This is a genomic window from Zhongshania sp. (assembly GCF_029212375.1).
GTDB lineage: Bacteria > Pseudomonadota > Gammaproteobacteria > Pseudomonadales > Spongiibacteraceae > Spongiibacter.
Window position 1 is genome coordinate 1 of record NZ_JARGNU010000020.1, and the last position, 56,918, is coordinate 56,918.

At 51.3% G+C, this 56,918-nt stretch carries 53 protein-coding genes and 2 pseudogenes (1 of these 55 running past the window's edge); 31 read left to right on the forward strand and 24 right to left on the reverse strand.

The window, feature by feature from the left end:
* Nucleotides 1-297 (forward strand): annotated as a pseudogene (locus P1U47_RS15960) (hypothetical protein); the annotation flags it as partial.
* Between the two features lie 378 nt (nt 298-675).
* Here P1U47_RS15960 and P1U47_RS15965 read toward each other — a convergent pair.
* Both P1U47_RS15965 and P1U47_RS15970 read right to left on the reverse strand, forming a co-directional pair.
* Nucleotides 676-798 (reverse strand): annotated as a pseudogene (locus P1U47_RS15965) (transposase); the annotation flags it as partial.
* Nucleotides 799-870: 72 nt separating this feature from the next.
* Nucleotides 871-1,626, reverse strand: a complete 756-nt coding sequence (locus P1U47_RS15970; RefSeq protein WP_301030187.1) for an endonuclease/exonuclease/phosphatase family protein — start codon at nt 1,624-1,626, stop codon at nt 871-873.
* 108 nt (nt 1,627-1,734) lie between these two features.
* Here P1U47_RS15970 and P1U47_RS15975 point away from each other — a divergent pair, with 108 nt between their 5' ends.
* The 7 genes from P1U47_RS15975 (at nt 1,735) to P1U47_RS16005 (ending at nt 9,092) form a co-directional block, all read left to right on the forward strand.
* Nucleotides 1,735-2,745 carry a virulence protein RhuM/Fic/DOC family protein gene (locus P1U47_RS15975; protein ID WP_301030188.1) on the forward strand — a complete coding sequence of 337 codons (1,011 nt, stop codon included), beginning with the start codon at nt 1,735-1,737 and terminating at the stop codon, nt 2,743-2,745.
* Nucleotides 2,746-2,879: 134 nt separating this feature from the next.
* Nucleotides 2,880-3,251: a type I restriction endonuclease gene (locus P1U47_RS15980; protein ID WP_301030189.1), complete on the forward strand. Its 372-nt coding sequence runs from the start codon at nt 2,880-2,882 to the stop codon at nt 3,249-3,251.
* Nucleotides 3,252-3,391: 140 nt separating this feature from the next.
* Entirely contained in the window at nt 3,392-5,506 is a 2,115-nt protein-coding gene (gene flhA, locus P1U47_RS15985; protein ID WP_301030190.1) for a flagellar biosynthesis protein FlhA, read from the forward strand.
* Between the two features lie 25 nt (nt 5,507-5,531).
* Nucleotides 5,532-6,923 (forward strand): flagellar biosynthesis protein FlhF, encoded by a 1,392-nt coding sequence (gene flhF / locus P1U47_RS15990; RefSeq protein WP_301030191.1) that lies wholly within the window; start codon nt 5,532-5,534, stop codon nt 6,921-6,923.
* Nucleotides 6,924-7,047: 124 nt separating this feature from the next.
* Nucleotides 7,048-7,905 (forward strand): MinD/ParA family protein, encoded by an 858-nt coding sequence (locus tag P1U47_RS15995; RefSeq protein ID WP_301030192.1) that lies wholly within the window; start codon nt 7,048-7,050, stop codon nt 7,903-7,905.
* On the forward strand, nt 7,902-8,633 hold the full coding sequence (locus P1U47_RS16000; RefSeq protein ID WP_301030193.1) for an RNA polymerase sigma factor FliA: 732 nt from the start codon (nt 7,902-7,904) through the stop codon (nt 8,631-8,633). The genes P1U47_RS15995 and P1U47_RS16000 overlap by 4 nt, the downstream gene beginning before the upstream one ends.
* A gap of 18 nt (nt 8,634-8,651) precedes the next feature.
* Nucleotides 8,652-9,092 carry a DUF2802 domain-containing protein gene (locus P1U47_RS16005; RefSeq protein ID WP_301030194.1) on the forward strand — a complete coding sequence of 147 codons (441 nt, stop codon included), beginning with the start codon at nt 8,652-8,654 and terminating at the stop codon, nt 9,090-9,092.
* Between the two features lie 119 nt (nt 9,093-9,211).
* On the opposite strand, the gene leuA is transcribed toward P1U47_RS16005, so the two are convergent.
* A complete protein-coding gene (leuA, locus tag P1U47_RS16010; protein WP_301030195.1) occupies nt 9,212-10,891 on the reverse strand; it encodes a 2-isopropylmalate synthase in 1,680 nt (559 codons plus the stop codon).
* A 306-nt stretch (nt 10,892-11,197) separates the two neighbouring features.
* Here leuA and P1U47_RS16015 point away from each other — a divergent pair, with 306 nt between their 5' ends.
* The 6 genes from P1U47_RS16015 to P1U47_RS16040 all read left to right on the forward strand — a co-directional run bounded on the left by P1U47_RS16015 (nt 11,198) and on the right by P1U47_RS16040 (nt 16,834).
* Complete coding sequence (locus P1U47_RS16015; protein ID WP_301030196.1) at nt 11,198-11,665, forward strand: Lrp/AsnC family transcriptional regulator; 468 nt, start codon at nt 11,198-11,200, stop codon at nt 11,663-11,665.
* 100 nt (nt 11,666-11,765) lie between these two features.
* The gene (locus P1U47_RS16020) at nt 11,766-12,131 is read left to right on the forward strand and encodes a Rieske (2Fe-2S) protein (RefSeq protein ID WP_301030197.1); all 366 of its coding nucleotides are present in this window, start codon (nt 11,766-11,768) and stop codon (nt 12,129-12,131) included.
* A gap of 30 nt (nt 12,132-12,161) precedes the next feature.
* On the forward strand, nt 12,162-12,599 hold the full coding sequence (locus tag P1U47_RS16025; protein WP_301030198.1) for a DUF2721 domain-containing protein: 438 nt from the start codon (nt 12,162-12,164) through the stop codon (nt 12,597-12,599).
* A 145-nt stretch (nt 12,600-12,744) separates the two neighbouring features.
* Entirely contained in the window at nt 12,745-14,025 is a 1,281-nt protein-coding gene (locus P1U47_RS16030) for an NAD(P)/FAD-dependent oxidoreductase (RefSeq protein ID WP_301030199.1), read from the forward strand.
* Between the two features lie 35 nt (nt 14,026-14,060).
* Entirely contained in the window at nt 14,061-16,223 is a 2,163-nt protein-coding gene (locus tag P1U47_RS16035) for an acetyl-CoA hydrolase/transferase C-terminal domain-containing protein (protein ID WP_301030200.1), read from the forward strand.
* Nucleotides 16,224-16,477: 254 nt separating this feature from the next.
* Entirely contained in the window at nt 16,478-16,834 is a 357-nt protein-coding gene (locus tag P1U47_RS16040) for a hypothetical protein (protein ID WP_301030201.1), read from the forward strand.
* A gap of 90 nt (nt 16,835-16,924) precedes the next feature.
* Here the strand turns inward: P1U47_RS16040 and P1U47_RS16045 are convergent, their stop codons facing one another.
* The gene (locus P1U47_RS16045; protein ID WP_301030202.1) at nt 16,925-18,727 is read right to left on the reverse strand and encodes an acyl-CoA dehydrogenase C-terminal domain-containing protein; all 1,803 of its coding nucleotides are present in this window, start codon (nt 18,725-18,727) and stop codon (nt 16,925-16,927) included.
* A 389-nt stretch (nt 18,728-19,116) separates the two neighbouring features.
* Here P1U47_RS16045 and P1U47_RS16050 point away from each other — a divergent pair, with 389 nt between their 5' ends.
* Nucleotides 19,117-20,238: an enoyl-CoA hydratase/isomerase family protein gene (locus P1U47_RS16050; protein WP_301030203.1), complete on the forward strand. Its 1,122-nt coding sequence runs from the start codon at nt 19,117-19,119 to the stop codon at nt 20,236-20,238.
* Here P1U47_RS16050 and P1U47_RS16055 read toward each other — a convergent pair.
* The 4 genes from P1U47_RS16055 to P1U47_RS16070 are packed head-to-tail and all read right to left on the reverse strand — an operon-like array spanning nt 20,195 to nt 23,067.
* Nucleotides 20,195-20,818, reverse strand: a complete 624-nt coding sequence (locus P1U47_RS16055; RefSeq protein ID WP_301030204.1) for a DUF2238 domain-containing protein — start codon at nt 20,816-20,818, stop codon at nt 20,195-20,197. The genes P1U47_RS16050 and P1U47_RS16055 overlap by 44 nt on opposite strands.
* A 27-nt stretch (nt 20,819-20,845) precedes the next feature.
* On the reverse strand, nt 20,846-21,079 hold the full coding sequence (locus P1U47_RS16060; protein ID WP_301030205.1) for a hypothetical protein: 234 nt from the start codon (nt 21,077-21,079) through the stop codon (nt 20,846-20,848).
* Nucleotides 21,080-21,127: 48 nt separating this feature from the next.
* Nucleotides 21,128-21,766, reverse strand: coding sequence for a hypothetical protein (locus P1U47_RS16065; RefSeq protein WP_301030206.1), 639 nt, complete (start codon nt 21,764-21,766; stop codon nt 21,128-21,130).
* Nucleotides 21,766-23,067, reverse strand: coding sequence for an ammonium transporter (locus tag P1U47_RS16070; RefSeq protein WP_301030207.1), 1,302 nt, complete (start codon nt 23,065-23,067; stop codon nt 21,766-21,768). Before P1U47_RS16070 ends, P1U47_RS16065 begins: the two co-directional genes overlap by 1 nt.
* Nucleotides 23,068-23,443: 376 nt before the next feature.
* Here P1U47_RS16070 and P1U47_RS16075 point away from each other — a divergent pair, with 376 nt between their 5' ends.
* Entirely contained in the window at nt 23,444-23,656 is a 213-nt protein-coding gene (locus tag P1U47_RS16075) for a DUF2061 domain-containing protein (RefSeq protein ID WP_301030208.1), read from the forward strand.
* A 17-nt stretch (nt 23,657-23,673) separates the two neighbouring features.
* Here P1U47_RS16075 and P1U47_RS16080 read toward each other — a convergent pair whose 3' ends face one another.
* Entirely contained in the window at nt 23,674-23,853 is a 180-nt protein-coding gene (locus P1U47_RS16080; RefSeq protein ID WP_301030209.1) for a hypothetical protein, read from the reverse strand.
* 291 nt (nt 23,854-24,144) lie between these two features.
* On the opposite strand from P1U47_RS16080, the gene ppk2 reads away from it, so the two are divergent.
* Nucleotides 24,145-25,065, forward strand: a complete 921-nt coding sequence (gene ppk2, locus P1U47_RS16085; RefSeq protein ID WP_301030210.1) for a polyphosphate kinase 2 — start codon at nt 24,145-24,147, stop codon at nt 25,063-25,065.
* Nucleotides 25,066-25,161: 96 nt separating this feature from the next.
* On the opposite strand, the gene P1U47_RS16090 is transcribed toward ppk2, so the two are convergent.
* The 7 genes from P1U47_RS16090 to P1U47_RS16120 all read right to left on the reverse strand — a co-directional run bounded on the left by P1U47_RS16090 (nt 25,162) and on the right by P1U47_RS16120 (nt 34,755).
* Nucleotides 25,162-26,142 carry a PstS family phosphate ABC transporter substrate-binding protein gene (locus P1U47_RS16090; protein ID WP_301030211.1) on the reverse strand — a complete coding sequence of 327 codons (981 nt, stop codon included), beginning with the start codon at nt 26,140-26,142 and terminating at the stop codon, nt 25,162-25,164.
* On the reverse strand, nt 26,139-26,357 hold the full coding sequence (locus P1U47_RS16095; protein WP_301030212.1) for a hypothetical protein: 219 nt from the start codon (nt 26,355-26,357) through the stop codon (nt 26,139-26,141). Before P1U47_RS16095 ends, P1U47_RS16090 begins: the two co-directional genes overlap by 4 nt.
* 11 nt (nt 26,358-26,368) lie before the next feature.
* Nucleotides 26,369-27,529 (reverse strand): Na/Pi symporter, encoded by a 1,161-nt coding sequence (locus tag P1U47_RS16100; protein ID WP_301030213.1) that lies wholly within the window; start codon nt 27,527-27,529, stop codon nt 26,369-26,371.
* A gap of 136 nt (nt 27,530-27,665) precedes the next feature.
* Nucleotides 27,666-30,764, reverse strand: a complete 3,099-nt coding sequence (locus tag P1U47_RS16105) for an error-prone DNA polymerase (RefSeq protein ID WP_301030214.1) — start codon at nt 30,762-30,764, stop codon at nt 27,666-27,668.
* Nucleotides 30,765-30,768: 4 nt separating this feature from the next.
* Complete coding sequence (locus P1U47_RS16110; RefSeq protein WP_301030215.1) at nt 30,769-32,277, reverse strand: DNA polymerase Y family protein; 1,509 nt, start codon at nt 32,275-32,277, stop codon at nt 30,769-30,771.
* Complete coding sequence (gene imuA, locus P1U47_RS16115) at nt 32,277-33,089, reverse strand: translesion DNA synthesis-associated protein ImuA (protein ID WP_301030216.1); 813 nt, start codon at nt 33,087-33,089, stop codon at nt 32,277-32,279. Before imuA ends, P1U47_RS16110 begins: the two co-directional genes overlap by 1 nt.
* Before the next feature lie 109 nt (nt 33,090-33,198).
* Complete coding sequence (locus P1U47_RS16120) at nt 33,199-34,755, reverse strand: long-chain fatty acid--CoA ligase (RefSeq protein WP_301030217.1); 1,557 nt, start codon at nt 34,753-34,755, stop codon at nt 33,199-33,201.
* 607 nt (nt 34,756-35,362) lie between these two features.
* Between P1U47_RS16120 and P1U47_RS16125 the strand changes: the two genes are divergently transcribed.
* Complete coding sequence (locus P1U47_RS16125) at nt 35,363-36,172, forward strand: alpha/beta hydrolase (protein ID WP_301030218.1); 810 nt, start codon at nt 35,363-35,365, stop codon at nt 36,170-36,172.
* 295 nt (nt 36,173-36,467) lie between these two features.
* Here the strand turns inward: P1U47_RS16125 and P1U47_RS16130 are convergent, their stop codons facing one another.
* Entirely contained in the window at nt 36,468-37,469 is a 1,002-nt protein-coding gene (locus tag P1U47_RS16130; protein WP_301030219.1) for an AraC family transcriptional regulator, read from the reverse strand.
* Between the two features lie 193 nt (nt 37,470-37,662).
* Here P1U47_RS16130 and P1U47_RS16135 point away from each other — a divergent pair, with 193 nt between their 5' ends.
* From P1U47_RS16135 to P1U47_RS16145, 3 genes are all read left to right on the forward strand, one after another.
* Nucleotides 37,663-38,433 (forward strand): SDR family NAD(P)-dependent oxidoreductase, encoded by a 771-nt coding sequence (locus P1U47_RS16135; RefSeq protein WP_301030220.1) that lies wholly within the window; start codon nt 37,663-37,665, stop codon nt 38,431-38,433.
* Between the two features lie 75 nt (nt 38,434-38,508).
* Nucleotides 38,509-39,741 (forward strand): acetyl-CoA C-acetyltransferase, encoded by a 1,233-nt coding sequence (locus P1U47_RS16140; protein ID WP_301030221.1) that lies wholly within the window; start codon nt 38,509-38,511, stop codon nt 39,739-39,741.
* A gap of 28 nt (nt 39,742-39,769) precedes the next feature.
* On the forward strand, nt 39,770-40,918 hold the full coding sequence (locus P1U47_RS16145) for an acyl-CoA dehydrogenase family protein (RefSeq protein ID WP_301030222.1): 1,149 nt from the start codon (nt 39,770-39,772) through the stop codon (nt 40,916-40,918).
* A gap of 27 nt (nt 40,919-40,945) precedes the next feature.
* On the opposite strand, the gene P1U47_RS16150 is transcribed toward P1U47_RS16145, so the two are convergent.
* The gene (locus P1U47_RS16150) at nt 40,946-41,761 is read right to left on the reverse strand and encodes a queuosine precursor transporter (protein ID WP_301030223.1); all 816 of its coding nucleotides are present in this window, start codon (nt 41,759-41,761) and stop codon (nt 40,946-40,948) included.
* 162 nt (nt 41,762-41,923) lie between these two features.
* On the opposite strand from P1U47_RS16150, the gene P1U47_RS16155 reads away from it, so the two are divergent.
* A complete protein-coding gene (locus P1U47_RS16155; RefSeq protein ID WP_301030224.1) occupies nt 41,924-42,652 on the forward strand; it encodes an SDR family oxidoreductase in 729 nt (242 codons plus the stop codon).
* Nucleotides 42,653-42,695: 43 nt separating this feature from the next.
* Here the strand turns inward: P1U47_RS16155 and P1U47_RS16160 are convergent, their stop codons facing one another.
* Nucleotides 42,696-43,211, reverse strand: coding sequence for a winged helix DNA-binding protein (locus P1U47_RS16160; RefSeq protein ID WP_301030225.1), 516 nt, complete (start codon nt 43,209-43,211; stop codon nt 42,696-42,698).
* A 160-nt stretch (nt 43,212-43,371) separates the two neighbouring features.
* On the opposite strand from P1U47_RS16160, the gene P1U47_RS16165 reads away from it, so the two are divergent.
* The 6 genes from P1U47_RS16165 (at nt 43,372) to P1U47_RS16190 (ending at nt 49,830) form a co-directional block, all read left to right on the forward strand.
* Entirely contained in the window at nt 43,372-44,781 is a 1,410-nt protein-coding gene (locus P1U47_RS16165) for an aldehyde dehydrogenase family protein (protein WP_301030226.1), read from the forward strand.
* Nucleotides 44,778-46,034 (forward strand): cytochrome P450, encoded by a 1,257-nt coding sequence (locus P1U47_RS16170; protein ID WP_301030227.1) that lies wholly within the window; start codon nt 44,778-44,780, stop codon nt 46,032-46,034. Before P1U47_RS16165 ends, P1U47_RS16170 begins: the two co-directional genes overlap by 4 nt.
* A gap of 55 nt (nt 46,035-46,089) precedes the next feature.
* Nucleotides 46,090-46,521, forward strand: a complete 432-nt coding sequence (locus tag P1U47_RS16175) for a nuclear transport factor 2 family protein (protein ID WP_301030228.1) — start codon at nt 46,090-46,092, stop codon at nt 46,519-46,521.
* A complete protein-coding gene (locus tag P1U47_RS16180) occupies nt 46,511-46,894 on the forward strand; it encodes a hypothetical protein (protein WP_301030229.1) in 384 nt (127 codons plus the stop codon). The genes P1U47_RS16175 and P1U47_RS16180 overlap by 11 nt, the downstream gene beginning before the upstream one ends.
* Before the next feature lie 81 nt (nt 46,895-46,975).
* Complete coding sequence (locus P1U47_RS16185; protein ID WP_301030230.1) at nt 46,976-49,321, forward strand: TonB-dependent receptor; 2,346 nt, start codon at nt 46,976-46,978, stop codon at nt 49,319-49,321.
* An 86-nt stretch (nt 49,322-49,407) separates the two neighbouring features.
* Entirely contained in the window at nt 49,408-49,830 is a 423-nt protein-coding gene (locus P1U47_RS16190) for a hypothetical protein (RefSeq protein WP_301030231.1), read from the forward strand.
* 2 nt (nt 49,831-49,832) lie between these two features.
* Here the strand turns inward: P1U47_RS16190 and P1U47_RS16195 are convergent, their stop codons facing one another.
* The 4 genes from P1U47_RS16195 to P1U47_RS16210 all read right to left on the reverse strand — a co-directional run bounded on the left by P1U47_RS16195 (nt 49,833) and on the right by P1U47_RS16210 (nt 53,143).
* The gene (locus P1U47_RS16195; RefSeq protein ID WP_008246857.1) at nt 49,833-50,054 is read right to left on the reverse strand and encodes a DUF3820 family protein; all 222 of its coding nucleotides are present in this window, start codon (nt 50,052-50,054) and stop codon (nt 49,833-49,835) included.
* Nucleotides 50,054-50,734, reverse strand: coding sequence for a TetR family transcriptional regulator (locus tag P1U47_RS16200; RefSeq protein WP_301030232.1), 681 nt, complete (start codon nt 50,732-50,734; stop codon nt 50,054-50,056). Before P1U47_RS16200 ends, P1U47_RS16195 begins: the two co-directional genes overlap by 1 nt.
* A 106-nt stretch (nt 50,735-50,840) precedes the next feature.
* Nucleotides 50,841-51,989 (reverse strand): acyl-CoA desaturase, encoded by a 1,149-nt coding sequence (locus tag P1U47_RS16205; RefSeq protein WP_301030233.1) that lies wholly within the window; start codon nt 51,987-51,989, stop codon nt 50,841-50,843.
* A gap of 26 nt (nt 51,990-52,015) precedes the next feature.
* Nucleotides 52,016-53,143, reverse strand: a complete 1,128-nt coding sequence (locus P1U47_RS16210; protein WP_301030234.1) for a ferredoxin reductase — start codon at nt 53,141-53,143, stop codon at nt 52,016-52,018.
* Nucleotides 53,144-53,485: 342 nt separating this feature from the next.
* Between P1U47_RS16210 and nadA the strand changes: the two genes are divergently transcribed.
* Both nadA and P1U47_RS16220 read left to right on the forward strand, forming a co-directional pair.
* Complete coding sequence (gene nadA / locus P1U47_RS16215) at nt 53,486-54,535, forward strand: quinolinate synthase NadA (protein WP_301030235.1); 1,050 nt, start codon at nt 53,486-53,488, stop codon at nt 54,533-54,535.
* A complete protein-coding gene (locus P1U47_RS16220) occupies nt 54,532-55,287 on the forward strand; it encodes a class I SAM-dependent methyltransferase (RefSeq protein WP_301030236.1) in 756 nt (251 codons plus the stop codon). The genes nadA and P1U47_RS16220 overlap by 4 nt, the downstream gene beginning before the upstream one ends.
* A 67-nt stretch (nt 55,288-55,354) precedes the next feature.
* Here the strand turns inward: P1U47_RS16220 and dapE are convergent, their stop codons facing one another.
* Nucleotides 55,355-56,491, reverse strand: a complete 1,137-nt coding sequence (dapE, locus tag P1U47_RS16225; RefSeq protein WP_301030237.1) for a succinyl-diaminopimelate desuccinylase — start codon at nt 56,489-56,491, stop codon at nt 55,355-55,357.
* Nucleotides 56,492-56,751: 260 nt separating this feature from the next.
* Between dapE and P1U47_RS16230 the strand changes: the two genes are divergently transcribed.
* Nucleotides 56,752-56,918, forward strand: partial view of a hypothetical protein gene (locus tag P1U47_RS16230; protein WP_301030238.1) — the 5' portion only. Its footprint extends 22 nt past the window's final position; 167 of the gene's 189 nt are visible here — the first part of the coding sequence; the start codon lies at nt 56,752-56,754; its stop codon lies beyond the right edge, outside the window.

Consider the following 56,918-nt stretch of genomic DNA (forward strand, 5'->3'; position numbering starts at 1 on the left):
CTAACCGGCCATCATAGTTGTCGCCGACCGGCCAAGATAGTTGACGCCAGACATGACCGTTTATTTGGCATTACGAAGCGGGGTGATAGTTATGTTCGCAGCATGGTCGTGCACGGCGCTCGAGCAGTGGTCAGCCGTGCCAAAGGAAAAACAGATGCTCTGAGCCGCTGGATAAATCAACTGGTAGCAAGGAGAGGCTTCAACAAAGCCGCTATTGCGTTGACTAATAAAATGATTCGCATTGCTTGGGTGTTGGTTACCCGAGGCGAGCGCTATAAACCCTCTCTGAGCATGTAAGCAGGCAGAACAGAAAAATTAGTAAGGGGTAAGTACTTCCCCTCAAGGTTGCGTAGGTAAAAGCAGAGATAGCAGCACAGGTGAGACCGGCATACTGTAAACCTGAATCCCCCGTTGACCCGATTCCTGAATCGATTAGGTCGTATTAACGTATAGGGCAGTGTGCGCGGATATTTATCGAGGCCAGAAGCTCAGCTTCAATAATAGGCCGGATATACGACAGCAAACCTGATTCTGTTACCCGCTATTACCTTGCAAAAGAGGAGGAGACCATATACGGGGGGATGGCACTCATCAAACCCTGTTTATAATCCCGTTCCACCCGCAGTGGACCAGCACTCGTAATCGATAATTCTCAAAGCTCCTAAAACCATACGCTCACCGTGAGATCATTTCTATCTTGTTGTGAAAGCCTTCAGTAATCCCGTTACTTTTTCGAAATCGCCATTTGGCAACAATCGATGTCATCCAAGACGCTAGCGTCTTTGCTAAGGTTCGAAGCGGCTAGTGGTGCGGGGTTAGGCTATCTCTGAGGCTTCGTGAATGGCTGCTACTGAGCTTTTCGTATCAATCTCATTGTGTGTGTATCTCCAGCAGCAGCGGGACATGGTCGCTTAGCTTAATCCGTTCTTGATAGTTACCGACATGAAGGTTTGCTGATTCTAATAAATCACTCGAAAGGAAGGAGTAGTCAATGTGGTATGGCTTTCCCTCGTTGCGCTGAAGAAAAAATGTAGGTTTTGATTCGCGTCCTTGGGTTTCACCTGTTTGCATGTGGTAAGCGCTTTCCAGCCCGATTTTCTGTAGCTCAACTATGGTATCTGAATGACTCCACCATCTGTCTGGTTTGTCCCATTGAGCGTTACTATTAAAATCACCAAGAATCACGGTGGTTCCACTTGCTAGATCGCTACGGTGTATTTGAAGGTACTTCCAAAACTGTCCCATATAGCCGAAGGCTTGGTCTTCTCGGCCTTTCGTCCAGACTGCTAAAATTGTTATTTTGCCGTTTATGGAGAAAGGCACAAAGAGCTGCAAGTCTTCGGACCGCCACTTTAAGCTGGGGCTAGTGCTGTGCAGCCCTGATAGAAAGAACTCGCCAGTCCAATTCAAATTTTTAACTCGATGCTGCTTTTTCGGAAATATGCCGATTCCCTTGTTTTTATTTTTTCCCTTCCAAATATAGTCGCCGGCCCAATTTATGTAAGCCTCGGTGGATTGGGTTGGGTCTTCACACTCTTGTATTATTAAAATATCGGCATCAAATTGCTCTAATGCGAAGAGTTTCTTCCTGAGTGCACCGTTGCAATTCCAAGTGAGTATTTTCATTTTTCCGCTGACGTCCTTAATTCGGCGCAATTTATGATAAATCTATCTCCCATGGGTATCTGGGGGTTTGTAGTAGCATATTATAAAAGGCTTATGGAGGAGCTATAGATGTCTGAAGCGCAGCAAATTCAAATCTATCAATCTGACGATGGCAGTGTGCAATTAGATGTCGCCTTACAGCAAGAGACCGTCTGGCTGTCTCAGGCGCAACTGGCTGAGCTGTTTGGCACTAAGCGGCCCGCTATCACCAAGCATTTAAGTAATATCTTCAAAAGCAATGAGCTTGAAGAGCAAGTGGTATGTTCCATTTTGGAACATACCACTGTACATGGTGCTATAGCCGGTAAAACTCAAACGAAATCCGTTAAACACTATAATCTGGATGCAATTATCTCTGTGGGTTATCGGGTGAACTCTGCCCGTGCTACGCAATTCCGCATTTGGGCAACCAACACCTTAAAACAGCACTTGGTCCAAGGTTTCACGCTCAACCAGCGCCGGCTGAAGGAACGCGGTATTGAGTTTGAACAGGTGGTAGAGCTGCTGTCGCAAACATTAGCAAATCAGCAGTTAGTGACCGAGCAGGGCGCGGCGGTATTGCAGGTGATTAAAGACTATGCCCGCAGTTGGTCCTTGTTACAGGGCTACGATGAGCAGAGTATCGTTGATCAAACTGCCCGCCAAACTGACATGGCAAGGCTGGAGCTAGAGCAGGTATTACCCGCCATTGCGCAGTTGAAGCAGGCCTTGCTTGCCAAAGGTGAGGCCACTGAGCTGTTTGCGCAGTTGCGCGGCGATGGTCTGGCCTCGGCGCTGGGGACCTTAGAACAGGGTTTTGGCGACGAATGGTTTTACCCCAATGTGGCAAGCCGAGCCGCTCACTTGCTGTATTTTGTTATTAAGAATCACCCCTTGGCAGATGGCAACAAGCGCACGGGTTCGTTTCTGTTTTTGTGGTATCTGCGCAATAATCAGCATCTGCTGGCCAAGCCGGTTGAGGCGCTGGTTAACGACAACACCTTGGTGGCCTTGGCCTTATTGGTTGCCGAAAGTAAGCCAGATCAAAAAGAGCTGATTATTCGCCTTGTGCAGCAGTTTATAGTGCTTAAGGCTTATTGAAGGACTAATAAGTGATAACAAAAGACCAGCTCTGCCTCGCTTGGTTTTAAGCCATCGGCTACGACTATATGTCCGGCTAAGATATTGCTCCAGATGGCGACAGCCCTGAGCGCAGTGACTACTGGTAAGTCGTTTTGCATGACCGCCCGTTGGGTAGTTTACAGCGTTTAAATCCCACTATTCCGGCCAGCACTTTGGTGCAAGTGGCTTTTCAGGTCGCTAAACCAGAATCCCCGAGCTTAATTAAAAACAATAAAACCTTTCATTCATGCTTGTTGGAAGGCGTTAAGGTCAGCTTTAACAATGGGACAGGGGAAGAGAAGACCGATTACGTTAAATTGGTGGATTTTGCCAATACCGCGAATAATCAGTTTTTAGTGGTGAACCAATACACGATTACCGGCAGCAAGGGTAATCGCCGCCCCGATGTGATTGTGTTTGTTAATGGCTTGCCGCTGGCGGTCTTAGAACTAAAAAACTTGTCGGAAGAGGTTGATGGGCTGTAGGGGCGAGGAGGATGCGCTGCTTGGCGCTTAGATCTTCGTGCCGCTTAGCTAAGTTGGCCTTGTTGTTGCAATTACTCTCGGTAACGACGAAATTTTGGCGCTTTTCCGCGCTGGAAAATCCATCTTAGAAGAGAGTGGGTATGGCTACAGCAACACAAACAATAGCGACAAACGGCTGGATGGAGAAGGTTGCCAGCAGCGGCATTGGCGTGCTGGTTATGCTTGTTGCGTGCTTGGGAATGCTGGTTATCCCAATGCCGCCATTCCTACTCGACTTGCTGTTTACCTTTAATATTGCGCTGTCGCTGATCATTATTTTGGCGGTTATTTACGTCGAACGGCCTATCGATTTCTCGGTTTTTCCTACCGTATTACTGCTGGCGACCTTGCTACGCCTGTCATTGAACGTCGCCTCAACCCGCGTGGTGTTACTCGAGGGTCACACTGGCCCTGGTGCGGCGGGTAAGGTTATTGAGTCCTTTGGCGAGTTTGTTATCGGCGGCAATTATGTTGTTGGTATTGTGGTGTTCATCATCTTAGTTGTTATTAACTTTGTGGTGGTGACCAAGGGTGCAGGCCGGGTATCTGAAGTAACGGCTCGATTCACCTTGGACGCGATGCCTGGCAAGCAAATGGCGATTGACTCGGATTTAAACGCCGGTCTGTTAAATCAGGAAGAGGCCAGCCGCCGCCGCGAGGAAGTGCGTACCGAGGCCGATTTCTACGGTTCCATGGACGGTGCCAGCAAGTTTGTGCGCGGTGACGCTGTGGCCGGCATCATGATTCTGTTTATTAACGTCATTGGCGGCTTGGGCGTGGGTATGAGCCAGCATGGCTTGAGCTTCGATCAAGCCATGCATAACTACACTTTGCTAACGATTGGTGACGGTTTGGTGGCGCAGCTGCCGTCACTGCTGTTATCAACGGCAGTGGCGATAATTGTTACTCGTATCTCGCGGCCCCAAAATATGGGCGAGCAGATGGCGAGCCAGATGTTTGCTAACCCCAATGTGCTGTATCTCTCGGCAACCTTAATGGCCTTAATTGGTGTTATTCCAGGTATGCCAAATTTGGTGTTTTTAATGCTCGCAGCGGCCTGTGGCGGCAGTGGTTGGTGGCTGCAAAACAAGAAAAAGAACGCCCAGGAATTTGTTGCAGAAGAGGAGTCTGGTGAAGAGCTAGCGACCGCGCCCCGCGAGCCCAGCGAGTTGAGTTGGGATGAAGTGACGCATATGGACGTGGTGAGTTTAGAGGTTGGTTATCGCCTAATTCCCTTGGTAGACCGCAATCAGGGCGGCGAGCTGATTGGCCGTATTACGGGGGTTCGCAAGAAGCTTTCCAAGGATTTAGGGTTTTTGATTCAGCCGGTGCATATCCGCGATAATTTGGAGTTGTCGCCAGGTAGTTATCGCATTCAGTTATTGGGCGACACCATTGCCCAGGGTGATATTCAGGTTGGTAAAGATTTAGCGATTAACCCAGGCGGCGCCCAGCCTGGTCTGCGTGGCGCCACTACTAAAGACCCTGCTTTTGGTATGGATGCGATCTGGATCGACTCTAGCCAGCGCGATCAGGCGCAAACCATGGGCTATACCGTGGTGGATCCCTGCACGGTTATTGCGACTCATCTCAGCCAGGTCATTAAACAACACGCTCATGAGCTGCTGGGGCATGAAGAAGTGCAGCAGCTGTTGGATCGTTTGGCCAAGACTGACCCGCGCTTGGTAGAGAATGTGGTGCCCAAGCAATTGCCGCTGAGTATTGTGGTGAGAGTGCTGCAAAACTTGCTGAAAGAGGGGGTTTCGATCCGCAGCATTCGAATGATCGCCGAAAGTTTGGCGGAGCAGGCGCCGCGTAGCAAAAATCCTGACGAGTTATTGGAGGGTGTGCGGGTTGCGCTTGGGCGAATGATTGTTCAGGAAATCAATGGCTTAGAAGATGAATTGCCAGTTTCTGCGCTGGATGCTGATTTGGAACAGTTGTTGCAAGACATGCTTAGAGGCAACTCTGGCGCGGTGGGATTAGAGCCGGGGATTGCCGAGAGATTGCAAAATGAATTGGCAGATTTTAGTCACCGGCAGGAGTTATCTGGTCAGCCTGCGGTGGTTCTGGTATCGCCGTCGATTCGGGCTTGGTTGTCGCGCTTTACTCGGCGCAGTGTGCCCGGATTGTCGGTTTTGTCTTACAACGAAGTACCCGATAGCAAGCAAGTGCGCCTGTTATCAACTATTGGGCAGCAAGCGCGCTTAGCGTAAGACGCAGGGCTGCAGGAGAGCGAGTATGCAAGTAAAGAAATATCGTGCTGTGGACAGCCAGCAGGCCATGCGGATGGTGCGCGCCGCCCACGGCCCCGATGCGGTGATTCTAGACTTACATACCATTGAGGGTGGTGTAGAGGTGGTGGTTAGCCTCGACGAGGCTGCTAATCACGGCGCGGCGAGTGCTCAAGTGGCCGTTACTGAAAATGCCGCACAGCAGCTTGCTCGCCAAATTAGCCAGCAGTTTTCACCCGCGCCGCGCAGTGAGCGCACTGCGCTAGATGCCTTATTAGATCGTCAAAAAAAGAACGCGCAAATGGCGCAGGAAACTGCCGCTAGCGAACGCCAAAATCTTGGCGCTAGTCGTCAGCCCGCGCCAGAGATGCCAAACCAGCCAGTTAGCCGCGGCCAAAGTGAGCAACACCAAAGCCCGCAGCTGGCGTGGTCACAGCAGGATGAATTGCTGACTCTCAAGCAGGAGCTGTCGTCAATGAAGTCGATGCTGATGGAACAGCTTAAAGGCCACAATTGGCAGCAAGCCAGTTTTCAGGCCCCTGAACAGCGAGAATTAAACCAGTTTTTATCAACCCTCGATATCGATCCCAGCTTGGGTAAGCGTTTGTGCGCCGAGATTCCCGCTGATGAAAGCGATTCATTGCAGCGCGAAATTTTAAAAATGCTGTTAATTAAGCAATTGCCGGTTGCGGCGCCGCCAAGTTCTGGCGCCATTTGTTTGGTTGGCCCGCAGGGCGCAGGTAAAACCACTACAATTGCAAAAATTGCGGCGCAGTATGTGTTAAATCATGGCCGCGACGGCATTGCTATACTGACTACCGATGTGGCACGGGTTGGCGCGCAGGAGCAATTGCGAGCTTATGGCCGAATTTTACAAATTCCGGTACACACCGCAGTAGATATCGAAGAGGCAGTTAAAACCTACCGTATTCTGCGCAAGAAAAAGTTAGTGCTAATCGACACGGCGGGCATGTCATTTCGCGACAGCAAAGGGATTAGTGAATTGCAGCAACTAACTGCAGCCATGCAGGATGTGCAGGTGTTTGTCACCCTGCCGGCCGACGCCGAGGCCTATGTGCAAAGCGAAATTATCGATGCCTATGCGCCGTTGGCGCCGCAGGGTGCAGTAATTACAAGGATCGACGAGGCCATGCGTTTGGGTGGTGTGATCTCTAACTTAATACAGCACCGCCTACCCGTGGTTTGGTGTGCGAATGGCCCCAAAGTGCCGCAAAACTTGTCGGCCGCAGATGGGACTAAACTGGTGAATATGGCAGTGCGCATGGGTCGCGCCTTTGAACTGAAATCCCGTCCAGAGCGCGAGCCTTCGCAATCTGCGCAGGCGGTGCCAGGCCCTGTGGTGAATTCATCGCCAGCGCGGCTTAGTGTGCGGGTCTGATGCGATAGTGAGCTTAGTAAATGCCGGATTGATGGACTAAAGTGAGTGCTATTGCGTAGAGTAATTTTGGTGTTGAAGGCCTAAGATTAGCTGCGGTGATGGATTAACGGAGAAAGATAATTAAATGAGCGCAGTAAAAGTAATAGCCGTAAGCAGTGGCAAGGGTGGAGTTGGTAAAACCAATGTATCGGTAAACCTCGCCTGCCAGCTGGCGCGTCGCGGCCGGCGAGTACTGCTAATGGATGCTGATTTGGGCTTGGCTAACGTCGATATCATGCTGGGCTTGCGGCCAAAATGGAATTTGTCTCATGTGTTGGATGGCAAATGTAAAATTCAAGACATCTTGGTTCCTGGTCCCGTTGGTATCACCATTATTCCGGCCGCATCGGGTATTAAGAAAATGGCGGATTTAGGCGCCGCGCAACATGCCGCGATTGTGCGGTCGTTAAGTGAATTAAACGACGATTACGACGTGTTAATCGTCGATACGGCAGCGGGAATTTCCGACAGCGTAGTGACCTTTTGCCAAGCGAGTCAGTACGTTTTGGTGGTGGTAACCGACGAGCTAACCTCAATGGCCGATGCCTATGCGCTGATTAAAGTGATGAATCGCGATGCCGGTATTCGGCGCTTTAAAGTGCTGCGCAATATGGTCGACAGCCAAGATCAAGCGCGGGATGGTTTCGAGCGACTCAACGAGGTAGCCCAGCGCTTTTTAGACGTAAGTTTAGAATACGCGGGGTTTGTGCCTCGCGACCCCTATTTAATTAAAGCCGACTCCCGCCAAAAAGCGGTGAGTGATTTATACCCTGGCGCGGAGTCGTCATTGGCTTTTCGTAAATTGGCCGAAACCGTTGATAAATGGGATGGACCCAAGGGGCCGAGCGGTAATATCGAGTTTTTTGTAGACCGCATGTTCAGTTCTGACGACACCGCAGAAGCCAGTACCAGCGCCGAAACCACTACGGGAGCGGCGATGTGAACGGTCACGCCGCTTATCTCGATGTGCAGAACGGCAGTCGCGAAGAGCTGGTGAGCCGCCATGCACCCTTGGTTAAGCGAATCGCCTACCACTTGGTTAGTCGTTTGCCCGCGAGTGTAGAGGTAGACGATTTAATTCAAGCGGGCATGATTGGCCTGCTCGAAGCCGGTAGCCACTATCAAGCAGACAGAGGCGCCAGTTTTGAAACCTACGCGAGTATTCGTATTCGCGGCGCCATGATCGATCAAATGCGCCAGTGTGGTTGGGCGCCCCGTTCGGTAACCCGCCAGCTCCGCGAAATGTCTGAGGCGGTGCGTCGTACCGAGGCGCGGCTTGGCCGCGAAGCGGGGGCCGCAGAAGTTGCCGGTGAGATGGGTGTGTCACTAGACGAGTATCACGACCTGCTGCGCGACACCAGTTCGGTACGCTTGTTTAGCCTAGAGCAAATTGGCGAGAGCGAGCAGGAACCCGCTGATATTGGCGGCGGTGATGATCGCTATGCGCCCTTAGAAAACATCCTCGAAGACGATTTTCAGCAGGCCTTAGCGAGCCAAATTAATAGCCTGCCCGAGCGCGAAAAACTTGTTATGGCCCTGTATTACGACAGCGGCCTAAACCTCAAGGAAATTGGTGAGGTAATGGAAGTGAGTGAGTCGCGTATTTGTCAGATTCACAGTCAGGCCATCGTGCGCTTAAAAAGTCGGCTTGGCGAATGGACGGCGGCATAATATTGCGGAGTAGCTATTATGGAGAGTAGTCAGCAGTTCTCTTCTTTTGTCGGTGATTGGTTTAATGGCTTGGGTGAGGCATCGCTACTGGGCTTGGTGTTAAGTGTGGTGGGCATGGGGCTGCTGTTATACGCCTTTAAAACGCGGCGCTCGGCAGTACTCGACGCACCGCGGCCGCCAAGTTCTGAAGAAATAATTGCGAGCCTTGAAAAGAAAATCGAATTGCAAAACTCCGCCATGAGCCTGCTGGGTGAGCGGGTCTCGGCCTTGGAGGAGTATTTAGAAATGATCGGCTCCCGCCAACAGCGGCAAGACGCCGATAAAAAAGACATGCGCTTTTATCAGCAGGCGATCAGCATGGCGGATAAAGGCCTTAGCGCCGAAGAGCTCGCCCAGCGCTGTGGTATTTCTGCCTCAGAAGCAGATTTGATTACGATGTTGTATCAGAAGACGCATTGAGTTTTGTGAGTCGGATGTCAGGCGTCGGAGGTCTGACGCTAAAAAGGCAAGCCACTTTAATCGTATTTCAATGCTTTTGACTTACGTCCGACGTCAGACGCCGGACATCCGTCTTGCTTTTAACCCGCCTTCCGAGCTTCCATCACTGCCTGACTCGCCGCACTCAGCACTGCTTGCAATGACGCTGTTACCACATCGCGGTGCATGGCTACACCAATATAGCGCTGATTATTGATCGACAGGTGCACATAGGCCACGGCCTGTGAAGCGGTGCCGGTGTCTAGCGCGTGTTCGCGGTAGTCTAGGACTTCTACTTTGTCGCCAAACTCCTGCTGCCATGCGTTAACTAGGGCGCTAATTGCACCGTCGCCATGGCCTTGCAGAGCAATTTCTTGGCCGCGATGTTGAAAGCTCAGACTCAGCTGATCTTGGCCTTGGTTTTCAGCATTGTTCTGGCTAATAGCAAAATGGCTTAGTTCGGTATTGCGTGCCGCTTGCAGGTAGTGCTCGTCGAACAGTTCCCAAATTTGCTTGGCGCTGACTTCGCCGGCAATTTCTTCGGCCTTGGCTTGCACTGCGCGGCTGGCGTCTATTTGCAGCCAACGCGGTAATTGTAGGCCGTAGTCGTTTTCCAGTACCCAGCTCACGCCGCCTTTACCAGACTGGCTATTAATGCGGATAACCGCCTCGTAGCTGCGCCCCAAATCCGCGGGGTCGATTGGCAGATAAGCAACTTGCCAATGCTCGTCTTGGCCTTGCTTGGCCAAGCACTTGCGAATTGCGTCTTGGTGGCTGCCAGAAAACGCGGTAAACACCAGCTCACCAGCATAGGGGTGGCGGGGGTGCAGCGGAATCGTAGTGCAGTGCTCGACAACGGCAATAATTTCGTCCATATCGGCCAAGTTCAGCTCTGGGTCTACACCCTGGCTGTACAGGTTCATGGCCATGGTCACAATATCCATATTGCCGGTGCGCTCGCCATTGCCTAGCAAAGTGCCTTCAACACGGTCGGCGCCCGCCATTACTGCCAGTTCGCCAGCAGCCACACCGCAGCCGCGATCATTGTGGGTGTGTACAGATACGCTAATGTTGTTGCGGAATTGGGTGTGGCGGCAAAACCATTCCACTTGGTCGGCAAATACATTGGGGCTGGCGCACTCCACGGTGGCCGGCAGATTAATAATGATGGGCGCGCCGGTATCTAGCCATTCAGCAATAACGGCGTCGCTGACCTCTACTGCAAAATCAACCTCGGTGCTGCTAAAGCTTTCTGGTGAATATTGAAACGACCAGGATGTTTTGGGGTTGCGCGCGGCATATTCTTTTACCCAGCGCGCACCTTGCACCGCAATTGCCTTTATTCCGTCTTTGTCTAAGCCAAATACCCGCTCACGCTGCACGGGGCTGGTGGAGTTGTAAACGTGAACAATGGCTTGTTTGGCGCCGTTAAGAGCTTCGTAGCTGCGGGCGATCAATTCTTCTCGCGCTTGCGTTAGCACTTGAATCGTCACGTTGTCGGGAATCCGGTCGCCTTCGATTAAGGCGCGCACAAAATCAAAATCGGGCTGCGAGGCCGCGGGAAAACCGACTTCAATCTGGGTGAAGCCGAGTTTGACCAGCAGATCCCACATCCGCAATTTTTGCTGTACCGTCATAGGTTCAACCAATGCTTGGTTACCGTCGCGAAGATCCACAGAACACCACTGGGGCGCTTGGGTTATGGTGTTGTTTGGCCACTGGCGGTCGGACATAACTATTGCCGGTGTTGCGCGGTATTTGCGGTGATTAAAGTCGGCCATGATAAATCTCGCTTCCTTGGGCTGTGGGAGGGCTATTGGGTTCCGGGTGTTGAAGCCCAGCGGTGCTGGGCGTTTTCATGCACTCTTGTTGTGTAAGAGCGGGTTCGCGTGTTCAGTTTGCGGGGTGGTGCAAGCTGGCTAACGATGTTTGCGAAGGGGTAACTCCACGGTTCCCAGTATAGGGATAATGCCGCAGCAGGGGATTGCGAACTTGGCGGTAAATTGTCGATTAACTTTTCAATTATTGCTGTATTTCTCATTATATTGGCATATTATGCTCATAAAAATGAGGATGGTGGATTTACTGTGAAGTTGGATGGCTATGATAAGCGGATTTTAGAAGCACTGCAGGCAGATGGTCGGCTCAGTAACCAAGAGCTGGCCGATCGCATCGGCTTATCGCCTTCGCCCTGTTTGCGGCGGGTGCGCCGACTAGAAGAGATTGGCGTGCTGGCCGGTTATCGAGCATTGCTCAATGCGCGGGCATTGGGCCTTAACCTAATGGCCTTTATTCATATTAGTATGGACCGGCACACCCCCGAGCGGTTTGAAAATTTTGAGCGCCATGTGGGCGAATGCCCCGAGGTTTTAGAATGCCATTTAATCACCGGCCAAGCGGCCGATTACTTATTGAAAGTTATCGTTGCCGATATGGATGGTTTTCAGGACTTGTTGTTGAATAAGATTACTCGAATTGATGGCGTCACCGGCGTACACTCAAGCTTTGTTATGAAGTCGCCAGTAAGTAAAACCGCTTTGCCATTGTTGCAGTAATTGTTGTCGCGGCATGCTGTGAATTTAACTGTAATATGGAGAAGTGTAGAAGGCTACGGCAGTATATAAATACGTTTGATTACTTCTAAGGAGCACGGCAATGGATAGGATTTTTGCGGCAAATCTTGATGAGATCGAAGAAGGCGCTTTTTTAAATAAAACCCTTGGCGGCGCGAAAGTGTTGCTGACTAAAGTAAATGGTCAGATTTGCGCGGTAGAAAATCGCTGCCCGCACCTTGGTTTGCCGCTCGGCAAAGGTGAAATTTGCGATGGTGCAGTTACCTGTCCCTTCCATGGTTCGAGCTTTAATTTATTGACCGGCGAAAATGTTGACTGGACCAATGCCTTTTTTGGTATGCCAATGCCCGGCTGGACTCACAAACTAATCGCCCTTGGCAAAGCCCCTAAAGCCCTTAATACCTTTAAAGTAGAGTGCGAAGGCGAACAAGTTTTTGTGAATGTGTGAATTTCTTTAAGTGCGTAATTAAGGTCCTTCATGGCTGTAGAAATTGAAGTTGTTACTATCGCGCACGCGATCCAACAATCGGTTGCGCCGGTTTTTTTACTCGCTGGCATCGGTGGTATTCTCAACGTATTAACCAATCGCTTGGCGCGGATTATCGACCGCAGCCGTTCCTTGCACCACCGTTTAGAGTCGCTTAGCGCGGAGCGCGGTGCGGTGGTGCATCAGGAATTGGCCATGCTCACACGGCGCGCCCGCGTCGTTCATCGCTCTATTGGTTATAGCACTACCAGTGCATTATTAGTTTGTGTGGTCATTGCCATGCTGTTTATTAGCGCCGTTATGGAGTGGAATAGCAGCTTGGCGGTGGCGGCCTTATTTGTTTTTGCCATGGTTTTTTTGATATTCGCGCTAACGGGTTTTTTACGCGAAATTCAATTGGCAACACGGATTATGCTCAACGGGCCGTAAGGTTCGCGGCTTAGTTTCTTTCATGCGGCAAAGCGCGATCCATTGGAAAGTGTTCTCTATTCTGGTGGGTAATTCTTATTTTTTTTAATAGTTGGGGCCATTCAGGCGCCAGTATTAATTTGGCTGTGTTTTCGCGGAGGTGCTTGTGGCGGCAAAAATTGTGGTTGTTGGCGGCGGTGCAGGCGGCCTGCCATTGGTAACAAAATTAGGTCGTAGCTTAGGCAAGAGCGGAAAAGCGGATATTACCCTCGTTGATAGCAGCGCAAGCCATATCTGGAAACCGCGCTTTCACGAAGTGGCCACCGGCGCTATTGATTCCGATCTGGACGCGGTCGACTACCGCGCTCACGCATATCAAAATCACTACCACTTTGCGATGGGGCGGGTGATTGGCCTTGATCGCGAGCGGAAGGAGTTAATCCTCGCGGCAATGATAGGCCCTAGTGGTCGAGAAATTCTCCCTGAACGGCGGCTAAGTTACGATTATTTGGTGATTGCCGTTGGCAGTTTGGGCAACGACTTTAATACCGCCGGTGTACGTGAACACTGCTTGTTTTTAGATACCCGACTACAGGCCGACCGTTTTCACGAGCGCTTTTTAAATCATTGCATGACCGCCAATTTTAATAGTAGCGCTCTATCAGTGGCGATTGTGGGAGGTGGGGCGACCGGCGTTGAACTGGCCGCTGAAATTCATCACGCGGTGGCGCTGTTAAAACTTTATGGCCATGAGCAGCTGGATCGCAGTCGCCTACAAGTGCATGTTATTGAAGCTGGACCGAGGCTATTGCCTGCGCTCAAAGAAGAGATTGCCGCTGCCGCCCAAGCTGAGCTGGAAAAAATGGGAGTGCTGGTGCACACCAATACCAAAGTGAAGGCCGCCGATGCGCAGGGCTTTGTGACCAGCGATGAGCAGCGTATTGATGGTGAGCTGCTGGTGTGGGCGGCGGGTATTAAAGCCCCCGATGTGCTCGGGTCTTTTGGGCTTGAAAGCAATCGTATTAACCAATTAACCGTTAATACCACGCTGCAAACGGCAGACCCGTCAATATTTGCAATAGGCGATTGCTGCGCCTGCGAGATGAGTGAGGGTAAAAATATTCCACCGCGCGCGCAGTCTGCCCAGCAGATGGCCATGCACACCGCCGCAAATTTAAAGCGGGCAGTTGCGGGTCAGCCCCTGCAAGCGTTTAAGTATCGGGATCACGGTTCGCTGGTGTCGCTGTCTAAGTATTCTGCGCTTGGTAATTTAATGGGCGGTGTGCGCGGCGGTAGCTTCTTTATTGAAGGCTGGCTGGCACGCATGATGTACATCAGTTTGTACCGCCTGCATCAAGCGGCGATTTACGGCTGGGGCCGCACCTTGATGCTGCTCTTGGCTGGCCGCTTTAATCGCCTATTACGGCCGCGCTTAAAATTGCATTAAATTGGCCTAGTGAAACACGGAATTAACGGAGACCTATGCAACAGGCGATAGCAAGCACTGCTGAGGAGCGGGCCAAGCAATACCAGCAATGCCTAGATGGCCTTATTGCGCGGCTAGGTAAGACCTTGGTGGTGGCCTTGCCGCTGGGCTTGGGTAAACCCGTGGAGTTGATTAACGCGCTCTATGCGCGGGCTTGTCAGGACCCATCGCTGTCGTTAACGATATTAACCGCACTGACCCTTGAGCGGCCGCGTGAGTCCGACCCTATTCGCGGGCGGTTGCTGAATCCGGTGTTTGATCGGCTCTATGCTAATTACACCGAGCCAAGCTATGCAACCGCGGTGCGCGAAGCGGCTTTGCCAGAAAATATCATTGTTCGTGAATTTTATTTTAAACCCGGCAGTCGCCTTGGCAATGCGGGGGCGCAGCAAAATTACGTAAGCTCAAATTACACCCACGCCGCCCGCGATGTGGTGGCCCAAGGCTGCAATGTGGTGATGCAACTGGTCGCTCAAGATCCCAGCAATCCACAGCGCCTGAGTATGAGCTGTAATCCCGATACCTCCCTAGAAGTGGTGCAACGTCTTACTGAACTCGGGCGCGATTTTGTCAGTGTGGGCGTGGTTCACCACGAGCTGCCTTATATGTGTGGCGACGCGGAGGTTGAGGCCACGCAATACCAGTTTTTGCTCGACACCGACGAATCTCAGCACGGCTTGTTTGTGATGCCTAAGCTGCCGCCAGTGCCCGCGGCAGATTATGCCATTGGCGTACATGCCTGTAGCCTCGTTGCCGACGGCGGCACTCTGCAATTGGGCATCGGCGCCATGAGCGATGCCATTGTGCATGGCTTACAGCTGCGCCACAGCCGCAATGAAGACTATAGAGCCTTGCTCGAACGTTTTAAGATTGATGCGCATTGGGGCGACTTAGTTGACCGCTGGGGTGGTCGCGGGCCTTTTAAAGAGGGCTTGTACGGCGCCACCGAAATGTTTGTTGAAGGGTTTTGGCAACTTTTTAATAGTGGAATATTGCGCCGCGAGGTTTATGACTTTTGGGCTTTGCAAATCCTAATTAATGACGGTGTTTGCGACTCTCGGGCGCTGAGTGCCAATACCATTAGCGCAATGGCCGAATTGGGCGTAAGAGAGTTGCGGGGCAAAGATTTTGCAGTATTGCAGTATCACGGTTACTTTACTGCCGAGTGCCAATATCACGATGGCTATATTACTGCCCCCGATGGCGAATCCTTTCCTGCGAATATGGCTAACCCCAAGAGTCAGCGTATTATTGCTGAAAAGTGTTTAGGCACTGAGCTTTGCAATGGCAAGGTTTTACACGGCGGTTTCTTTTTGGGTAGCGCCGAGTTCTATCGCGGCTTACGCACAATGAGTGATGCTGAGCGCGCTAAATTAGCCATGTGCAGCGTCGGAAAAATTAATCAGTTAGATTTTAATCCGCGTTTGTACCAAGCCCAGCGGCGCAAAGCGCGCTTTATTAATACCGGATTAAACGTGAGTCTGCAGGGGGCTGTGGCTTCAGATACCCTAGGTTCAGGACAGGTGGTGTCGGGGGTGGGTGGCCAGTATAACTTTGTGGCGATGGCGCACCAGTTGGCTGACGGCCGTTCGATACTGATGATTAGAGCGAGTCGTGGCGAAGGCCGTCGATTGCTGTCTAATATTGTAGAAAACTTTCCAAGCTGCACGATTCCCCGACATTTACGCGATATTGTAATTACTGAGTACGGCATTGCTGACCTGCGCTCTAAAACCGATGAGCAGGTTATTAAGGCCTTGCTGAATATTGCCGATTCGCGTTTCCAAGGTGATTTAATGCGCAGTGCCAAAGCCGCCGGCAAATTGGCGGAGGACTACCAGTTGCCGGCTGCATTTAGCAATAACACGCCAGCGCGATTACGTGCAGATGTGGCGTGGGCAAAAAGCCGAGATATGCTGCCAAATTACCCTTTTGGCTGCGATTTTAATGCCGAAGAATTACTTGCAGGCAAGGCCTTAACAACATTGTCTGGGTTGACGTGGTGGCAAACTCTAGTCTTGCTATTGAAGCCTTGTGAGTGGTGTGCTGAAGCAGATACCGGCCTGCGAACTTTGGGGCTGGAGGAGGCCAGTGGTGTTAAAAATCGCGCCTTAAGGCGTTTGGTTAGGGCGGTTATTGCTGGATTTTCGAAAAAATAGACATCTAACGATAAAAATTAATTGCGATACAGGTCACAAAGCTGGTTCTTTTTTCATTTTCTTTGGGGCTGTTAAATTTAATCATCCTTTTGATTTATATCACTTTTCATTGCCTTGCGAATTGCCATTACGAGTAAGTACCCACTGCCATTTCGTTTAATTATTAACTATTGTACAGGTCAGGATCACTACTACTGATGTACAGGGTTACGTAATTAAGGCAGTAGTATGGCAAACATAGAAGCGAGTCAGCCATGAATAATAAATTAATTCCTAGCGTATTTTTTTGTTTATTGAGTTCAGCGGCCTTAACGGCGACTGCCGAAGCAGAGAAATGTTTAGACTGGGATGTGCAGAATTTTCCGGCCAGTTCCGAGCAATCCAGTTGTGCTTATTTTAATCAAGACAAAGTCTCAACACGCTTTGTGGTGAGAAATAGCTGCAATATCAAAATCAACGGTGTGCTCACGTATTACAAAGACGATATCAGTAAAAAATCGGTGATGAGCGTACAGTCTTTTAGCGTTGATCCCGGCCAGACCGAAGAAGTTGCTAATCCTTGTGATATGCATAACGGCAGCGCATACCAGGTTTCCCAAGTTAGCTATTAAGCGCGCATTATTGCGGTATAAATTTTAAGTTACCAAAAAGGCCCCGCAGTGAAAACTGCGGGGCCTTTTTGGTTGGCAATAAGCGAGGGCTTAGCGAACGGTAAAGCGTTCTAAATCCATGCCCATTACACTGTCAGTGCTACTGCCCATCGATCCGCCGTGCGCTTTAGCGCGTGGCAGTAAACGCGAGAAGTAGAACTCGGCGGTTTCTAGTTTGGCTTGGTAAAAAGCAGAATCGCCTTCACCGCTGGCCAATTTTGTGGCCGCGACTTCAGCCATCATTGCCCAGTAGTAGGCCATCGACAAATAGCCGCTGTACATCAAAAAGTCGTAAGACGCTGCACCCACTGCATCGCGGTTTTTAGAGGCGCGAGCCACCATCTTAACCGTGTGCCAGTTCCACGCAATGGTGTAGCCAATCAGTTTTGCAGAGTAGCCGCGACGCTTGCCGCCAATCAGGTTTTTAAAACCAAATTTATACAGCTTTTTGCAGAAGCCGCCGTAGAGTTTGAAGCCGTCCAGTACCACTTTACGGCCAATCAAATCCATGGCTTGAATGCCAGTGGTGCCTTCATACAAGGTGGCAATACGGGCATCGCGGTAGATCTGTTCCATGCCGTGTTCTTTGATGTAGCCGTGGCCACCAAACACCTGCATTGCATTGCTGGCTGATTCCAAGCCGGTTTCAGTCAAAAACGCTTTTAAAATAGGGGTTAAAAAGCCCAGTTCATTTTCGGCGGCATCGCGCTCTTCTTGAGTGTCGGCCTGCACCATGTGGTCTGAATATTTAGCGGCGTCATAAATCATGGCGCGACCGCCTTCAGCAAAGGCTTTGGCGGTGAGTAGCATGCGGCGCACGTCGGGGTGATGAATAATGGCATCACCTGGTTTGTCGGGGTTTTTAGTGCCCGACAGTGAACGCATTGAATAGCGGTCCATGGCGTAGGGCAGGGCGTTTTGATACGCCAATTCTGATGCCGCCAAGCCTTGTATCGCAGTGCCGATTCGCGCGGTGTTCATAAAGGTGAACATGGCGTTCAAACCTTCGTTCTCAACACCCAGCATATAACCGGTTGCTTCATCAAAGTTGATGACACAGGTGGCATTGCCGTGAATACCCATTTTGTGCTCAATGCTGCCGCACTTCACGTTGTTGCGCTCGCCAAGGCTGCTGTCGGCGTTTACATGGAACTTAGGCACAATAAACAGCGAGATACCTTTGGTGCCTTCTGGCGCGCCAGGGGTGCGTGCTAGCACGATGTGAATAATGTTTTCGGTTAGATCGTGCTCACCGGCAGAGATAAAGATTTTACTGCCAGTCAGCTTGTAGCTGCCGTCGGGCTGAGGGTCAGCCTTGCTTTTCATTTGGCCAAGATCCGAGCCGCAGTGGGCCTCGGTTAAGCACATGGTGCCGGTCCAGGTGCCGTCGCAAAGCTTGGGCATATACTGATTTTTTTGCTCTTCAGTACCGTGTACAAACACGGTATTCATTGCGCCAAGGCTCAGGCCTGGGTACATGCCCCAAGACCAGTTGGCGGTGCCAATCAATTCCGATTTAATCAGGCCCAGTGACATTGGCAGGCCTTGGCCGCCGTATTCGGTTGGGTGCGACAAACCCTGCCAGCCACCGTCTATCCACATTTGGTAGGCTTCTTTGAAACCGCTTGGCGTGGTGACTTCGCCATCGTTCCATTTACAGCCTTCTTCATCACCGACTTTATTAAGTGGCGAGAGCACTTCTTCAGCAAATTTTGCCGTTTCTGCAGTAATGGCTTCAACCATGTCTGGTGTGGCTTCGGCGCCAGCAGCAATGGTTTGGTAGTGGGCCTGGTAGTCTAGGACTTCATTAAGGACGAAGTCGATGTCTCTAACTGGCGCTTTAAATGTGGTCATATGTAGCCTCTGTACTTATTCCCAAGATACGGGGTATATCATTAACGTCATGGAGCATAGCGGAAGCGACTAGGTGGGCAATTGGCCGCATCGAGTTGCTGCGCCGACGCTGCGGTCAATTTAGTGATATTTAGCGCGTATTACCTTGCTAACAGTGGGCTAGCGGGCTTGGTAGGTAATTACCGCTAGAGAGGTTCTGCAATGCAAAATTTGATCTCAATAGAGCGCCTATTTTACCGTGATGGCCGAGTTCTTTGTTGCCCAAGCTGGCAGTGAATGATGTCAGTCTTGAGCCGCTTGCTCGCTAGGGTGTACTGTTACAGTATATACATAGCATTACAGCTTTAATCCCACGCTTGATCTGAGTACACACTTGGTATGGGGGCACAATGCAAATTGAATACTCTGTATGCCTAGAGCGTCATCCGCTGCCGGTGGGGGGCTATTTGGCCCAGCTCACCCTCAATGCGCCTGCGCGTATCAACGCCTTGACCCTAGAAACCGTCACCTTATTACATCGCTTATTAATAGAACTTCGCGACGACCCCGAGGCGGTAGCGGTGTTTTTTGATGGCGCGGGCGCCCGAGGTTTTTGTGTGGGCGCAGACGCCCTGCGCATTCGGGCGTCGGCGCTCGCCAATCCCGGTGGCGCGGCGGTGGAGGCAGAAGCCTTTTTTGCCCATGAATACGCGGCGGCGTATTTAATTCACACCTTTCCTAAACCGGTGGTGTGTTGGGGCAACGGCATTGTGATGGGTGCTGGGCTGGGGTTAATGGTGGGGGCCAGTCATCGTATTGTAACGGAGAGTAGCCGGGTTGCCATGCCGGAAATTAGCATTGGTTTATTTCCCAATGTGGGGGCCAGTTGGTTTTTAGGGCAAATGCCGGGGCGTAGCGGTTTGTTTACCGCCTTGACGGGGGTGGAGTTGTCACCCGCCGATGTGCTCTATGCCGGGCTGGCAGATTATTGCCTTGCCGACAGCAGTAAAGCCTTGGTATTGCGCAAATTGCTGCAGCTGGACTGGTGCGATGACCCCGAGTGGAATGCCGAGTGTTTAACGGAGTGCTTGACCGATATTGAGGCAGAACAGGGTGCTGGACTTGGCGCGGCGTCGTTAAAAGATTGTCGAGGCTGGATAGATGAGGTTTGTGCTCAGCCTTCAATGTTGGCGGTAACCAAAGGCATTTGCCAGTATCGCGGCGCCGACCCATGGCTTAGCAAGGCCGCCCAAGGCCTTTCGGCGGGAGCGGCGAGCACCGCTAAATTAATATTTCGTCAATTAGATACCGGTCGCGGCCTAAGTTTGCTCGAGGTGTTTCGCATGGAGCTGGTGTTGTCGGCAAACCGAGTGCGCGACCCTGAGTTTGCCGAGGGCGTTAGGGCGCGCTTAATAGATCGCGATCATGACCCGCGCTGGTGTTACCGCGGTATTGACGAGGTGCCCGAGCTGGAAATGGAGGCGATGTTCAAGTCGCCTTGGGCAAACAGTCCCCTTGATGAATTGCTGTAAGCTGGCGCTGATGTAGCTTGCTTAAACTTGCTAGGGCGACAATTGCGCCAAGCATGGCCATTGCCATATCGGATTGGGTGTCCCAAACATAGCCTTGGGTGCCTAGAAATGCCTCGGCATCTTCGCCGCTAAGCGCCGCCACCCACCACTCAATTAGTTCGTAAAATGCGCTAATGCCCAAGCAAACAAGCACAATCACGCTGCCTAGCCAGCGTGGCTTGGCAATAACCTGATGCCTGAGAAACAACTCGCGACAGACCATGGCGGGCACAAAACCCTGTGCAAAGTGGCCGAGCTTGTCATAGTGATTGCGCTGCCAGTGGAATTGCTCGGCCAAATAGTCAAACAGCGGAACCTCGGCGTAGGTGTAGTGGCCGCCAACCATCAGAATGACACTGTGGACAAGAATTAGGGTGTAGAGCAGAGGGGTTAAGGGAAAGCGCGAGCGGCTGGCCGCCATAATAGCTAGGGCGATTAGCGCCGGAATAACCTCTAAGACCCACGTGAAATAATCTTTGGGATTGATGCCCGACCACAGCAATGCAGCGGTGAATATTCCCAGCCAGCACAGAGTCTTCATGATTATATCTTTCCTTAAATAGCTCGCTTAAATATCTTGATCGCGCATCTGCTGCTCGCGGCGCTCAACATCTTTTTGGAGCTGCTGTTCCATCTGCTGCGCTGAGTTTAAACCCTGCTGCTGAGGGGCACTTAATACGGTGGCAGGGGCCTTGTTGTCTGTTGCTTCACTGCAGCCACTTATTAATAGTGCGAGGCCAATAAAAAGCACTGCGGCGCTTGTTGACGCCGCGCTTGGGTAAATTGCAGTAGGGTTTTGCACGGTGGTTCTCCAATTTTATCCGGCGTTAGCGCCGATAAAATCGACGATTTACAGCAGGCTAGCGAGAAAAGGGTCGAGCTTTGGGTGTTGGGCTTGTACGTGCTGAACCCCGCGCGCCAAAATTTTATCGGCGTTAACTGGCCCTAAGTTTTCACACAGCAGTACATAGTACTGGTTGAGTAGCTTTTGCAGAAGTGCTGGCGGCGCCGTGCCCAGCTCTAATCGCTCGCGGTTGCCCAGCCAGCGCTGCAGCGCCTCAAGAATTGTTAAGGGCAATTGCCGTTGGCGCAGTGCGGCAAATAACTCGATTCTAAGCTTGTGTTGTTGGCTTTCGTCTACTTGGCTCATCATGGCCAACATTAGCTCGGCAAAGGCCTGACTAGCCGAGGCTGACTCCACATGCTTGGTGCTTGTACTGGTGTTGCTGTCGCCACGGGGGTCGGCCAGAAGCGCGGTGCTGTCCTGCCCCATGGCATGCAATAAACTGCGCAGAATAGTTGCGCGCTTATCCTTTAAACCGGCGTTTTGGCAAATGTCGGCTACATAGCGTTGCAGGGCGAGGCTGGGTTGGTCGGCGTAGCGATTCTCCCAGTGGGTGACAGCTTTGAGCAGTGTCGCTTCATCTAAAAAGGGTTTGAGTCCGGTATATATCGCGCGCCGCCGTTCGCTGAGGCTTCGCTTAGTCATTAGCGTAAATCCATATTGGTGGCGCGGTCGGCAGTGTAGGCGATATTGCCGGAGTCGAATTCGGGGTAGCCTATTTCGGCGTGCTCACTTAAATCTAGGCCGCGCTGCTCGTGCTGTGCTGGCGCGCGCAGACCCATCACTATGTCGATGGCAAAATACATAATAAGTGCGCAGCAGAAAGTCCAAATAAAACAGGCGGCAATACCAATTAGCTGCACGGTTATAAGGTGGCCGTTAAAGAGATTGCCGGTGTAAAACATACCTGCAGCGAGGGTTCCCCACGCGCCGGCAAAGCCGTGAACAGAGACGGCGCCTACTACGTCATCTAAGCGCATGCGCAGCATCAGCTGGCTGCCAAGGGTGCATACCACACCGCCAATGGCGCCGGTTAGCGCGGCATACATTGGCAGCATAGTGGCGCAGCCGGCGGTGATGGCGACAAGGCCGGCAATGCTGCCATTCACGGTGTCGGTGAGTAGAATGGGTCGGCGCATGACTACCGCGAGCAACATACTGGCTGTGGCGCCAGCGGCGGCGGCGAGCTGAGTATTAAGGTTGATTAAACCAATATCGGTTGAGGCCGCAAGGGTGGAACCGCCATTAAACCCGAACCAGCCAAACCACAGAATAAAGCCGCCAAGTGCCACAAAGGTTAAATTGTGGCCGCGTATCTCGCGCGGCGCGCCTTGTCTGTCAAAGCGACCTAGGCGGGGGCCCAAAATAATAATACCGGCCAGTGCCGTCCATGCGCCAACTGAATGAACTACGGTCGAGCCTGCAAAATCGATAAAGCCCAATTTTGCCAGCCAGCCATCGGCATTCCACACCCAGCTACCAAATATTGGGTAGATCACCGCGGTGATAAACAGCGCGCCAACCAGATAGGCATCAAAGCGGGTGCGCTCGGCCATGGCGCCGCTGGCGATGGTTACGGCGGTGGCGGCAAACATGGTTTGAAATAACAGTACCCCGTAGGTGGTGGGGTCGCTGTCGTTAATAAGGAATAGGTCGGTGCCGATCAGGCCGCTGGGGTTGCTGCCAAACATAAGGCCGTAACCCAGTGCCCAAAAAATCAAGGTGCCTAGGCACACATCCATGTAGTTCTTCATTACTACGTTTAGGGCGTTTTTACTTCTAGACATACCGCATTCCAAAAGCGCGAAACCGGCCTGCATTAAAAACACCAGCGCACTGGCGGTGACGAGCCAGACCATGTCAGTGGCGGGGTCACCGTCGGCGGCAAAGGCGAGTGGGGAAAACAGCAGTATGGCGAATGCAAAGGGTTGGTGCGTTTTTTTCATCAGAAACCTTATTTCATAAGGTGGTTGCGCACTTAATCGGCGCAACCCTTAACTAGCGTTATTGCAACTGCTATGCCACATATTATCGGTTCGAAAAGTTGTTGCGGTCTGCGGAGCTTTGGCGATTTTGCCGCCAGTATTGGGTAAATAAAGGGATTTAAAGCATCGTTATGGTGCAAAAAATCTACGTAGGCTTGGGTGTGGTGCGTGTAAACGCATTTTGGTGGTGCCGTTATTTAGATAGGGCTTAACTATCGTGATTATGGTTTTAATTTGTTATATGTGTTGATGGTGAGAGCTTATTATTAATACGTGTTTACCTTTGACACGAATAAAAGCCCACAGGGGTTTGGACAGTATTGAGAGGCTTGCCAGCATGAAAAAAACAATCAGTTTTGCCATGATGCATTTCAGCGTCGCATTTTCGGTAGCCTACTTACTCACCGGCAGTGCGGTAATTGGCGGCATGCTGGCCTTGGTTGAGCCAGCGGTGAATACCGTGGTGTTTTACTTTCATGAGAAGGCGTGGGCGAGTATAGACCATGCATCGCGTGCGCCGAATGATAATGCGGGCCGGTTCCACGTGTGAATGCTTGGTAATACTGTTTAAAACAGGAGTGTTTTAATAAGACCTAACACTAAGGCAACACCGACCAGCGGCAATATCCAACGGCTAATCTTAGCTTGCTGTTCGGCATTGGCTTTGGGAGCAAAGCGCTCGAGCAGTGGCACGATAATAATCAGGGCAATAAACAAAACAGCAAGTAAGCTGAGCAGAGTTGGCATAGCGCTTGGCCTTTAATAAATAGGAGTTAATTTGCAGACGGGCCAAAATGGCGTTTGTGCAGGACATTAGACGAATGCCCTGTGGAAATCCTATTTTAAGTATGACCGAGTAGCCATGAACAATACAAACGCTGATTTGCGGCCGTGTTGGCTTTGGTGCTTAGCGATCTCTGGCGAGGGTGCGCAGCTGCCAGTTTTGCGCTTTTGGTAGGGTATTCTCAGCCTTGTACAAAACGGTCATAAATATTCAATAAGCTGGTTCAAACACACTCTACTGTGGGCGATACCGACATGAATTTGGATGAGAGCATGGTTATGGAGCGAATCAAAGACGATTTGCTCGACAGCTACGATGAAGAGTTAGAACTGGAATTAGACGATCATTTTGACGAGGGCGTGTACCCAGAAAACGCGGATGCCGATGTTAAGGAAGAGCGTAGATTGGCGCGCCGCGTTTACTTTAAAGAATTGTTCCGCCTGCAAACTGAACTCGTGAAATTGCAAGACTGGGTGGCAGACAGCGGCCATAAGGTGGTGGTTATTTTTGAAGGCCGCGATGCAGCCGGTAAGGGCGGTGTTATTAAACGCATTACCCAGCGTCTTAATCCGCGTATTTGCCGTATTGCCGCATTGCCAGCGCCCAACGAGCGAGAGCGCACACAATGGTATTTTCAGCGCTATGTGTCGCATTTGCCCGCTGCCGGTGAAATCGTGTTATTTGATCGTAGCTGGTATAACCGCGCTGGTGTTGAGCGGGTTATGGGCTTTTGCAGTGATGCTGAATACCACGAGTTTTTCCACACGGTGCCAGATTTTGAGCGCATGTTGTCGCGCTCTGGTATTCAGGTCATTAAATATTGGTTTTCAATTTCAGACGAAGAGCAATACTCGCGATTTTTGAGCCGCGTACACGATCCACTAAAACAGTGGAAACTAAGCCCGATGGATCTAGAGTCGCGCCGCCGTTGGGAGCAATACACCAAAGCCAAAGAAATTATGTTGGCACGCACCCATATCGACGAAGCGCCGTGGTGGGTGGTTGAAGCGGTGAATAAAAAGAAAGCGCGCCTCAATTGCATAAGCCATCTTTTAAGTCAGATTCCCTATCAAGAGCTAAAGCGCCCTTTGATAGAGTTGCCAGCGAGGGAAAATAACGCAGATTATATTCGTCAGCCTGTGCCAAAAGAGATGTTTATACCTGAGTCGTATTGAGTCTTAGACATGATGCTTAACGGGAGACCATCCTATTGTCTCCCGTTAAGCGTTCTACCCAACCGAGATTGGGTGGCGTGAGATGCGTGCTAAACCCTATTTATCAAGCATTTTCTGACTCTGCTGATACTGAGCCGTTTCTAAAGGTATATAGCCAGTGAAGTGAATCCAGCTTGGTAGTCTTTGAATGTAGTCTTTTAAAAACGGACGCAGATCTTTTTTGTCGACCAAAGATTGCTTGTTTACATAAACATTGAGCGGCCGCGTTAACGGGGTGTAGCTGCCATTTTTGACGGTGTCTAAACTAGGGTAAACAACATCGCCGTTATTGTTTTTAAGGGCGAGTAATTTCAGTTCGTCCCAGTGACGGTGATACGCGCCGATGCCGAAAAAGCCAATGGCATTGATGTCGTTGGCGATGCCCTTGGCAAGAAACTCTTCGTCTTCGCTGGCGGTGTAGTCGCTGCGGCTGCTGCGGGTGGCGCCGACGATTTCTTGGGTGAAATAGTCGTAGGTGCCAGAGTTTTTACCACGCCCAAATAGCGCGATGTTTTGGTCTGGCCAGCCAGGGCGAATATCCTGCCACGTTTTGATCTTGCCCTCTGCTGCGGGCCTCCACAATGTTTTAAGTTCGGCAACACTAATGTCTTTCGCCCAGTTGTTTTTGGGGTTTACAACCAGTGCGATCGTATCCATGGCCACCGGAATTTGGATGTAGCTTATTTTATTGCTGTTACAGCTAGCGTTTTCTTCTGCAGTCATTGGCCGAGATGCATCGCTTATATCACTTTTACCTGCGCAGAATATTTTGAAGCCTGCGGTGGTGCCTGAAAAGTGAACGCGAATATCTGCACCGTTTTGCTTTTGGGTATAGCGCCGTGCGGCCTCTTTGGTTAATGGGAATACGGTGCTTGAACCGTCGGCGACAATACTTTGTGGCGACAGCTCGGCGCTACTGAGCGGCTTATTGCCGCAGGCTGCTAGGCTGCTTGCACACACTAAAATGGCCAGCGCGCGGGTGAGGGCGCTACTGTGCGTAAGATACTGAACCATAGGGCGCATAGGTGCTGGCTTCATAGTGATGCCCACTCTCGCTTAAGTTCGCCCCAGAATAATTTAAGGCTGCTAACTTTGGTGTCGACGGCATTTATATATTCGTCGAGATGATCTAAGGTCTCGTGCTGAGCGCTTTCTGTGCTTTTAATTTCGCGTAATTGCTGCTCCAACTCGTCGATGGACTGGCGCAATTCTTGGATGCGGTTTTCGGTTTCGCGGTGTTTGTTTACGGGCATGGTCAGATTCCTTATAGCTGTGTTATGCCAATCATAAGCAGTGGTAATACAAAAAATACGCCGCCCATATAAGCCACAACGTAGAGTTTGTTACGCTGGGCGAGCTCGGCCAATTTGGTGGCAATGGCGGGTGGTATGCCACGTAAAAATGGCAGCATATAAATAATGACAATACCGAAAATATTAAAGAATAAATGCACCAAGGCGATCTGCATGGCCAGAATTGCGGTGGGGCCACTTATTGCAGTTGCCGCCAGCAATGCTGTTATACAAGTGCCAATATTGGTGCCAAGGGTGAAGGGGTAAACCTGCTTTAAATTGAATACCCCTGTGCCTGCTAGCGGCACAATCAATGAGGTGGTGGTTGACGAGGATTGTACTAATACCGTGATGGCCGCACCCGAGGCCATACCCGATATGGGCCCGCGACCAATACTGCGGTGCATAATGTCCTTAGCTTTACCTACCATAACGGTGCGCAAAACTTTACCTATGGCAGACACCACAAATAAGATCATGGCGATGCCAATAACAATGAGCGCTGCCCCCATCCATATTTTATTAGGCATCCAGCTCACCACGCCTTTTAGTAAATCTGACGCCGGCGAGAGCAGCATTTTCATTACGTTCATACTCTTCATGTCCACGCCGGTATCGCTGGCGATAAAGCCAGCCAAGGCTTCGGCGGTGTGCTGCAGTGGACTGAAGGCAAGCTCTAAGGGCAGCAGAATCATAACGGCGACAATATTAAAGGCGTCGTGTACGGTGGCCGCAGAGAAGGCGCGGCGAAATTCCTCGCCATTGCGAACATGGCCAAGACTGACAATGGTGCTCGTCAGTGAGGTGCCAATATTCGCGCCCATAATTAAGGGAATGGCGATGGTGATGGGCAAACCGCCGGCGACCATACCAACAATAATGGAGGTGACTGTGCTTGAGCTTTGAATGAGCGCGGTGGCGACTAGGCCAATCATTAAGCCAACAAAAGGGTTGGTGGCAAAGGCAAAGAGTTCCTTGGCGTTATTGCCGGTGGCCATTTTAAATCCGTCGCCAATGGCCCCAACGGCGGCAAGCAATAGATAAATGAGCGTAACGACCAATACCCAAGATAGCCATTGTGATGTTGTGGGTTTTTCGTCGTCGGCAGGTATGCTGGGCGCGTGGGAACTCATCCGTTTGTCCTCTAGAGTATTGAGGATTAAATACTATGGCGGGAGTGTGACAGCGGTGTTTCAGGCGTAGATTGTTGTTGGCCCTATATTGAGCTGTTGGCTAGGTTTTAGGTGGCTAAAACTATTCTGTAGCCATTTAATGAAAGTCATGGGAGCTAGCGTCTACCCGCATAAGATGATCGTGGCTTTCAATACTAAAGGCCACTACATGAATCACCGGTGTGGCGTGACCGCTCGCGGCTTTTTGCACACAACCTTTTACAATCAGCACTTGGCCTTGCAATAAGGCTTTTTTATAGCGCTCCTGTACCACCGGCCACACAATAATATTGCTGTTGCCGGTTTCATCTTCCAAGGTTACAAACATCACCCCCGAGGCGCTGCCGGGTCGCTGTCGGCAACTGACTAAACCGCCGATGCGAATAAAGCGGCCGTTATCAATATTTTTTAAATCCTCTGCGCGGGCGCAGTTTGCAAATAGCGTGTGGGCGCGCAGCAGAGCCAGCGGATGCCGTCGCAGGCTGAGCCCCGTGTGGCGATAGTCGCTGAGTACTTCGTCGGTTTCGGCGGGGGCCTTAAGCTCGGTAGTCTCGTTTTGCGGCGAGGCTAGATTAGCCAACGGGGTGGGGGCTTGCCAGGCACTGATTTCCCACAGGCTTTGATAGCGGTGCAAATTAAAACAGTGAAAGGCATCGGCCTGCACCAGTTGCTGCCAGTACTGCTTGGCGGTGCGCAGCCGCGTACAGAAGTCGTCAATGCTGTGAAAGAGCGCGTCTTGCCGCACTTGGCAAAGCTGGGTGGCGCTGCTCTTGGGCAAGCCTTTAACTAAACGTAAGCCGAGGCGCAGGGCGGGGGTGGCAGCGTCACCCTCAAGGCGATGATCCCAGTCGCTGTGATTAATACAAACAGGCCGCACCTCAATGCCGTGGCGACTGGCATCTTGTATGAGTTGCGATGGCGAGTAAAAGCCCATGGGCTGGCTGTTTAAGAGGCCGCAGTAAAACGCCCCAGGGTAGTGGCATTTAAGCCACGCCGAGGCGTAGGCGAGCAGGGCGAAGCTGGCGGAGTGAGATTCGGGAAAACCGTAGGCGCCAAAGCCCTTCATCTGGCTAAACAGTCGCTCGGCAAAGTCTTCGCTATAGCCGCGCTCGCGCATACCGTCGACTAGCTTGCTGCGAAACCCGGCTAAATCACCGTTTTTGCCCCAGCTTGCCATCGCCCGCCGCAGTTGATCGGCTTCGCCGCCACTAAAACCCGCGGCGACCATTGCCAGCTGAATAACCTGCTCCTGAAATACCGGTACGCCGAGGGTGCGTTTTAATACGCGGGCGATGGCGTCATTTTCATATTCTACGGCTTCCAAGCCCTGCCGCCGCTGTAAAAAGGGGTGAACCATGCCGCCTTGAATGGGGCCGGGCCGAACAATGGCGATTTGAATAACCAAATCGTAAAAGGTGCGGGGCTGCAGGCGGGGCAGCATGGTCATTTGCGCGCGGGATTCTATTTGAAATACCCCCACGCTGTCGGCGGTACACAGCATTTGGTAGGTGGCGGGGTCTTCGGCGGGAATATCACTGAGTTGCCGAATGGCACCGCCCGCGGCGCTGATATAGCCGAGGCTTTTGCGCAGGGCGCTGAGCATGCCCAAGGCCAGCACATCAATTTTCATCATCCCGAGGGCTTCTAAATCTTCTTTGTCCCACTGAATAATGGTGCGCTCGGGCATGGCGGCATTTTCTATGGGCACCAAGCTGGCGATGGGGTCGCGGGTAATCACAAAGCCGCCAACGTGTTGGGATAAATGCCGGGGGAAGCCCAGAATCTCATTGAGCAAGCTCATAAACTGCTGCACCGGCACGCTGGCGGTATCGAACTGACTTTCTTCTAGGCGCTGAATAAAGGTGTTTTTGTCGTCCCACCAGGCCATATTGGCCGACAGTTTTTGCAGCAAATAATCGTCCAGCCCAAGGGCTTTGCCGACATCGCGCACGGCGCTGCGCCGCCGGTAACTAATAATCGTAGCGGCGAGGGCGGCGTGCTGGCGGCCGTATTTTTTATAAATATATTGAATAACTTCTTCGCGGCGCTCGTGCTCAAAATCAACGTCGATGTCTGGCGGCTCGTCGCGCTCGCGAGAGATAAATCGTTCAAACAATAACTGCCCTCGCGAGGGGTCTACCTCGGTAATAAACAGGCAGTAACACACCGCAGAATTAGCTGCCGAACCACGGCCTTGGCAGAGAATATTTTGGTTGCGGGCAAACTGCACAATGTCGTAAACCGTTAAAAAATAATGCTCGTAGCGCAGCTCGGCAATTAAGCCCAGCTCCTTGTCGATTAGGCTTTTAACCAGCTCGGGTACGCCTTTAGGCCAGCGGCGCTGGGCACCGTGCAAGGTGATTTCACGCAGAAATTCGCTGGCGTTTTTATGTTTGGGCACCACCTCGTTGGGGTACTGATAGCGCAGCTCGGCGAGACTAAACGTGCAGCGCTCGGCAATAGCGATACTCTCGGTGAGCAAACCGGCGGGGTAGTCGCGTTGCAGCAGCGGCAGGGGTTTAAGATAGTATTCACTATTGGCCTGCACTTGGCTGCCAAGGCCCTGCACCGAGGTGTTAAGACGAATCGCGCTGAGCACATCTTGCAAGGGTTTACGCTGGCGGCAATGCATATGCACATTGCCGCAGGCGACCATATTAATGCCGTGGTGGCGTGCTATTTGGTAGCGTTTAAAATAGTAAGGTTCGGCCTGCTGTTGGCCGTGAAAGTTAATGCCCAGCCACAGCCGATCGTCAAAATACTGCTTCAGGGTAGTTGCGTGATCTTCAGTTTGATCGGGGTTAATCCAAATCGCAAAGCAGTGCTGGCTGTAGCGTCGCAAGTCGCCTAAGTTTAATTGGTAGTTGCCCTTGCCGCTGTGTAGGCGGGCGCGACTGATCAGCGCGCACAGCTCGGTATAAGCCTGTTTGACGGGCGCAAGCAAGACCAAGTGAACGCCTTCGTCGAGCATAAATTCGGCGCCGCAAATGAGTTTAATATTGTACTCATGGCTGGCGCGGTAGGCCCGCACAATCCCCGACAGCGAACACTCGTCGGTAATGGCAATGGCAGTATAGCCAAGCTCAGCGGCGCTAGCGATCAGCTCTTGAGGGTGGGAGGCGCCGCGCAAAAAACTAAAATTGCTCAGGCAGTGAAGCTCGGCGTAAAACGCGTCGGCGGTATTTGTTTTAGGCATGGGCTTAAGCGAAAAAACCGTGCAAATACCAGCGCCGGTTTAGACAGTCTTTAAACACCCAACACAGCGCGCCGTGCTGGTGGCGGGCAATATAATAGTCGCGGGTTTGACGCTGTTGCCACCACTGACCGTCGAAGCGTTCTGGTCCTTGTAATAAGTGCAACTCGCCCTGCCAAAATAAGCCCTCGGTGGTTTCGGTAATGGCTTCTGGTGGATGGCATAAGCAGTTGGGGCGAATTAGCTCGGTGGTGCTTGGGGCTGTAGTTTGTTGGGCGGCAACCGGTTTTAAGATCGGCTTTAACTTGCTTTGGCTAGGTGCCGATGCAGATGTATGAGCATCGCGCAGCACCCAATTTAATTCCGGTAGATGGGCGTCTTGCAAACTAAATAGGTGACAGCGTTGGGCGCCTAATCTGAGCCTTAGCTTGTCTAATACCTGCGCGGCTTTTTCTTGATGCTTGCTATGATTGGCGGTATCGAATAATTGATCACTGTGTTGCTCATTGCCAATAAACTGCGTGCAGCTAAGGCTTAGGCTTTCTACTGGGCCCTGCAAACTGAGGCGTTCTAGGCGTAGCATGACCAATTCAATCAAGCTGCGCCGATCAAAATGGCGATGGCTCAGATCTAAAGACCATGCTTCTCTGCTGCCATCCAAATAGTGGAAGGTCCATTCTAAGTCGCGGTTTAGGCATTGCCGCAGGCGTAGATAGTGTTCCAGCTCACTTAGCAGGGCCGAGATCGGAAAACGCAGTTGCTGTTTGCTGTGTAGGCCGCCGTCAAAATGACGCTGTGCGTGGAAGGTTTCTGGGGGCGTAAACTTGGGTCGAATGTCGGGCTGCTCGCCCTGTAATTTAGCCAGTACGGTGGCGATGTTTTTGCCAAAGCGGCGCTCAAGGGCGGCGCGGGGCAGGGCTTGGATATTGCCCAGTGTGTGCATACCCATTTCCTGTAAGGTGTTCAAGGTTTTGGGTGCCAGTGGCAATAGGCCAATGGGCAGTTTGCGCAGGGCATTGTCTAATGCGGTGCGGTGCAGCTGGCCCGCGCCATTCACTAGGCTCGCTGGGCTTAGATTTTGGTGGCTGAGCAATTCCGCCGCCAATGGCGTGTGGGCAATGCCCAGTTGCACGCTAAGCCCACGGCGCCGAAAGGCGCTAATAAACTTGCGGTAGAGCCGCGCTAAATTTTTAAATAGACGCAGTGATGCCCCCAGTTCTAGCAACACTGCATTGGGCGGGCAAAGGCAGACATCGCCGCTAAAACGGTAGGCCCAGAGCGCGATATTGGCTAAGTGCTGTTGCTCGCGTTGCTCGTCGCGGGGGCGAAGTTCAAGTTTGTTGCTCAGGCTCAATGCGCTAGCCGCCGACATGCCCACAGCGATTCCGGCCTGCTGGGCGGCGGCATTCGCCATTACAATAATATTGTTATTGCTTAGCGCTAACATGCCCTTTGTGTGCTGCGGGCCAAGGGCATCAAGGGGCAGGCTTGGCAGCCGTAGGCATAACCACAGCATTAGTGAGAGGGCTCATTATTGCCAGTCTTACTAAACTGCGCTGCGCTGTCTTGCTGGCCTGTAGTAGCGAATAGGCCGGTATTGGCAAGCAGACTGATTTTACGGCGAGGCTTAGTGGCGACAGCGGCGGATGCCCTGTTATAAACCGGCCACTGGGTGGCGGCGCTTTGCTGCACATACAGGGCGGCGGGGCGGGCTAATTGCACTTGCTGGCCAGCGTGGCCGCCTTGCTGCTTAAGAATTTTAATGTGCAGTGCTTGTTTTGCTGCGCTCAAGCACAGGCGCAGCGGCGCGGGGGATATTTGCTGGGCCAAGGCGGTGGGGCGAAAATGAATATGCCAGCACTCGCCTTCTAGGGCGGCAATATGCAAGCGGCGCAGCTGTCTATCATTAAGATCGGCTTCGCTAAACCAGCTTAATACGGCGGCGTATGCGCCGCTGCGCAGTAGCTCTTCTGCGGCCCACAGTTGATCGGCCAAAGTTTTGGGTCTAACTAATAGCTGCCGGTCTATGGCTAAACCCTGTTCAGCCAAGGCTGGGGTATAGGGTAAGTAGGGCGGATTCAACCACGCCATAGGTCGGTCTGAAAGGTGTTCGCGCAGGGCGGGAATCAGCAGCCACAATTCGCCAATACCCTGCTCGCTCAATAATTCGGTGGAGCCGCTGCGGGGCCAGCCGCCGGTGTGCAAGGCGGTATCTAGAGGGCTAAATCCGGTGCTCAGGCGGTCGCTGGCCGCCACCGTAGTGCGGAGTTGCTGGCCTCGCCAGAGCTTGCGCTCATCGAGTAATTGATTGAGAGAGTGGTTTTTCATAGTGCCGCACAAAATACATTAGCAGATTTTTGCTGTATGCATATACAGTATATTAAGTGGCGCGAATGTCAATGCTACTTATACTGCTGCGCGGCGGCTTGGGGTGTTACTAGCCAATATTGCGGGCCTTGCCCTCCCAAAATGGCTTGCGCAATTCGGTCTTCAATACCTTGCCGGCACCGGAGATGGGAAGGGCGTCGAGCAGGCTAATGCTGCGCGGGCATTTATAACCGGCAATCAAGGTTTTACAGTGGGCGTAAAGCTCCTCTTGGGTGATATTGGCGCCTGCTTTTAAGACTAGTGCGGCGTGCACCTTCTCGCCCATTTCTGCACAGGGTATGCCAATAACTGCCGCGCTGGCGATGGCGGGGTGTTTAACAATGGCGTTTTCGACCTCTGCCGAATACACATTTTCGCCGCCTGAAATAATCATGTCTTTTGATCGATCAACAATGAAGACATAGCCATTGGTGTCCATGTAGCCCACGTCGCCGGTGTGCATCCAGCCATTGCGCAGGGTCTCTGCGGTGGTCTCGGCTTGGTTGAGATAGCCCTGCATTAGGTTGGGGCCACGAACAATAATTTCACCTACTTCGCCCCGTGTTAGCTCAGCGTCGTGTTCATCCACAATCCGCACTTGCACATGATGTGCGGCGCGGCCACCGCTGCGCAGGCGACCGAACTCGCGGGCATCTGCAGTGTGCATGGCGGGGGGCAGAACGGTCATTACCGCCGCCATTTCGGTCATGCCGTAAACCTGAGTAAGCGCCGCTGTTGGGAAGTTTTGCAGGGTGCGATCCAGCAGCGGTTCCGAGGCCGGTGACGCGCCGTAAACAATATTGCGCACGCTGCTGGTGTTGAAATTGCCGAACTCAGGACAGTCGACCACCATCTGCAACATGGCCGGAACCAGCAGCAAATCAGTAATGCCGTGTTGCTGGGTGAGGGCTAATACCGCCTCGGGCCGAAAGGCCGGCAGAAAAACATGGCGGCCGCCACGGATCAGTAAACTGATGCTAACCATCATATCGGCAAGGTGAAACATGGGCGCGGCATGCAGGCCAACGGCGTGCTCGGCAAACAGGTGTTCGCTGAGCAGGGCAAGGCCAGAGCTGAACACATTGGCGTGAGACAGCATTACTCCTTTGGGCGCGCCAGTGGTGCCGCCGGTGTAAAACACCCCCAGCAAGTCATCGCCGCCAGCTTCGGCATCGGGAATGGGCGTGGCGGTGTCGATCAGCGCATTGCAACTGAGCATATCGGCCGGCGCGCTTTGCTCGCCGTTGTAAAAGATGCTGCGCAGTGAACGTGTGCCGGCCTTTATTTCGGTGGCCTGCGGGGCAAAATTGTCGTCGATAATGAGCGCGACAGAATTGGAGTCATTTAAAGAATAAATAATCTCCGCATTGCTCCAGCGAAAGTTGATGGGATTCACCACCGCGCCCAGCCACGCAATGGCGAGATAGGCCTCTAGATAGCGGTCTGAATTCAAAGACAAAATCGCGATGCGGTCGCCCGCGGCAAAACCCTGGGCCTTAAGCGCCCCCGCAAAGCGGGCAACGCGGTCGTGAAGCTGCTGAAAGCTTTGCTGCCGATCACCCTGAATAGTGGCGATAGCATTGGGCTGTTGCTGTACGGCGCGGTGCAGGCCTTGGGTAAATTGCATTATTGTCTCCGATAAAATAGCTGCGCCCTTTGGGGCGTAGGGCCGTGTTATTAGGGTTTTGAAAGTATAAGCACATGTCGAGCAATACAAGTCAATTGCCGAACTGTATTTTGCCAGCCAATAGCATGCGTGGATTAGCCGCTAATGGCACCAAACCAAAGTCTGGCACCGGTGCTCAAGCTGCTAGGATGTAAATTGATTAGCTACAGGCTTGGTATGCCTCGTAGATGCCCCCCCCCACACACACAAAAAAAATTGCCGTCGTACGCTAAATGCCGCCATCTCGAACTTTATATATCGTCATTCTGAACCTCGCGCATCGTCATTCTGAACTTCGCACATCGTCATTCTGAACTTGATTCAGAATCCAAACTCACTGAGCCCATAAACAAGCACTACACACAGATGCTTCCCGCTTCTGCGCCATCATGAAGTGTGAGCAGTAGAGTCATTCCCCGTAACACTTTGGCGTGCTATTTAACGCATTGAAATCCATAAAAAACGCGATATTATCAAGAGCAAGGGATGTTTGGCCTAGATAAAAGTAATAGAACGCGCGAGTCTCTATAATAGGAGTAAGCTGTTATTACTATATACGGAGCACCAAGTGGAGTTTGTTGAATACGGGAAAAAAGAGGGGGGACTAGTCGTATATTTTCATGGTGTTCCAGGCGCTATAGAAGAGTGTGCTTTATTTGATAACTACGCAAAAAATCATAATCTTAGACTAATTAGTTTCGATAGGTTTTCAATTGACAATTCTCTTGATCGTGAAAGTTATTACCAAGCGATAGCGGATCAAATCAAGCTTCAAGCTGGCACAGAGCTAGTAGATTTAATAGGTTTTTCAATTGGTGCTCATGTAGCGCTTGAGGTCGGCGCACTTTTAAGTGGTAATGTTCGTTACACGCATTTGATTTCAGCCGCAGCCCCGCTCAATGCCGGAGATTTTATAGGCAATATGGCCGGAGGTGTGATATTTACACTGGCAATGGAAAAGCCATTTGTTTTTTTGTTATTAACACAATGTCAGAAATTGATCGCTTTTCTGGCTCCTCGAATGCTCGTTAATATGCTCTTTTCCAGCTCTACTGGCAAAGATAAAGAATTGAGTGGGCAACCTGATTTTAAAAATTATATCACTCCAGTACTGAAGATCTGTTTTAAAAGTCGGGTTAAGGGCTACATAAGAGATATAAATTTTTATGTGACATGGCTAGATAACCTTAACAAGTATAAAATTAGTGTGCACCTTTGGCATGGAACAAAAGATAATTGGTCGCCATATACTATGGCTTCATATCTATGTGATGCAATACCGAGTGCTACGGGTATAGAAGCGATGGAGGGGCTGTCACACTATTCCTGCTTATATGAAGCAGCACCACAAATATTCGCGAAGCTAGAAAAGTCGTAAAAAGTACGTACACGGAAAGCGAAAATCTGTGTTTTATTCCGCTCGTGAGACACGTCTTTGAGATCATAGAAAAACCTACGAAAGAGCGGGATAATTATTAGTAATAAGATGGAAAAAAATAAAGTCGACACCAAAACCGATTTGGAGTTGAGTCCATACAAGACGTATTGCTTGTATCAAATCCAAGAGAAAAGCCAATCTGCTAGCTTTAAATTCACTCTGCATCACTTGATAAAGAATTGCATCGACCAGTTGGTGTTTTTCGGCAAATTCTATAATGCCGCGATTGTATTCTTTAGCTTCGTTTTTTGTATTCCAAGGGTTTTGCCCCTGTCCATTTTTTGAAGGAGCGAATAAAGGCGCTGGGTTCTGAAAAACCAATGAGCGCGGTGGTTTCTTCTACGCTGCGGCCGGCGCTGCTTAAGTGGTAAATGGCGGTGTCGCAGCGCACGCGGTCTTTTATGTTTTGATATTGAAAACCTTCTAAGCGCAGGTAGTGACGCAGGGTGTGCGGGTGTAGCGCTAGGGCTTTGGCAATTTCATTAAAACTGGGGTTGTCTGCGAGTCTGGATTCCAGCTCGGTGCTGGTTTTGTAGTGCCAGCTTTTTTGGGTGTAACTTTGGGTGATCATGGCGAGGTTGGCGTGTTCTAAAAATTTTGCCAAGGCCTGAGGTGATTTGTGTATATTTTGATTGAGCAGTGACGCAGAGAAATGGATTTGCGAGGTGGCTTGTTCATATTGAATATTTTGGCATAAAAATAAGTTCCAGTACTCGGCGGCTTGCGGGGTTTCGGCAAAGCAAAAATCGACCCTGTGCAGGGGGATTTGCCGTGCAATTAACCAGTTAGCGGTGCGGTGAATATAGAATAAAAATGACTCGTACAAATACGGGTCAAAGCTTTGTGTTGGATCGCTTGGTCGCAGGGATATTGTGGCGTTGTCGCCATTAATACTTAATCGGGTTTCTAGCCCCCAAGGAATTAAGCGGTAAAAGCGACTTAAGCGCACTAGGGCTTCGCCTAGGGTTGTGGTGCTGGCGGCAAGCTCGGTCATGGTTGCCCAGCAGCCGAGTTTTTGCGCCTGTTGGCCAAATCCCATGAGTTCGTCGTTCATTACTTGCATGGTGTCGCGCAGCAGATTGGCGTAGTTGTCGGCGGGTATGCGGGCGCTGTCTTTGCTCAGCAAACTGGTGCTGATGTGGTTTTGGGCCAGTAGCGCACTTTGGGTCTCTGGTTGCTGGTGTAGGTTCTGTAGGCACTTGTGCACAAAGTAAATTGAGATAGTGGGTGATCGCATGGCGATTAACTCATAAATACCGAGCGCGAATTATAACAAAATGTCTATTTTTTGTCAGGTATGCGTCATTGTTGTTGGCGCGCTATGTCGCCGACAATAGACCTTTTCTATATTGTGATATCACATTTTGCCGCACAGCTTTTTTTTGCGGTTTGGCGGTTAATTAAAAGCGCGTGTGGCGCGGGGAGTCGATATGAATATTCAAGGTAAGGTAGCGGTTGTTAGTGGCGGTGCGTCTGGCATGGGTTTAGAGATTGTGCGCCGCTTAGTAAGCCTAGGCGCCAAGGCCGCGATATTCGATTTAAACGCCACTGCGGGTGCAGCGGTGGTTGCCGAGTTGGGCGAGGCGGTGGTTTTTGCCGAGGTTAACGTGACCAGCGAAGATTCGATTAAAGCCGGTATAGAGCAAACCATGACCGCCTTTGGCGCGATTCATATTTGTGTTAACTGCGCAGGTATTGCTACTGGTAGTAAAACCCTTGGCAAAAATGGCCCGTTCCCGCTGGATTTGTGGAACAAAACCTTGGCCGTAAATTTGACCGGTACCTTTAATGTGCTGCGTTTGTGCGCCGAGCAAATGGCTAAAAATACCCCCGAGAACGAAGACGGCGTGCGCGGCGTGATTATGAATACCGCGTCGGTAGCGGCGTTTGAAGGCCAGGTTGGTCAGGCGGCGTACAGCGCCAGTAAAGGCGGTATTGTGGGCATGACCTTGCCTATTGCCCGCGACCTATCAACTATTGGTATTCGCGTTAATTGTATTGCCCCCGGTTTAGTTAACACCCCCATGTTTGAATCGCTACCTGCGCCGGTGTATGAAGCGCTGAGCAGCACGCCGCTATTCCCTAAACGCCTTGGCCGCGCAACCGAAATTGCTCACATGGTAACGAGCGTTATTGAGAACGACTACATCAACGGCGAATGTATTCGCATGGATGCCGGTTTGCGCATGCAACCTAAGTAAATACGCAAATAATCTCCAATCAACACAGCACGGGAAGCCCGCGGGTTTCCCATTAAAAATTAAGTGGAGCGAGTGATGACTGAAGCGTGGATTATTGACGCCTGCCGTACCCCCCGTGGCATTGGCAAATTGGGCAAAGGGGCTTTGGCCGATATTCACCCCCAACAATTGGGTGCCTGCGTGCTCAAGGCGCTGGTTGAACGCAATACGCTAAATACCGCCGATGTCGATGACGTGGTGTGGGGCACAAGCTGCCAACGGGGGCGTCACGCGGGTGATATGGGGCGTATGTCTGCCCTTGATGCAGGCTTTGATATTCGCTCTAGCGGTGTGACCTTAGACCGCTTTTGCGGCTCGGGCATTACCAGCGTCAATATTGCGGCAGCCTCGATTATGTCGGGCATGGAAGATGTGGTGATTGCCGGTGGCGCCGAGATGATGTCTAGCTATGGTCACGACAATGGCCTGCCAGTGGTAATGGACAGCGGCAATATGCGCCTGCGCGCCAGCCACCCCCAAACCCATCAGGGTGTGTGTGCCGACACTATTGCGACCCTCGAGGGTATTGATCGCGAAACCCTAGACAAGCTCGCGGTGGTCAGTCAGCAGCGTGCTGCTCACGCGATTGAAAACGGCTATTTCAACAAATCGCTGGTGCCGGTTTACCATGAAGATGGCCGCTTAGCGCTGGATCGTGAAGAGTTTCCACGGCCGAGCACGACCCTAGAATCGCTGGGCCAATTAAAGCCATCCTTCCCTGTGTTGGCCGATCAGCCGCTAGACGAAGAGGGCACGACCTACCGCAGCTTAATGCAGGCGAAATACCCTGACATTCAAATTAATCACGTACACCACGCCGGTAATTCCTCGGGTGTGGTTGACGGTGCTGGGGCTATTTTATTGGCGTCGCCAAGCTATGCAACTAAGCAGGGCTGGAAGCCCCGCGGCAAGGTTGTGGCCATGGCCAATATGGGCGACTGCCCAACCTTAATGTTAAATGCGCCAGTTGCTGCGGCAGAAAAAGTATTGAAAAAAGCCGGTCTTACGATTGATGATATTGATTTGTTCGAAGTGAACGAAGCCTTTGCCGTGGTCTTGGAGCGCTTTATTCGCAAGTTGAATATAGACCGCGACAAAATCAATGTTAACGGCGGCGCAATGGCGCTGGGGCATCCCATTGGCGCGACTGGCGCTATGCTGATTGGCACAGTGCTAGATGAATTAGAACGCCGCAATTTAAAGCGTGGTCTTATTACTATGTGCACCGCAGGTGGCATGGCACCGGCTATTATTATTGAGCGTATGTAAGTAAATCTGAGAAAAGCAGGCGATCAATATGAATTTAAATCTATCGGAAGAGCAGCAGTTTATTCAGCAAACTGCACGGGATTTTGCCGAGAAAGAGCTGGTCGACAATGCCGCGAAGTTGGACGCCGGCGAGGGCAAAAGCGAGTTTTTAGCGAATCTTAAAAAATTAGCTGATTTGGGCTTTATGGGCCTGAACGTTAATGCCGAGTACGGTGGCACTGAGGCCGGCTCTGTTGCTTTTAGCTTGGCCATTAGCAGCATTGCTCGGGGTTGCGCATCTACCGCTGTAACGGTGTCGGTGACTAATATGGTGGCCGAGGTAATCCAGTCGGTGGCCAGTACTGAGCAGAAGCAAAATTACTTGCCCAAAATTTGCTCCGGTGATTATTTGGCAGCGGGCTTCTGTTTGACAGAATCTGGCGCCGGTTCTGACCCCTCGGGCATGAAAACCACAGCGGTGCGCGACGGCGACAGTTGGGTGCTAAACGGCTCCAAAGCCTATATCACCAGTGCTGAGTACGCTGGGGTATTTGTGGTGTGGGCGGTAACCGACAAAGAAGCACCTCGCGGCAAGGGTATTTCCTGCTTTTTGGTTGAGCGCGAAACTGCCGGTCTTACGGTAGGGCCAGCTGAAGAGAAGATGGGACAGAAGGGCTCGGCAACCAATCCGGTGTATTTCGATGATTGCCGTATACCCGCCAGCGCTTTAATGGGCACGCTGAATCGCGGCTACCAAGTGGCCTTGGGCGAGCTGGCAGGTGGTCGCATTGGTATTGGTTCACTGGCTTTAGGTTTAGGTGAAGCGGCCTTGGATTACGCCAGAGACTATGCCAAAGAGCGTCAGCAATTTGGTCAGCCGATTTCGAACTTTCAAGGTTTGCAGTGGATGTTGGCCGATGCCTACACCGAAATGGAGGCGGCGCGTTTGCTATTAATGCAAGCGGCGTTCACCAAAGAGAGTGGCGGCGATTTTGGCAAACAGGCCTCGATGGCGAAATTGTTTGCTTCGGAAGCCGCTAATCGGGCTTGTTACACCGGCCTGCAAATTCTGGGTGGCAATGGTTATAACCGTGAATATCCGCTGGAGCGTTTGGCCAGAGATGTGCGCATTACCAGTATTTACGAAGGCACCAGCGAAATTCAGCGCATGATTATTTCGCGCAGTGTTTTTAGCTGAGTAGCGCGCTTTACGCTTGCTTTAGTGTTAGTTGGAGCTTGCCAGTGCCTGTTGTTTTAAGGTGCTGGCCAGTTCCTCGCCCAAGTATTTTTCAATAAGGTAGTGCACACCATACAGCACCGGCGTCATGACTACTGCCATCAAAAACTTGTAGATATAGTTCACCACGCCTATCGCGAAAACCAGCTGTAAACTCCAGTCGGCGCCTATATAAAAAGCAATGAATAACACCACAAAGCTGTCGATAAACTGGCTGACGAGCGTTGAGCCGGTGGCGCGCAGCCATATCCAGCGCTCGCCAGTAATTTCTTTTACCCGATGAAAGACCTGCACATCAATAATTTGGCCAAGCAAAAAAGCCACCAGTGAGCCGAGAATAATCCACAGGCCCTGACCAAATACCAGCTTAAATGCCGCGTCGTAATCGCTTACTAGCGCCCGTAAATTATCTTGCTCGATTTGAGGTAGTGCCGGATTAATGTGTGATTGGGGCCAAAAATCGGCGGGTACCAAGCGAATACCAATAAAGAACATGGCAAAGGCGTAAACAATTAAACCCGCGGTGAGATAAGACAATAATTGCACGCCGCGCTTGCCGTAGTACTCATTAATAATGTCGGTAAGCACAAACACAAACGGCCACAGCAAAACCCCCACGGTGAGGTTGAATGAGAGGTGCTCAATGCCAAATATATTCAGGTTCAGCGGGTTGATGCCGAGGCTGTGTTCTAGCGAGAATATTTTTACACCGATCAATTCGGCAATCAGGGCGTTCGCCACAAAAAAGCCGCCCAGCAGAATAAACAGGCGGGTGGCCTTATTGTTAAGGGTATTGTTAATCATGGACGTATCCTAGTGGCGAAATCGCTGAGCGGGAATACTGGCGCCGAAATGAGGTAATATGGCGGTTTAACACATTTTACATTAATTGGCGTTGGGCTAAAGGCTTTGTATTTTACAGGCTTGGTATAGTGCAGCGACGAGTGTATTGCTAGGTGAGTTTCTATGTTCGATAAACACCCCGCGCCCTTGGTGCTAATCACCGGCGCCTCGCAAGGTATTGGCGCAGCGATTGCCAAGAGCTTTGCCACGGCAGATTTCCCCGTGCGCCTCGCGCTTGTTGCCAGAACCGCCAGCCGCTTACATCAGGTCGCCGCCGAATGCACTGGCGCCGAAGCGGTAAACGTTTACGCTGTGGATGTTAGCGACGCCGAGCAGGTTGCTGAATTCGCAACAATTCTTAAAACAGAAATGGGCGACGTAGACGTGCTCGTCAATAACGCTGGCAGCTGGCTGGGCGCGAGTATTGTCGACATGGCTGTTGCAGACTTTGACCGCATTATTGCCGCCAATTTACGCAGCACTTTCTTGCTATCTAAAATGGTATTACCCGCCATGATGGCGCGCCAGTCGGGAGATATTTTTACCATGTCGTCAACCGCGGGCTTTGAAGGCTACGCCGGTGTGTCGGCCTATTGTGCGGCCAAACACGGGGTTAGCGGCTTTACCAAGGCGCTGCGCGAAGAGGTGCGGGGTGCAGGGGTGCGGGTGTGTTGCGTGTCGCCAGGGCCAACTTACTCGCCATCGTGGCAGGGCAGTGGGGTGAACAAGGAGCAGTTGATGCCCGCAGAAGATGTGGCTAAGGCATTTTTAGAAATCTACAAGCTAGATCGCAATGTGGTGGTAGAGGATATTGTGTTGCGCCCACAAGCGGGTCATATCACCAGCAACTAATCCAATAGCGTAAAGCGGCTGGCTGGCAATCCACCGCGTATTGTTAACTGCGTATTTTAGAAAACTCCTCGTCCATACGCATAAACATATAAATTCCCATTTTATTTTCTTCCTCAGAAAAGTTTGCGTTAATCCGCTTAATCACCTCGCAGGCACTGGCGATCATTTCGTCGCAGTGTTGTTTGCCGGCTGGGGTCATTTCGATTAGCTTTTCGCGGCCTGAATTTGGGTCTTCCAGAATAGTGATGTAATTCAATGGCTCTTTGGCAAGCGCACGTAGCGCTTTAGAAACGCTGCTGCTGGTAATGTCATACCAGTTGGTCATCAATTTAACGATGTCTTTGCGGCGAATAACCGACTCATCTCGGCGCTGCGCTTCCGACCGCAGAATCCACATAATCACGGTTTGGTGGCGATCTAGGCGGCCACACTCCATTAAGCCGGCCTCAATTTTCATCCCTATCGAAAAATGGATGGGGTAGAAATAGTCCAAAAACATATTGGGTGCATTATCTGCTGTAACAGGTACGTCGGCAGCGGTTTTCCAATGGTTTTTCAAAGCGAGCCTCAATATATTGATTTGTATGTGAATTTAGTGACGAAAGCAGTCTAGTGTCAAGATATTTGAATTGAGAAACTTGGTTTAATGGAAACTATTTCCTGTTGACACTATTTCTTATAAGTATTACATTTCGTGAAAATGATAATACGAGTAAGCAATGAACACTTTATCTTTAGACCCAAATTTACAGGCGGCCTTTGGCACGCTTCGTCGTGGCTATGCCGATGAGCGCTTTCCCAGTTTAAAGACCCGCGTAGACCGTCTCACTCGTTTACGGGCGTTGTTGGTAGAGAACGAAACCGCGCTGTGCGCTGCGTTGTCAGCCGATTTTGGCTATCGCTCGGCAGATCAAAGCTCCTTTGCAGAAATTACCACCACCATCAAGTCGGTGAATTACGCCCTTAAGAATCTTAAATTTTGGATGCAGGCTTCGCGGCGCAGCCCCGATTTTAGCCTGTGGCTGAGTGGTGCTAAAACCTCGACCCAAGCCTTTCCAAAAGGTGTGGTGGGTATTGTCAGCCCGTGGAATTTCCCGATAAATCTTGCGCTGTCGCCGCTGGTGTCGGTGTTGGCGGCGGGCAATCGGGCCTTAATAAAACCTTCGGAATTTACCCCAGCCAGCTCGGCCTTACTTGGGGAGCTTATAGCCAAATATTTTGCCGACACCGAGGTTGCCGTGGTGTGTGGTGAGGCGGCGCTGGCGCAGCAATTTGTAACACTGCCCTTTGATCATCTTATTTATACCGGCGGTGAAACCGTGGCCCGCCATATTATGGCCGCAGCAGCCGTTAATTTGGTGCCGCTAACCTTGGAATTAGGCGGCAAGTCGCCGGTGATTGTTAGCGAGTCTGCCAACTTAAAAAAGACCGCGCAGCGCATCGCCTTTGGCAAGTATTTCAACGCTGGCCAAATCTGTATTGCCCCAGATTATTTGATGATCGCCGCCGACCGGCTCGAAGAGTTTCTTAACTGCCTGGGCGAAGCGGTAGCGGCAATGAACGCCAACGCAGGCTCGGTAGACAGCGTCACCGTGATTAACGACCGCCATCGTCAGCGCCTGGCCGGCTTGGTGGCCGATTCTGCGGCGCAGGGCGCGCGGGTCGTCAGCTTTGGCGATGACATCGGCGAACACGCTTACCAGCTGAATATTGTTATTGATGCCCCTGCAAATACCAAAATCTGTAGTGAAGAAATTTTCGGGCCGCTGCTGCTTATTAAAACCATCGGTAATTTAGACGAGCAACTATCTGAAATTCGCCGTGGTGGCCACCCTCTGGTGATTTATTACTTTGGTAGCGATGACCGCGAATTTAAGGCTATTGCCGAGCAGACGTGTTCTGGCGCACTAGTAAAAAACGACGTGATATTTCAATACGCCAATGATGACCTGCCCTTTGGCGGGGTGGGCCGCAGCGGTATGGGTAAGTATCGCGGCCTCGACGGCTTTAATGAGTTTTCACATACACGGGCGATATTTAAGTCTGGCTGGCTGGATATTTCCGGCTGGGTGACGCCGCCCTACACCCCCCAGTTCAGAATACTTAATAAAATAATGAGGAAGATATGAGTAGTCATGTACTTGAAAATAGCGCAGATGATTTGAGCCTAGTCGTTGCCAATATGCTGGCGCCGGAATGTATTCAAAATCCCTATCCGGTGTATAAAAAGCTCCGTGGCCAGCCGCCGGTAAATGGTTTGCTCGACTACCCGCCGGGCACAGTGCCAGGGGTGGATACGCCATTTCCCGCGTGGGTGATTACCCGCTATGCAGATGTGGACTATGTGCTTAGCAATCCCGATATTTTTTCATCGGAAGATCCTATGCAGGCAAATTCCAGTGCGCCGAGCTTAATGTTGGTCAATCACGATAAGCCGCGCCATACCGAATTGCGCAATCTCGCCAAAATGGCGTTCACCCCCAAGCGAATTCACGACAATATTGTGGCGCGATTGCGCAATGACGTTAGCACCATTATCGACCACAACCTTGGCGTGACCATCGATTTTATGACCGAGGTCGCGGGGGTGATTCCCGCTATGGTAATGACCTATTTGATGGGCTTACCCAAAGAAGATTACAAAAAACTCGTGCGCTGGGCCAATGCCTTTATGGTGTCTTCAGATTTTACGCCCGAAGAGCGGCAAAGCTGTAATGAAGAGTTATTCCATTACTTTGTTGCCAAAGTGGGGGAGCGCTACCACAACATAGAAGCGGGTAATGAGGTTACAGACGACTTAATGACCGCCTTTATTACCGCCGAGTACGAGGGCAATGGCCTGAGTAAGGAAGAGGTTATTTTGTTCTGCATCACCTTGGTGGTGGCTGGCGCCGAAACGACGACCTATTTCCTCGGCAATTTGATGGGCGTGCTGCTAGAAGACAACAGCTGGTTTGAACGCCTCAAGCAAGACCGCAGTTTAATTCGCCCCTTTATGGAAGAGAGTCTGCGGCGCGATGGCCCGCCGCAGCGTTTATTCCGCTGTGTTACACAAGACTGCGATATTGGTGGCCAGCAGATTAAGTCTGGCGATTGGGTGGCCTTTTTTATGGCTGCGGCCAATCACGATGAGTCGGTATTTGAAAATCCCGAGCAATTTAATATCAATCGCAAAAATGCCAACAAACACTTCACCTTTGGTCGTGGTATTCATCATTGCTTGGGCGCGCCTTTAGCGCGTATTGAAGGTGAGATTATGTTGAATATGATTTTAGATAAATGCACCGGAGTGGAGGGCAGCTTATTAAATTCTAGCCGTCAATCCGGCGGTTTACTGGCCTATGGCTTTAGTACCTTGCCCTTAACATTAGCGTCAAGCTAACTTGGTAAACGCATTTCGAATCAATAATGATGGTATTTAATAAAAGGAAATAGCAATGACTGATAGCGACGTAAAGACTCTTGAAACAGCCAACTTAGCCCTAACCAAAGAAATTTTTGTGCGCTTTGGTAATCACGATGTCGATGGCATTGTAGAGCTGCTACACGATGAAGCGACCATCGAGTTTTACGGGCCAGCGGCGATCCCTTATGCCGGTGAATACCATGGCAAAACCGAGTGCCGAAAGTTTTTTAGCACGGTGTTGTCGTCGGTAGATATTCATGTGTTTGACGCCGATGAATTTATTTGTGAGAACGACAGGGTGATTGTGGTTGGCAAACTTAGACTGACCACCAAAACCAATGGCAATGAAATTAAGTCGCCCTTTGTGCATGTGATTACCTGCAAAGACGGACGCTGGTTGTGGTTCCGCGACTTTATGAACACCGCCGTTGCACAACAGGCGTTTGCTCCCAATGGCGTTTAATCATCGCAGTGTTTATCGCTCAGATGTCGGTTTGTTCGTGCTGCTGGCCACGCCGGTGCTCAATGACTATGTTGTCGAATTTTTATTGGGTTTTGGCGAAAGTGATATTTATCGCGGCGGCGCCAAGGCTGCGATAAATACCTTTGTTGGCGTTGCTGGGGTGCTTGGGCTTGGCTTTGCGTTATTACGGCTGCAATTGGCAGATTCGCGGGCAATAGTCGGTATTAGCTTGTTTGTAAAAACGAGCGCCGCCGCTTGGTTGTTGTTTGCCTATATGCAGGGCGTGTCGCCGGCGTTTATGGCCTTGGCGGCCGCCGATTTTATGTCGGCGCTGCTTTTATTGAGGGCATTAGTGAGTCGAAATGAGTCTTAATTTATAAGCTAATAAAAGCAAAGCTATAAAAATTGCAGTGTATATAACAATAAATAGTTTTATAAAAATGGTGAGTGCCCAATGAGAATTCAATACAAAAAACTGTGTTTAGCAATGGTCGCAAGCGCGGGAACGGTGGCTTCTGTTCCCAGCATGGCAGCTGGCCAAGGCAGTCGTTTAATAGAAGAGGTGATGGTTACTGCCCAAAAGCGCGAGGAAGATTCCCAAGATATTCCCATTATGATTAGCGCCTTTAGCAGTCAAAAACTCGATGCTATGGGCGTGGAGTCGACAGCCGATTTACAAAAAGTAACGCCTGGCCTGACCTTTACTTATGCCTATGGCTACACGGTTATTTATTTGCGTGGGGTGGGCAGTGATGCGTTTTTGCCCAATGCAGACCCCAGTATTGCCACCTACATCGACGGCATTAATATTGGTCCTAGCCAGGGTAAGCAAGACACCCTTGGCGCAGTAAAACGGGTGGAAGTACTTAAAGGCCCGCAGGGCACCTTGTTTGGTCGCAATGCCACTGGCGGCGCCATTAGTATTATTACCGAAGATCCGCCAGAGCAGTTTGGTGGTTACTTAAAAACTGAATTCGGTAACTACAACGCTCGAGAAAATCAGCTCTATTTCGGCCTGCCAATTGGTGAGCATTTTGGCGCTACCGTTTCCTTGTTTGAGAGCTATCAAGATTTGTACGGCCGCAATGAAGTTTACGGTGAAGCTGGACCAATGCGCGATGAGTTTGCCGAGGGCGCCCGTGTGAAATTGCGCTGGGACCCTACCGACAGCTTTGCCATGACCTTAATTGCCGCATACGGAAACCAGTTTTCGAGCAATTCGCTGTCTCAGGAAAACACGCGGCCATCGCCGCTATTGGGTGGCGGTGTAGAGCCAGATGAGCTAGATCGGGTGTGGCACAATAATGATCTGGGCGGCAACTCCACCATGAACGAACTCTACGGCGGTATTGTTGAGTGGCATCCTGGTCCGGTAGACGTGAAGTTTATTTACTCAGAAAATTACGCGGTGGTTGACGAGGCCCATTACGATTTGGACTCTACCGAAAAAGCCGAGGCCTATTTTTACAGCGCCGATCAGTTCAATGATCAGAAAACCTATGAGTTGCAAATCTTATCCAATGAAGACACTTGGCTGGCCGACGACGTTGAGTGGGTAGCGGGGCTTTATCGTTTAGAGGGCGAGGGCGGTTTTGGCAGCTTATACCTCACCTTGAATGCGGTCGGTGTGGCGGCGTCGGCACTGGGCTTGCCGAGTTTATTGGCGCCAATTATTGGCCCGCTATTAAACTCCACGCCAGATATTGTGCTCGGTAACGGCGGTATTCTCACCACCGAGTCGAATTCTGCGTATGCGCAGGCAACGTGGTTTACCACTAATTGGTTAAATATTACTGCGGGTGTGCGCTATCAAGAAGAAGTGCGCGGCATTACCAATAGCTATTTAGATGTGGTTAGCCCGCTGGCGGGTGACCCGCCAAACGAGTATTACCGCTCCGGTGATCGCTCGCAAAATACTCGGCTCTCTAATTTTAGCGCGCCGGATTTAGAAGAGAATACCGTGTCGCCGCGTATTGCCCTGCAAATATTTCCCGCAGAGAATATCCAGTTGTTCGCCTCGGCGCAGCGTGGTTACAAAAGCCCTACCTACAATATTGTTAACTTCTTTACTAACCCCGACCCGGTCGAGCGCGAAGAGGCCACCGCTTTTGAATTGGGGATTAAGACGGACTTGATGGATGGCACACTGCGTTTAAACGGCGCGTTGTTTAAAACCAAAATAGACGGTTTGCTCACCGCTCTGGTGGCGATTCCCTCTGGCGGGGTGGTGACGTTTAAAAACGCCGGTACTGGCGAAATTGAAGGGGCCGAGATCGACTTCCAATGGCAGCCAATGCCGAGTTGGAATGCGGGTTTAGTGATTACCGGCGGCGCCACCTATTTAGATGCGATTTATACAGACTATAAAGACGGCGCTGGCTTTGATGACGACACCGGCCTGTACTTTGGTTCCGATAGCCTAGTGGGCGACACTTCTCGTGACTTTAGCGGCAACCGCATTGTGCGCACGCCACGCTTTAGCTCCAGTGTGTCGGCCAACCAGTTTGTGAGTTTAGGGGATATTGGCGATCTCGAATTTGGCGTTGACTACTACTTTAACGGTGGCTACAACACCACGCCGCAAAACTCGCCCTTTTACGAGCAGAGCCAATTCGAAACTTGGTCTGCGCGAGTTTCTTATTTTTACGATCCCCTCGGCTTGCAGCTAACGGGCTTTGTTAATAATGCGAAGGACGAACAATACACCCAAGCAATGGTGCAGCAAGACTTTGGTCGCACCGTTACCCTAGCGCCGCCGCGCACATATGGTCTGCGGCTAAAGTGGGATTTTGGCGGTTAATGATGCTTGCCTTGCCGGAGCCTCTACCTGTGGGACGATGGGTGAGTGCTTCGGTTTTTTAATAATACTGAAAAGGATGAAGTGATATGACAAAGATAAAAAATTACGCTTGCTTAACGCGTACCCTTGGATGTTTCACCTTGTCGTTAATGGTGAGCTCGGTGAGTTTTGCCCAAGAGGGCGTGGCGAATTTGCTCAGCCTGAGCGCGGGTCCTAGTGCGGCGCTGTTTGCACCAGTACTGGACTTGGGGTTGTTGCCGCGCAGTGTCCAAAACGGCGGGGTGGTGTTTCAGGCTGGTGAAGATATTGTACTGGGCGACTTAGGACCGGTAGGGACGGTAATTGGTTTGGGCGGGCCATTAAAGGGCCAATTAATTCCGGTGCTGGATGTGCTAATGGAGAATCCACTGGGCCTGGGTGATTATTTGCTGGCGGGGGGCACGCTAATTTCCAAAGAGCTTGCGCTGCCGCCAATACCGATTGTAAACGCGCCATTAACAGGCTTGTAAGCTCAGCGTAGCAAAGGTCTTAGCATTCCCTCTAGGCCGTTGAGTTTAATTTCGTACATGAGGCCCAGCTGCTCGCCAAGCTTTCCTGCCGGAAAACCCTGTTTGTGAAACCACACTAAATAGGGCTCCGGCAACTCTAGTAATTTTCGGCCCTTGTATTTACCAAAGGGCATCACTTGATTAACCGCGTCGATCAATTGCTGAGGGTTCTGCTCAAGATCCATTAGTGCTCGCCAGTGATGTTGTTGTTGGCAAGGGCGCTACTTTCTGAGCTTTGCCACAAACTGGCGCCAAGGGCGATGAGCCGCAGCTGCTTTTCGGCAAGATTGATTAGCTCCGCGTCATCTTCGCCGCGGGGCCTTGCCATCAATTGTTGGTTTACGATTTGAATCATGGACCTGATCATTAAATTGGCGAGCATCCGTAAATCGGCCTCACTCCAGTTTTCATTGGCAACAATGCGGCCTAAGTCGCGGGCGAGTTCCGCCTCTAATTGTTTGAATTCATCATTGATTGCCTCGCGGACACAGGCAACACCACCAAAGGTTTCGCGAGCAATAAACTGAAACTGACGGCGGTGGGCGCGCACGTAAGTGATAAACGTCTCTACTGAACGGCGAATGATCAATTCTTTTGGCAGCGGGTTGGCGCGCACGGTAATGAGCATCGCGCGCAGGGTGCTGAAAGAGGATGTCACCAGTTCCAGTCCAAGGGTATTCATGTCTGGAAAATGTCGGTAAAAGGCGCCGGGTGTAATGCCAACCTCGCGGGTGACCTCACGAAGACTAATCGCATCGAAACTCTTGTCGCGGCGAATGAGCTCCAGTACCGCTTCGAGCAGTGCCTGACGTGTGTTGATCAGGGTGTCACTGTGGCTGCGGTGGCGTTTTTGGGGGCGACTCATTGGGGCTGACTACTCTGGCTTTGCTAGGTTAATGGGCTTAAGTGTACAAGCCTCAGCAGGCTGAGGCTACGACTTGTATTTAAACCTAGCCCAGCGGCTAGAGGTTTTAGGCTGCTAAAGGGCGTGGCGTATTGCGTGGTGGTAGCGCTAATTTAAAGATCTTCATCCATACCGTGGCATACTGGCTATATAGCGGGCCAGTATTGTAGGGCAGGCCGTATTTCTCGCAGATTTGGCGAACTTCTACTGACATTTCTGCATAGCGGTGAGCGGGTACATCTGGAAATAGGTGGTGTTCAATCTGGTGCGACAAATTGCCACTCATTACATGGAAAAGCTTGCCGCCGCTGAGATTGGCTGAACCAAGCAATTGCCGGTAATACCATTGGCCGCGACTTTCGTTTTCGCAGGATGCTTCGGTGAAGGTGTGTACACCATCGGGAAAGTGGCCGCAAAAGATTATGGAGAAGCTCCAAATATTGCGTATAACACTCGCGCTGGCATTGGCGGCTAGAATGATCGGAAAGAATGGCCCAGCGAGGGCGGGATACAGAATAAAGTCTTTACCCCAAATTTGGGCAGTTTTGCGAAGTGACTGCTTTAACTTTGGCCACACGTCTTTAAAGGTTTTGCGGCCAGCGCGAAGACTGTCCATTTCGACGTCGTGTAGGGCAACACCCATATCAAAAAGCAGCATTAGCAATGTCGCGAAAATAGGGTTGGCAAGATAGGCTGGGTGCCATTTTTGCGCAGGATCCATGCGTAAGATTCCGTAGCCGATATCCCGATCTTTACCCAAAATATTGGTATAAGTGTGGTGCTCGTAATTATGGGAATTTGCCCACTGTGAACCCGGACAGTTAGTGTCCCAGTCATAGTGGCGTGAATGAAAGCGTGGGTCGCCCATCCAGTCGTACTGGCCGTGAATGATATTGTGGCCAATTTCCATATTGTCGAGAATTTTGGCAATGCCAAGCCCAATGCTACCGGCGCTTAATAGCAGCCAGAATAGCGGCCAACTGGCGATGTTTAGTGCAATGCTAAAGCCGAACAGCTCGGCGGGTAAAAATAACAACGATGCAAAAATACTAAGGCGAGCGCCAATGGTGAGCAGGTCGTGAATTCGCATCAGTTTTTTGATGTAGCGGGCATCACGCTCGCCGCGATCGGCAAGGGCGCGCTGCTTTACGGCTTCTATTTCGCTGCCAAAGGCATCGAGTAACTCTGGATTCATTGTTGTGGTATTCGAATTCATTCTAGTTTCTCCTGTAATGTGGCTCACTATATGGCGAGGCTGACATTACCAAGTGGCTGGGAAATACACAGGCGAATATATTCTTCGCCGTGGCTTATTTCACCGCTATTCATATTGCGTACGCTGCCTTCGGTTTTAAGGCAGCTACAGCTGTGACAAATGCCCATGCGACAGCCCGCTTGGGGCTGTAGGCCAGCAGCTTCGGCTTGTTCCAGCAAATTGCGATTGTCGCTGCTCACTTCACTTTGGCTGCTTTTAAAAGCCAGTTTGCCAACGACTTCGGTATTACCCGATACATTGATTACCGGCTTAAAGCGCTCGGCGTGGAATTTTTCAGCGTGGCCAAACTGTTTATATTCCTCGCTAACGGCCTGAATTAAAGACTCCGGCCCGCAAACAAAGCACTCGGGTAAGCTCACTGCTGCGGTGTGCGCACTAAGGGTGTTTTGAAAACTCAATGTCTTGAGTAAATGATGCTGGTTGAAATGGCCACTCAACTCACTGCTGCCATCACTAAAAACCGGTAACAGCGAGAAATGTGGATTAGCGCTGGCAAGTTCTTGTAGGCGCTTAATGAATATGGTGTCGGCTTCGCTGTGGTTGTAGTAGAGCAGGGTGATGCCGCCTTGGTAGCCCTTTTTTAGCGCTGCTTCTACCATTGCCATGATTGGCGTAATACCGCTGCCAGCGGCGACCATTAGCATGGCGTCGGGCAACTGCACCGGTAAAACAAAGTCGCCCATCGGCGGCGATAAACGGATTATGTCACCCACGTTTAATTTACTGTTGATGTGCTTGGAAACCAAGCCATCGGCCTGCGCTTTTACGGTAATCGCGAGGCGGCCAGCGCGGCAGTTTAAGGAGTAGCTACGGCTATGCAAGCGACCGTTAATTTCGATATACAACTGGCAAAATTGACCTGGGCGAAAGCCCTGCCAGTCGCCATTTGGCGAAAGCTCTAGTGTTACTGAATCGCTGGTTTCACGGTGAATTGCAGTGATATAAGCCGGAATTCGATTCGGATCCAGCGACCACATTGGATTTAATGCCTCTAAATAACGGCCCATGCCATTGGGGGCTGCGAGGGCATTAATTAGCCGAGAGTCGGCAATTTTCCGCCAAGTACTACGCGATGGATTGGTGCTGAGCTTCATTGCTTTCTCCTTGTGGTGGGCCTGCTAAAAGATTTATTTGTAAACATCTGTGCACTTTATGGCTGGCAAGATGTTAAGTCAACATGTGTTCACAAATAATTAATAATAGTGTTCTAACCCGCTTGCATGGCCTTTTTTTATTTAAATATTTGAAAAATAACGTTTTTATTGTATATCTGAGAGCAATTTCGGTAATTGATCTGCTGCTGTGGCGAATTATTACCAATAAATTTACGGCGATATGCTCGGCCACTGAATTGCCAGCGGTATGTGTAACTGGGATTGCCAATAACAATTCTGTTAAACTTCGCCCCCCGGTATCCGCCTAGAACGAGATTGAATATGACGGAACAAGCTTCTGCCCAGCAGGTGGTTCGCGATCATTTGGCCAAGATCCACGAGCAGCCTCAGGTGCCCGCCGCTGAGCGCGTTGAATTGCGAGACAAAATTAAGCGTTTATTGAAAGAGCGCAATGCAGTGCTGGTTGCCCATTACTACACCGACCCAGAGATTCAGGCCTTGGCCGAAGAAACCGGCGGTTGTGTCTCCGACTCATTGGAAATGGCCCGTTTTGGCCGCGACCATCCAGCATCGACCTTGATTGTTGCTGGGGTCAAGTTTATGGGTGAAACCGCAAAGATTTTGTCGCCAGAAAAACAGGTGTTCATGCCCACGCTGGAGGCAACCTGCTCGCTGGATATCGGTTGCCCAATTGAAGAGTTTTCGGCGTTTTGCGACCAGCATCCGGACCGCACAGTGGTGGTCTATGCGAATACCTCGGCGGCGGTAAAAGCCCGCGCCGACTGGGTGGTGACCTCGAGTATTGCCTTAGACGTGGTGGACTACCTCGACAGCGAAGGCCAAAAAATTCTGTGGGCGCCAGACAAACACCTCGGTGATTATGTGCGCCGCGAAACCGGCGCCGATGTTTTACTGTGGGACGGCGCCTGTATTGTTCACGAAGAGTTTAAAGCGCAGGGTATTCTCGACCTGAAAAAGGTCTACCCCGACGCCGCGGTGCTGGTGCATCCCGAGTCGCCAGAGAGCGTGGTCGCGCTGGCAGACGTGGTGGGTTCCACCACTCAAATTATTAACGCGGCGCGGGATCTGCCCAATAAGCAAATGATCATTGCCACCGATCAGGGCATTTTCTACAAGCTGCAACAGCTGGTGCCAGATAAAGAATTTATTATTGCGCCCACGGCAGGCAGTGGCGCGACTTGCCGCAGCTGCGCAAATTGCCCGTGGATGGCCATGAATGCCCTCGACAACCTTGCCTATGTCTTAGAACATGGCGGCAATGAAGTGCATGTTGACCCCGCCCTTGGCGTGCAAGCCATGAAGCCGCTCACGCGGATGTTGGACTTTGCCGCGGCCAAGCCCAAGTCTTGAGTAGCTCGCCAGCAGCGCCAGTATTCTTCAAAACCAGCGCCGCCTGCGATGCCATGGCGGCGCGCTTGGGTTTAGCCTTAGTTAAAAAATGGCTGCCCGACCCAGAGCAGCTGTATGTGTTTTTTGAGCTAGGCCGTCTGGGCATCGGCCTAGCGCCATCGCAAAGAGAAAACCCCGTTGCCGTAGATTTTGCCTACGCACTGCAGCACCGCCACCCCGGCAAAGAATTATTAATCAAAGCGCTAGGCGGCAAGCGGCCGACGGTGGTAGACGCCACCGCCGGTCTCGGCCGCGACAGTTTTGTGATGGCCAGCAATGGTTGCACGGTAACGATGTGCGAGCGCATGCCGGTGGTCGCTGCGCTGTTAGAAGACGGCTTAATGCGCGCCAATATCAGTATTGATACCATGGAGTTTGCCGCGAGAATGGCCCTGGTGAAGGCTGGCGCGGCGGATTATCTTGAACAACTCGGCGAGGGCGACTGCCCCGATGTGGTGTATTTAGACCCGATGTTTCCGGTGTCGGGTAAATCAGCCTTGGTTAAAAAAGAAATGCGACTCTTCCATTCCCTAGTAGGTTTGGATGAAGACAGCGCCGCTTTGCTGGATATTGCCCTGCAAAGAGCGCGGCATAGAGTGGTGGTTAAACGCCCGCCGAAAGCGCCGTATTTAGCCGAGCGCAAACCCCAGCTGTCGGTGGCGGGCAAGGCGGTGCGCTTTGATATTTATCCGCTTAGGGCGTTTCCTAAGTAACTGGAAGCGGGATTCTTTACGTTAGACGATGAATGCAAAGGCTTGGCCTAGTGCTGGTTTCTTAATATTAGGCTAGCAACTCTTTTAACATTCCCTCATACATCAGCGACAGCTTATCTAAATCTTCGGCTTTAACGCATTCATCTACTTTGTGGATGGTGGCGTTAACGGGCCCGAGTTCGACCACTTGCGCGCCTGTTGGGGCAATAAAGCGGCCATCGGAGGTGCCGCCGGCGGTAGATAAAATGGTGTCCTTACCCGTTACCGCTTTTATGGCGTGCTGGGCGGCTTCTACCAGCGGGCCTTCTGAGGTGAGGAAGGGTTGGCCGCTTAGATTCCAGTCTATTTGGTAATCCACACCGTGGCTGTCGAGTATGGCATGGGTGCGTTCTTTTAATATCTCGGCGGTGAGTTCGGTTGAAAAACGAAAGTTAAAAACCACTTCCAGCTCGCCGGGAATGACATTGGTGGCGCCAGTGCCGCCATTGATATTGGATATTTGGAATGAGGTGGCGGGGAAGAAATCATTGCCTTCGTCCCACTGCTCCGCAGCCATCGCCGCGAGTGCTGGGGCGGCTACATGGATTGGGTTGTTGGCTAAATGTGGGTAAGCGACATGGCCTTGGATGCCCTTGACCGTCATTACGGCGCCCAGCGAACCACGGCGTCCATTTTTAATTACATCGCCAACATGGTCGGTTGAGGAGGGTTCGCCAACCAAACACCAAGTGATTTTTTCATTTTGCTGTTCTAGCCACTCAACTACTTTCACGGTGCCGTTAATCGCTGGGCCTTCTTCGTCGCTGGTAATTAAAAAAGCGATACGGCCGCTGTGGTCGGGATGGGCGGCAACAAAGTTTTCGCAGGCGGTGATCATCGCCGCGAGGCTGCCCTTCATGTCGGCGGCGCCGCGGCCCCGTAACATGCCGTCTTGAATGACCGCATTAAACGGCTGGGTTTGCCAGTTGGCGGCGGGGCCAGTCGGCACTACATCGGTATGACCCGCAAAGCAAAATATTGGCCCGCTGCGGCCGTGTACCGCCCAGAAATTGTCAACGTCACCAAAGCGCAGCGATTGGCACTCAAAGCCAATAGCGCTTAGCCGCGCCATCATAATGGTTTGGCAGTCGGCGTCGGCAGGGGTCACCGAGGGCCGTTCAATGAGTTCGCAGGCGAGTTGCAGGGTTGGGGAGAGGGCTGTCATAGAGTGTCGGCTTCTGTAGCGTAAATTGGTGTTGCGGCGGGCGCATATATTAGCGGCGTATTCTAGCAGAAGTTTGGCAGTGGGCCGAATACCTCAGGTGTTTAGCGGCGTAGATCGTTATTATTGGCGACGCCCTAGGTCACTAAAATATTTTTAAAGCTGTCATAAAACCGTCCCGAAACTGTCATTGCTCCCCTATAGCATTCTCTTTGCCGCTGGCGAGGTGGCTTATATACCTAACAGTGTAAAGGGATTGAGATATGAATCGTTATATAAAACAGCATGGTACGTATTCGAATCAATATCAGCAGGGTCTTAGGGCTGAGATCTCGCGGCAGGTCGATGATTTTTTAAACAAGGGCGGCAAAATAGAGCAATTGCATGGGCCGCAGTTTCAGCCCCATCGGGCGGTGCGTATAAGTAACGC

Excerpts from the sequence above, each read along its gene's own strand:
- P1U47_RS15970 (WP_301030187.1), bottom strand. The coding sequence starts at position 1,626 with ATGAAAATACTCACTTGGAATTGCAACGGTGCACTCAGGAAGAAACTC.
- P1U47_RS15975 (WP_301030188.1), top strand. The coding sequence starts at position 1,735 with ATGTCTGAAGCGCAGCAAATTCAAATCTATCAATCTGACGATGGCAGT.
- flhA (WP_301030190.1), top strand. The coding sequence starts at position 3,392 with ATGGCTACAGCAACACAAACAATAGCGACAAACGGCTGGATGGAGAAG.
- flhF (WP_301030191.1), top strand. The coding sequence starts at position 5,532 with ATGCAAGTAAAGAAATATCGTGCTGTGGACAGCCAGCAGGCCATGCGG.
- P1U47_RS15995 (WP_301030192.1), top strand. The coding sequence starts at position 7,048 with ATGAGCGCAGTAAAAGTAATAGCCGTAAGCAGTGGCAAGGGTGGAGTT.
- P1U47_RS16005 (WP_301030194.1), top strand. The coding sequence starts at position 8,652 with ATGGAGAGTAGTCAGCAGTTCTCTTCTTTTGTCGGTGATTGGTTTAAT.
- leuA (WP_301030195.1), bottom strand. The coding sequence starts at position 10,891 with ATGGCCGACTTTAATCACCGCAAATACCGCGCAACACCGGCAATAGTT.
- P1U47_RS16020 (WP_301030197.1), top strand. The coding sequence starts at position 11,766 with ATGGATAGGATTTTTGCGGCAAATCTTGATGAGATCGAAGAAGGCGCT.
- P1U47_RS16025 (WP_301030198.1), top strand. The coding sequence starts at position 12,162 with ATGGCTGTAGAAATTGAAGTTGTTACTATCGCGCACGCGATCCAACAA.
- P1U47_RS16035 (WP_301030200.1), top strand. The coding sequence starts at position 14,061 with ATGCAACAGGCGATAGCAAGCACTGCTGAGGAGCGGGCCAAGCAATAC.
- P1U47_RS16040 (WP_301030201.1), top strand. The coding sequence starts at position 16,478 with ATGAATAATAAATTAATTCCTAGCGTATTTTTTTGTTTATTGAGTTCA.
- P1U47_RS16045 (WP_301030202.1), bottom strand. The coding sequence starts at position 18,727 with ATGACCACATTTAAAGCGCCAGTTAGAGACATCGACTTCGTCCTTAAT.
- P1U47_RS16050 (WP_301030203.1), top strand. The coding sequence starts at position 19,117 with ATGCAAATTGAATACTCTGTATGCCTAGAGCGTCATCCGCTGCCGGTG.
- P1U47_RS16055 (WP_301030204.1), bottom strand. The coding sequence starts at position 20,818 with ATGAAGACTCTGTGCTGGCTGGGAATATTCACCGCTGCATTGCTGTGG.
- P1U47_RS16065 (WP_301030206.1), bottom strand. The coding sequence starts at position 21,766 with ATGACTAAGCGAAGCCTCAGCGAACGGCGGCGCGCGATATATACCGGA.
- P1U47_RS16070 (WP_301030207.1), bottom strand. The coding sequence starts at position 23,067 with ATGAAAAAAACGCACCAACCCTTTGCATTCGCCATACTGCTGTTTTCC.
- P1U47_RS16075 (WP_301030208.1), top strand. The coding sequence starts at position 23,444 with ATGAAAAAAACAATCAGTTTTGCCATGATGCATTTCAGCGTCGCATTT.
- P1U47_RS16080 (WP_301030209.1), bottom strand. The coding sequence starts at position 23,853 with ATGCCAACTCTGCTCAGCTTACTTGCTGTTTTGTTTATTGCCCTGATT.
- ppk2 (WP_301030210.1), top strand. The coding sequence starts at position 24,145 with ATGAATTTGGATGAGAGCATGGTTATGGAGCGAATCAAAGACGATTTG.
- P1U47_RS16090 (WP_301030211.1), bottom strand. The coding sequence starts at position 26,142 with ATGAAGCCAGCACCTATGCGCCCTATGGTTCAGTATCTTACGCACAGT.
- P1U47_RS16095 (WP_301030212.1), bottom strand. The coding sequence starts at position 26,357 with ATGCCCGTAAACAAACACCGCGAAACCGAAAACCGCATCCAAGAATTG.
- P1U47_RS16100 (WP_301030213.1), bottom strand. The coding sequence starts at position 27,529 with ATGAGTTCCCACGCGCCCAGCATACCTGCCGACGACGAAAAACCCACA.
- P1U47_RS16105 (WP_301030214.1), bottom strand. The coding sequence starts at position 30,764 with ATGCCTAAAACAAATACCGCCGACGCGTTTTACGCCGAGCTTCACTGC.
- P1U47_RS16110 (WP_301030215.1), bottom strand. The coding sequence starts at position 32,277 with ATGCTGTGGTTATGCCTACGGCTGCCAAGCCTGCCCCTTGATGCCCTT.
- imuA (WP_301030216.1), bottom strand. The coding sequence starts at position 33,089 with ATGAAAAACCACTCTCTCAATCAATTACTCGATGAGCGCAAGCTCTGG.
- P1U47_RS16120 (WP_301030217.1), bottom strand. The coding sequence starts at position 34,755 with ATGCAATTTACCCAAGGCCTGCACCGCGCCGTACAGCAACAGCCCAAT.
- P1U47_RS16130 (WP_301030219.1), bottom strand. The coding sequence starts at position 37,469 with ATGCGATCACCCACTATCTCAATTTACTTTGTGCACAAGTGCCTACAG.
- P1U47_RS16135 (WP_301030220.1), top strand. The coding sequence starts at position 37,663 with ATGAATATTCAAGGTAAGGTAGCGGTTGTTAGTGGCGGTGCGTCTGGC.
- P1U47_RS16140 (WP_301030221.1), top strand. The coding sequence starts at position 38,509 with ATGACTGAAGCGTGGATTATTGACGCCTGCCGTACCCCCCGTGGCATT.
- P1U47_RS16145 (WP_301030222.1), top strand. The coding sequence starts at position 39,770 with ATGAATTTAAATCTATCGGAAGAGCAGCAGTTTATTCAGCAAACTGCA.
- P1U47_RS16150 (WP_301030223.1), bottom strand. The coding sequence starts at position 41,761 with ATGATTAACAATACCCTTAACAATAAGGCCACCCGCCTGTTTATTCTG.
- P1U47_RS16155 (WP_301030224.1), top strand. The coding sequence starts at position 41,924 with ATGTTCGATAAACACCCCGCGCCCTTGGTGCTAATCACCGGCGCCTCG.
- P1U47_RS16165 (WP_301030226.1), top strand. The coding sequence starts at position 43,372 with ATGAACACTTTATCTTTAGACCCAAATTTACAGGCGGCCTTTGGCACG.
- P1U47_RS16170 (WP_301030227.1), top strand. The coding sequence starts at position 44,778 with ATGAGTAGTCATGTACTTGAAAATAGCGCAGATGATTTGAGCCTAGTC.
- P1U47_RS16175 (WP_301030228.1), top strand. The coding sequence starts at position 46,090 with ATGACTGATAGCGACGTAAAGACTCTTGAAACAGCCAACTTAGCCCTA.
- P1U47_RS16180 (WP_301030229.1), top strand. The coding sequence starts at position 46,511 with ATGGCGTTTAATCATCGCAGTGTTTATCGCTCAGATGTCGGTTTGTTC.
- P1U47_RS16185 (WP_301030230.1), top strand. The coding sequence starts at position 46,976 with ATGAGAATTCAATACAAAAAACTGTGTTTAGCAATGGTCGCAAGCGCG.
- P1U47_RS16190 (WP_301030231.1), top strand. The coding sequence starts at position 49,408 with ATGACAAAGATAAAAAATTACGCTTGCTTAACGCGTACCCTTGGATGT.
- P1U47_RS16195 (WP_008246857.1), bottom strand. The coding sequence starts at position 50,054 with ATGGATCTTGAGCAGAACCCTCAGCAATTGATCGACGCGGTTAATCAA.
- P1U47_RS16200 (WP_301030232.1), bottom strand. The coding sequence starts at position 50,734 with ATGAGTCGCCCCCAAAAACGCCACCGCAGCCACAGTGACACCCTGATC.
- P1U47_RS16205 (WP_301030233.1), bottom strand. The coding sequence starts at position 51,989 with ATGAATTCGAATACCACAACAATGAATCCAGAGTTACTCGATGCCTTT.
- P1U47_RS16210 (WP_301030234.1), bottom strand. The coding sequence starts at position 53,143 with ATGAAGCTCAGCACCAATCCATCGCGTAGTACTTGGCGGAAAATTGCC.
- nadA (WP_301030235.1), top strand. The coding sequence starts at position 53,486 with ATGACGGAACAAGCTTCTGCCCAGCAGGTGGTTCGCGATCATTTGGCC.
- dapE (WP_301030237.1), bottom strand. The coding sequence starts at position 56,491 with ATGACAGCCCTCTCCCCAACCCTGCAACTCGCCTGCGAACTCATTGAA.